51 protein-coding genes, 1 pseudogene and 1 riboswitch (1 of these 53 running past the window's edge) are annotated in these 57,671 nt (G+C 51.6%); of the genes and pseudogenes, 22 read left to right on the plus strand and 30 right to left on the minus strand.

The window, feature by feature from the left end:
* Positions 1–542, plus strand: the 3' portion of a protein-coding gene (thrC, locus tag ACSFXJ_RS24740; RefSeq protein ID WP_435922956.1) for a threonine synthase. Its footprint begins 853 nt before the window's first position; only the last 542 of its 1,395 coding nucleotides appear in the window; its start codon lies off the left edge, out of view; the stop codon is at positions 540–542.
* Between the two features lie 90 nt (positions 543–632).
* Positions 633–1,211, plus strand: a complete 579-nt coding sequence (locus tag ACSFXJ_RS24745; protein WP_435922957.1) for a DNA-3-methyladenine glycosylase I — start codon at positions 633–635, stop codon at positions 1,209–1,211.
* Positions 1,212–1,486: 275 nt separating this feature from the next.
* Here the strand turns inward: ACSFXJ_RS24745 and ACSFXJ_RS24750 are convergent, their stop codons facing one another.
* The 3 genes from ACSFXJ_RS24750 to ypfJ form a co-directional block, all read right to left on the minus strand.
* The gene (locus ACSFXJ_RS24750; RefSeq protein ID WP_435922958.1) at positions 1,487–2,176 is read right to left on the minus strand and encodes a glycosyltransferase; all 690 of its coding nucleotides are present in this window, start codon (positions 2,174–2,176) and stop codon (positions 1,487–1,489) included.
* A 13-nt stretch (positions 2,177–2,189) separates the two neighbouring features.
* Positions 2,190–2,471, minus strand: a complete 282-nt coding sequence (locus tag ACSFXJ_RS24755) for an alpha/beta-type small acid-soluble spore protein (protein WP_435922960.1) — start codon at positions 2,469–2,471, stop codon at positions 2,190–2,192.
* Between the two features lie 133 nt (positions 2,472–2,604).
* Complete coding sequence (ypfJ, locus tag ACSFXJ_RS24760) at positions 2,605–3,441, minus strand: KPN_02809 family neutral zinc metallopeptidase (RefSeq protein ID WP_435922961.1); 837 nt, start codon at positions 3,439–3,441, stop codon at positions 2,605–2,607.
* Positions 3,442–3,622: 181 nt separating this feature from the next.
* Between ypfJ and ACSFXJ_RS24765 the strand changes: the two genes are divergently transcribed.
* The 3 genes from ACSFXJ_RS24765 to ACSFXJ_RS24775 all read left to right on the plus strand — a co-directional run bounded on the left by ACSFXJ_RS24765 (position 3,623) and on the right by ACSFXJ_RS24775 (position 6,894).
* The gene (locus tag ACSFXJ_RS24765) at positions 3,623–4,669 is read left to right on the plus strand and encodes a stalk domain-containing protein (protein WP_435922962.1); all 1,047 of its coding nucleotides are present in this window, start codon (positions 3,623–3,625) and stop codon (positions 4,667–4,669) included.
* A 75-nt stretch (positions 4,670–4,744) separates the two neighbouring features.
* On the plus strand, positions 4,745–5,224 hold the full coding sequence (locus ACSFXJ_RS24770) for a DsrE/DsrF/DrsH-like family protein (RefSeq protein ID WP_435922963.1): 480 nt from the start codon (positions 4,745–4,747) through the stop codon (positions 5,222–5,224).
* 134 nt (positions 5,225–5,358) lie between these two features.
* A complete protein-coding gene (locus ACSFXJ_RS24775) occupies positions 5,359–6,894 on the plus strand; it encodes an aminotransferase class V-fold PLP-dependent enzyme (protein WP_435922964.1) in 1,536 nt (511 codons plus the stop codon).
* Between the two features lie 83 nt (positions 6,895–6,977).
* Here the strand turns inward: ACSFXJ_RS24775 and ACSFXJ_RS24780 are convergent, their stop codons facing one another.
* Positions 6,978–8,039, minus strand: coding sequence for an LLM class flavin-dependent oxidoreductase (locus ACSFXJ_RS24780; protein WP_435922965.1), 1,062 nt, complete (start codon positions 8,037–8,039; stop codon positions 6,978–6,980).
* Between the two features lie 422 nt (positions 8,040–8,461).
* On the opposite strand from ACSFXJ_RS24780, the gene ACSFXJ_RS24785 reads away from it, so the two are divergent.
* On the plus strand, positions 8,462–9,490 hold the full coding sequence (locus ACSFXJ_RS24785) for a CdaR family transcriptional regulator (protein ID WP_435922966.1): 1,029 nt from the start codon (positions 8,462–8,464) through the stop codon (positions 9,488–9,490).
* Between the two features lie 62 nt (positions 9,491–9,552).
* Here ACSFXJ_RS24785 and ACSFXJ_RS24790 read toward each other — a convergent pair whose 3' ends face one another.
* From ACSFXJ_RS24790 to ACSFXJ_RS24800, 3 genes are all read right to left on the minus strand, one after another.
* Complete coding sequence (locus tag ACSFXJ_RS24790; protein ID WP_435922967.1) at positions 9,553–10,695, minus strand: glycerate kinase family protein; 1,143 nt, start codon at positions 10,693–10,695, stop codon at positions 9,553–9,555.
* Positions 10,696–10,725: 30 nt separating this feature from the next.
* Positions 10,726–12,021 (minus strand): GntP family permease, encoded by a 1,296-nt coding sequence (locus ACSFXJ_RS24795; protein WP_435922968.1) that lies wholly within the window; start codon positions 12,019–12,021, stop codon positions 10,726–10,728.
* 197 nt (positions 12,022–12,218) lie between these two features.
* Positions 12,219–12,932, minus strand: a complete 714-nt coding sequence (locus ACSFXJ_RS24800) for a hypothetical protein (RefSeq protein WP_435922969.1) — start codon at positions 12,930–12,932, stop codon at positions 12,219–12,221.
* Positions 12,933–13,105: 173 nt separating this feature from the next.
* On the opposite strand from ACSFXJ_RS24800, the gene ACSFXJ_RS24805 reads away from it, so the two are divergent.
* Positions 13,106–14,023, plus strand: a complete 918-nt coding sequence (locus tag ACSFXJ_RS24805; RefSeq protein WP_435922970.1) for an aldo/keto reductase — start codon at positions 13,106–13,108, stop codon at positions 14,021–14,023.
* Positions 14,024–14,078: 55 nt separating this feature from the next.
* Here ACSFXJ_RS24805 and ACSFXJ_RS24810 read toward each other — a convergent pair whose 3' ends face one another.
* From ACSFXJ_RS24810 to ACSFXJ_RS24820, 3 genes are all read right to left on the minus strand, one after another.
* On the minus strand, positions 14,079–15,095 hold the full coding sequence (locus tag ACSFXJ_RS24810) for an SDR family oxidoreductase (RefSeq protein WP_435922971.1): 1,017 nt from the start codon (positions 15,093–15,095) through the stop codon (positions 14,079–14,081).
* Positions 15,096–15,326: 231 nt separating this feature from the next.
* Complete coding sequence (locus ACSFXJ_RS24815) at positions 15,327–15,599, minus strand: hypothetical protein (RefSeq protein WP_435922972.1); 273 nt, start codon at positions 15,597–15,599, stop codon at positions 15,327–15,329.
* Between the two features lie 780 nt (positions 15,600–16,379).
* A complete protein-coding gene (locus tag ACSFXJ_RS24820; protein ID WP_435922973.1) occupies positions 16,380–17,780 on the minus strand; it encodes a helix-turn-helix domain-containing protein in 1,401 nt (466 codons plus the stop codon).
* A gap of 203 nt (positions 17,781–17,983) precedes the next feature.
* Between ACSFXJ_RS24820 and ACSFXJ_RS24825 the strand changes: the two genes are divergently transcribed.
* Entirely contained in the window at positions 17,984–18,316 is a 333-nt protein-coding gene (locus ACSFXJ_RS24825) for a helix-turn-helix domain-containing protein (protein WP_435922974.1), read from the plus strand.
* 226 nt (positions 18,317–18,542) lie between these two features.
* Here ACSFXJ_RS24825 and ACSFXJ_RS24830 read toward each other — a convergent pair whose 3' ends face one another.
* Both ACSFXJ_RS24830 and ACSFXJ_RS24835 read right to left on the minus strand, forming a co-directional pair.
* On the minus strand, positions 18,543–19,616 hold the full coding sequence (locus ACSFXJ_RS24830; protein WP_435922975.1) for an ImmA/IrrE family metallo-endopeptidase: 1,074 nt from the start codon (positions 19,614–19,616) through the stop codon (positions 18,543–18,545).
* Positions 19,617–19,632: 16 nt separating this feature from the next.
* Complete coding sequence (locus ACSFXJ_RS24835) at positions 19,633–19,947, minus strand: type II toxin-antitoxin system RelE/ParE family toxin (RefSeq protein WP_435922976.1); 315 nt, start codon at positions 19,945–19,947, stop codon at positions 19,633–19,635.
* A 121-nt stretch (positions 19,948–20,068) separates the two neighbouring features.
* Between ACSFXJ_RS24835 and ACSFXJ_RS24840 the strand changes: the two genes are divergently transcribed.
* On the plus strand, positions 20,069–20,875 hold the full coding sequence (locus ACSFXJ_RS24840; RefSeq protein WP_435922977.1) for a sce7726 family protein: 807 nt from the start codon (positions 20,069–20,071) through the stop codon (positions 20,873–20,875).
* Here the strand turns inward: ACSFXJ_RS24840 and ACSFXJ_RS24845 are convergent.
* The 4 genes from ACSFXJ_RS24845 to ftsH all read right to left on the minus strand — a co-directional run bounded on the left by ACSFXJ_RS24845 (position 20,870) and on the right by ftsH (position 26,701).
* Entirely contained in the window at positions 20,870–21,976 is a 1,107-nt protein-coding gene (locus tag ACSFXJ_RS24845) for a beta family protein (protein WP_435922979.1), read from the minus strand. The two genes, ACSFXJ_RS24840 and ACSFXJ_RS24845, sit on opposite strands and share 6 nt — an antisense overlap.
* Positions 21,977–22,329: 353 nt before the next feature.
* Complete coding sequence (locus ACSFXJ_RS24850) at positions 22,330–24,192, minus strand: DNA/RNA helicase domain-containing protein (protein ID WP_435922981.1); 1,863 nt, start codon at positions 24,190–24,192, stop codon at positions 22,330–22,332.
* A 12-nt stretch (positions 24,193–24,204) separates the two neighbouring features.
* Complete coding sequence (locus ACSFXJ_RS24855; RefSeq protein ID WP_435922982.1) at positions 24,205–24,537, minus strand: nucleotide pyrophosphohydrolase; 333 nt, start codon at positions 24,535–24,537, stop codon at positions 24,205–24,207.
* 340 nt (positions 24,538–24,877) lie between these two features.
* Positions 24,878–26,701, minus strand: coding sequence for an ATP-dependent zinc metalloprotease FtsH (ftsH, locus tag ACSFXJ_RS24860; protein ID WP_435922983.1), 1,824 nt, complete (start codon positions 26,699–26,701; stop codon positions 24,878–24,880).
* Positions 26,702–26,867: 166 nt separating this feature from the next.
* On the opposite strand from ftsH, the gene ACSFXJ_RS24865 reads away from it, so the two are divergent.
* Entirely contained in the window at positions 26,868–27,287 is a 420-nt protein-coding gene (locus tag ACSFXJ_RS24865) for a VOC family protein (RefSeq protein WP_435922984.1), read from the plus strand.
* On the opposite strand, the gene ACSFXJ_RS24870 is transcribed toward ACSFXJ_RS24865, so the two are convergent.
* Complete coding sequence (locus ACSFXJ_RS24870) at positions 27,284–28,528, minus strand: helix-turn-helix domain-containing protein (protein ID WP_435922985.1); 1,245 nt, start codon at positions 28,526–28,528, stop codon at positions 27,284–27,286. The genes ACSFXJ_RS24865 and ACSFXJ_RS24870 overlap by 4 nt on opposite strands.
* Positions 28,529–28,773: 245 nt before the next feature.
* On the opposite strand from ACSFXJ_RS24870, the gene ACSFXJ_RS24875 reads away from it, so the two are divergent.
* The 6 genes and pseudogenes from ACSFXJ_RS24875 to ACSFXJ_RS24900 all read left to right on the plus strand — a co-directional run bounded on the left by ACSFXJ_RS24875 (position 28,774) and on the right by ACSFXJ_RS24900 (position 35,025).
* On the plus strand, positions 28,774–30,486 hold the full coding sequence (locus ACSFXJ_RS24875; RefSeq protein WP_435922986.1) for a fumarate reductase/succinate dehydrogenase flavoprotein subunit: 1,713 nt from the start codon (positions 28,774–28,776) through the stop codon (positions 30,484–30,486).
* Positions 30,487–30,511: 25 nt separating this feature from the next.
* On the plus strand, positions 30,512–30,748 hold the full coding sequence (locus ACSFXJ_RS24880; RefSeq protein ID WP_435922988.1) for a 4Fe-4S dicluster domain-containing protein: 237 nt from the start codon (positions 30,512–30,514) through the stop codon (positions 30,746–30,748).
* Between the two features lie 38 nt (positions 30,749–30,786).
* Entirely contained in the window at positions 30,787–31,941 is a 1,155-nt protein-coding gene (locus ACSFXJ_RS24885; RefSeq protein WP_435922989.1) for an ABC transporter substrate-binding protein, read from the plus strand.
* A gap of 3 nt (positions 31,942–31,944) precedes the next feature.
* Complete coding sequence (locus ACSFXJ_RS24890) at positions 31,945–32,712, plus strand: ABC transporter permease (protein ID WP_435922990.1); 768 nt, start codon at positions 31,945–31,947, stop codon at positions 32,710–32,712.
* A gap of 33 nt (positions 32,713–32,745) precedes the next feature.
* Complete coding sequence (locus ACSFXJ_RS24895) at positions 32,746–33,561, plus strand: ABC transporter ATP-binding protein (RefSeq protein WP_435922991.1); 816 nt, start codon at positions 32,746–32,748, stop codon at positions 33,559–33,561.
* Positions 33,562–33,694: 133 nt separating this feature from the next.
* A pseudogene (locus ACSFXJ_RS24900) lies at positions 33,695–35,025 on the plus strand (IS3 family transposase).
* A 74-nt stretch (positions 35,026–35,099) separates the two neighbouring features.
* On the opposite strand, the gene ACSFXJ_RS24905 reads toward ACSFXJ_RS24900, so the two are convergent.
* The 4 genes from ACSFXJ_RS24905 to ACSFXJ_RS24920 form a co-directional block, all read right to left on the minus strand.
* Positions 35,100–35,870: a TerC family protein gene (locus ACSFXJ_RS24905; RefSeq protein ID WP_435922992.1), complete on the minus strand. Its 771-nt coding sequence runs from the start codon at positions 35,868–35,870 to the stop codon at positions 35,100–35,102.
* A gap of 361 nt (positions 35,871–36,231) precedes the next feature.
* A complete protein-coding gene (locus tag ACSFXJ_RS24910) occupies positions 36,232–38,364 on the minus strand; it encodes a carbohydrate-binding domain-containing protein (protein ID WP_435925862.1) in 2,133 nt (710 codons plus the stop codon).
* Between the two features lie 22 nt (positions 38,365–38,386).
* The gene (locus tag ACSFXJ_RS24915) at positions 38,387–39,070 is read right to left on the minus strand and encodes a DUF4956 domain-containing protein (RefSeq protein ID WP_435922993.1); all 684 of its coding nucleotides are present in this window, start codon (positions 39,068–39,070) and stop codon (positions 38,387–38,389) included.
* The gene (locus ACSFXJ_RS24920; RefSeq protein ID WP_435925863.1) at positions 39,063–39,806 is read right to left on the minus strand and encodes a polyphosphate polymerase domain-containing protein; all 744 of its coding nucleotides are present in this window, start codon (positions 39,804–39,806) and stop codon (positions 39,063–39,065) included. Before ACSFXJ_RS24920 ends, ACSFXJ_RS24915 begins: the two co-directional genes overlap by 8 nt.
* 192 nt (positions 39,807–39,998) lie before the next feature.
* Here ACSFXJ_RS24920 and ACSFXJ_RS24925 point away from each other — a divergent pair, with 192 nt between their 5' ends.
* Positions 39,999–40,679, plus strand: coding sequence for a response regulator transcription factor (locus ACSFXJ_RS24925; protein WP_435922994.1), 681 nt, complete (start codon positions 39,999–40,001; stop codon positions 40,677–40,679).
* Positions 40,679–41,947, plus strand: coding sequence for a sensor histidine kinase (locus ACSFXJ_RS24930; RefSeq protein ID WP_435922995.1), 1,269 nt, complete (start codon positions 40,679–40,681; stop codon positions 41,945–41,947). Before ACSFXJ_RS24925 ends, ACSFXJ_RS24930 begins: the two co-directional genes overlap by 1 nt.
* A gap of 237 nt (positions 41,948–42,184) precedes the next feature.
* Here ACSFXJ_RS24930 and ACSFXJ_RS24935 read toward each other — a convergent pair whose 3' ends face one another.
* Positions 42,185–44,566 carry a GH36-type glycosyl hydrolase domain-containing protein gene (locus ACSFXJ_RS24935; RefSeq protein ID WP_435922996.1) on the minus strand — a complete coding sequence of 794 codons (2,382 nt, stop codon included), beginning with the start codon at positions 44,564–44,566 and terminating at the stop codon, positions 42,185–42,187.
* 175 nt (positions 44,567–44,741) lie between these two features.
* Here ACSFXJ_RS24935 and ACSFXJ_RS24940 point away from each other — a divergent pair, with 175 nt between their 5' ends.
* The gene (locus tag ACSFXJ_RS24940) at positions 44,742–46,598 is read left to right on the plus strand and encodes a sialate O-acetylesterase (RefSeq protein WP_435922997.1); all 1,857 of its coding nucleotides are present in this window, start codon (positions 44,742–44,744) and stop codon (positions 46,596–46,598) included.
* Positions 46,599–46,645: 47 nt separating this feature from the next.
* Here ACSFXJ_RS24940 and ACSFXJ_RS24945 read toward each other — a convergent pair whose 3' ends face one another.
* Together ACSFXJ_RS24945 and ACSFXJ_RS24950 are read right to left on the minus strand one after the other, a co-directional pair.
* On the minus strand, positions 46,646–47,977 hold the full coding sequence (locus ACSFXJ_RS24945) for a hemolysin family protein (RefSeq protein ID WP_435922998.1): 1,332 nt from the start codon (positions 47,975–47,977) through the stop codon (positions 46,646–46,648).
* Between the two features lie 167 nt (positions 47,978–48,144).
* Positions 48,145–48,732 carry an NAD(P)H-dependent oxidoreductase gene (locus ACSFXJ_RS24950; protein ID WP_435922999.1) on the minus strand — a complete coding sequence of 196 codons (588 nt, stop codon included), beginning with the start codon at positions 48,730–48,732 and terminating at the stop codon, positions 48,145–48,147.
* Between the two features lie 122 nt (positions 48,733–48,854).
* On the opposite strand from ACSFXJ_RS24950, the gene ACSFXJ_RS24955 reads away from it, so the two are divergent.
* Positions 48,855–49,868 (plus strand): AraC family transcriptional regulator, encoded by a 1,014-nt coding sequence (locus tag ACSFXJ_RS24955; protein WP_435925864.1) that lies wholly within the window; start codon positions 48,855–48,857, stop codon positions 49,866–49,868.
* 37 nt (positions 49,869–49,905) lie between these two features.
* Here ACSFXJ_RS24955 and ACSFXJ_RS24960 read toward each other — a convergent pair whose 3' ends face one another.
* Genes ACSFXJ_RS24960 through thiO form a run of 4 tightly spaced genes read right to left on the minus strand, consistent with a single transcriptional unit; the run spans position 49,906 to position 53,105 of the window.
* The gene (locus tag ACSFXJ_RS24960; protein WP_435923000.1) at positions 49,906–50,982 is read right to left on the minus strand and encodes a thiazole biosynthesis adenylyltransferase ThiF; all 1,077 of its coding nucleotides are present in this window, start codon (positions 50,980–50,982) and stop codon (positions 49,906–49,908) included.
* Positions 50,979–51,746: a thiazole synthase gene (locus tag ACSFXJ_RS24965; RefSeq protein WP_435923001.1), complete on the minus strand. Its 768-nt coding sequence runs from the start codon at positions 51,744–51,746 to the stop codon at positions 50,979–50,981. The genes ACSFXJ_RS24960 and ACSFXJ_RS24965 overlap by 4 nt, the downstream gene beginning before the upstream one ends.
* A gap of 1 nt (position 51,747) precedes the next feature.
* Positions 51,748–51,951, minus strand: a complete 204-nt coding sequence (gene thiS / locus ACSFXJ_RS24970) for a sulfur carrier protein ThiS (protein WP_435923002.1) — start codon at positions 51,949–51,951, stop codon at positions 51,748–51,750.
* A 20-nt stretch (positions 51,952–51,971) separates the two neighbouring features.
* Complete coding sequence (gene thiO, locus ACSFXJ_RS24975) at positions 51,972–53,105, minus strand: glycine oxidase ThiO (RefSeq protein WP_435923003.1); 1,134 nt, start codon at positions 53,103–53,105, stop codon at positions 51,972–51,974.
* 198 nt (positions 53,106–53,303) lie between these two features.
* Here thiO and ACSFXJ_RS24980 point away from each other — a divergent pair, with 198 nt between their 5' ends.
* Positions 53,304–54,815, plus strand: coding sequence for a DDE transposase (locus ACSFXJ_RS24980; RefSeq protein WP_435922168.1), 1,512 nt, complete (start codon positions 53,304–53,306; stop codon positions 54,813–54,815).
* Between the two features lie 98 nt (positions 54,816–54,913).
* On the opposite strand, the gene ACSFXJ_RS24985 is transcribed toward ACSFXJ_RS24980, so the two are convergent.
* Positions 54,914–55,552: a thiamine phosphate synthase gene (locus ACSFXJ_RS24985; protein ID WP_435923004.1), complete on the minus strand. Its 639-nt coding sequence runs from the start codon at positions 55,550–55,552 to the stop codon at positions 54,914–54,916.
* 110 nt (positions 55,553–55,662) lie between these two features.
* Positions 55,663–55,769: riboswitch (TPP riboswitch) on the minus strand.
* Between the two features lie 209 nt (positions 55,770–55,978).
* Between ACSFXJ_RS24985 and ACSFXJ_RS24990 the strand changes: the two genes are divergently transcribed.
* Entirely contained in the window at positions 55,979–56,473 is a 495-nt protein-coding gene (locus tag ACSFXJ_RS24990; RefSeq protein WP_435923005.1) for a hypothetical protein, read from the plus strand.
* 62 nt (positions 56,474–56,535) lie between these two features.
* Here ACSFXJ_RS24990 and ACSFXJ_RS24995 read toward each other — a convergent pair whose 3' ends face one another.
* Positions 56,536–57,594: an NAD(P)/FAD-dependent oxidoreductase gene (locus ACSFXJ_RS24995; protein ID WP_435923006.1), complete on the minus strand. Its 1,059-nt coding sequence runs from the start codon at positions 57,592–57,594 to the stop codon at positions 56,536–56,538.
* Between the last annotated feature and the right edge of the window lie 77 nt (positions 57,595–57,671).

Raw genomic sequence — 57,671 nt, forward strand, 5'->3', positions numbered from 1 at the left:
ACGAAAACAATATCCTGGAGCGCTTCGTGAACGACGGCGTTTACCAGCCGGGCGAATTCCACATGACATACAGTCCGTCGATGGATATCCAGGTGGCAAGCAACTTCGAGCGCTATCTGTATTATTTGCTCGGGGAAGACGGTGCGGCGGTATCCTCGCTGATGGATTCCTTCAAGCGTGACGGCCGGATTACCGTATCCGGAGACAAGCTTGAGCAGGTTCAGCGCGATTTCTCCGCGGCCAGCGTGGAAAACGACGACTGCCTGGCAACGATCGGAGAAGTTCACGACGAATACGGATACTTGCTCGATCCGCATACCGCCTGTGGCGTAGCGGCCGCGAACCGCTTCACCGCCAAGGGGGAAACGACCGTCGCTTTGGCAACGGCCCACCCGGCAAAATTTAACGAAGCGATCGAGCTGATTCAAATCGAGCAAACCTTCCCGCCGCAAATCCAGGCGCTGTTCGATAAGCCGCAGGTTCAGAAACTGGTGGCGGGTACGAATGATGCCGTGAAGGATGAGTTGCTGAGATTTTTCTAGGCTAAGCTAAAAGGGCCGGCTCCCGATGGTTATGTAACAAAGACGGAGTCGGCTCTATTTTTTTACATAGGAAAGGAGCTGCAACGCCACATGACTGCGACCGATGCAGAAGTTACCCGCTGTGGTTGGGTCAACAGCGACCCGTTATACATCGCTTATCATGACAAGGAATGGGGCAAGCCGCTGCATGATGACCGAAAGCTTTTCGAGCTGCTCATGCTGGAAGGCATGCAGGCCGGGCTAAGCTGGTATACCATTTTGAAAAAACGCGACAATTTCCGTGTGGCCTTCGACGGATTCGACCCCGAAACGATCATCCGCTACGGTCCCGACAAAGTAGAGGAGCTTCTGCAAAATCCGGGAATCATCCGCAACCGTCTCAAAGTTCAGGCGGTGATCACCAATGCCCGGGTCTATTTCGACATCATCCGGGAGCACGGCAGCTTTGCCGGTTATTTGTGGAGCTTTGTGGACGGTGCGCCGATTATCAACCATTGGGAGCGCTTGGCGGAGGTGCCCGCTTCCACCCCCGTTTCCGATGCGATGAGCAAAGCCCTGAAGAAAAAAGGCATGAAATTCGTCGGCTCGACGATCATTTATGCGTTCATGCAGGCTTCCGGCATGGTGAATGATCATACGATGGACTGCTTTTGCAGGAGCGAGGGTTAATCCCAAAATCCGGACCTTACCTGTCCTGCCCATTGGATATTTTCCAATCAAGGATATTCTTAAAGCATCCCGACATCATCTTGATTGGATATTTTCCAACGACTGAGCCCGTATCTACCCTTTTTTGAGTTTCATCTCGAAAAATGATTGGAAAAACTCCAATCAGGCTCCAGAAAAACTGACCTCAGACGTATTTGGTTGGAATTATTCCAACCAGGCAGACTATAGGAATAACGTAAGGGCGACCGAAAGATCGGCACGCCCTTGTTCCATGGTCAACGTCCCCTTGGTGGCGTTCCAAACCGCTCTGGGAATTGCTTGACGATGCCTTTAGTTAATACGTCAGCCAACGTGAGAATATGGGCCTCACCCAGATCCGAAGTCGTAACATAGGCGTCCCAATCTTTTTTCAATCTGGAGGTTACCGCATCAGCCACTAGCTCAAGATGCCGGTAAAATAGCGTTTGCAGTTCCTTGACCGACCAATTGGGATTCGCGTTGGTTAAAAATCGCACGATATCATCGGCATTGCGGTACCATTCTTTATTCAGCTTCTCGACTTCCTTTTGTTTGCCGCTTTTTGCCGCATCGATGATCTTGCCCGCAATCAGGATATGCTCTCTCAACAATTCGGCCAGTTTGTCCCCGGCCTCTTTGCCGTAAAAAGGCTTGATCGCATCACCCAGGTCTTGCTGGTTCCGCAGCAATCTGGCGAGGACCTGTTTCTGGTCGGCCAGCCCTTCTGTCGCGCTAACGATATACTCCCACGTCCAGTTCACATGCTCCATCCATAGCCGCCGCATCGTATTGGACAGCTCGAGCTCAGCGGGACTGATACATGAAGCGGCTTTTTGGGCCATTTCCGGTTTCTTCTCGTCTCTTTGAGCGTTAGCGATACCGCCGGAATATGCCGATCCCGTGAGAAGCAGACCGATCAATAAAAGATTCAGGATCCTTAGTTTCATATTATTTTCTCCTTTATTCTTCCTCCGCCAGCTGCCGCTGCGCGAGCCGGATCATTTCGCGGACCATCGTGCCTCCGATTTTGCCGCCGATATGGCCCGCATCCTCCGTCGTCAAATTGCCGTTGCTTCCGTCCTGCTTCAGCGGGATGCCGAGATCCTGCGCCACTTCAAACTTCACGTCGTCCGGACGGTTCGGATCCACGTTGTAACCCTCGCGCCGCATGACTTCCGCCTTGAACCGCTGCATCCCTTGCTCGGCTCCGGGCACGGCGTAGTTTCGATTTCGTCTGGCCATCCATCCATCTCTCCTTTTCGTTCCTTTAAACTTAAACTGCCCCAAGTTAGGGTTCCCATACCTTCGGCCATCATTCGATTCCGGTGCAAAAAAAGGACCCGCCAAACCGGCAGGTCCTCTGTCAAAGCCATTTTTATAACTCTGTAGCCTGGAAGGTATCTCCCCCTTCGATCGTCCCGTTCTCGTAACCTTTGTAGAACCATTGTTTTCGCTGCGCAGACGTGCCGTGGGTAAAGCTCTCCGGCACTACGTAGCCTTGATCCTTCTTCTGAAGCGTATCATCGCCTACGGCGGTTGCCGCATTCAGCGCCTCCTCCAGATCGCCCGGCTCCAATACCTGCAAATCTTCCTGGGCATGGCGCGCCCATACCCCCGCCAAATAGTCGGCCTGCAGCTCCAGCCTCACCGACTGCTCATTGGATCGTTTACTGCCGGACATTTCCCGCTCCGTGGTCCCCAGCAATGTTTGGACATGGTGGCCTACCTCGTGCGCAATCACATAAGCCATGGCAAAATCCCCGGGTGCTTGAAACTCGGTCCTGAGCTCATCGTAAAAGCTTAAATCGATATATAGTTTATGGTCGCCGGGACAATAGAACGGGCCGACCGATTTGCCCGCGGTTCCGCAAGCGGATTGGACGCTGTCCGTATACAACACCAGAGTCGGTTCATCGTAGACAAGTCCCCGTTCCTTGAATAAATCCGTCCAAACGTTTTCGGTATCGGCCAGGACGACGGACACAAATTCCGCCATTTCCTTCTCCTCCTGCGTTTCCCGGTACGGGGTACTCGTCTCCGTTCCCATGGAGCCCAAGGAACTCAGGAGATCGCCGGCATTGCCTCCGCCAAGCAGCGTCACTACCAGCAACAGGATGATGCCTCCGACCCCTCCGCCGATCATTCCGATGCCGCCTCTCCTTCCCCGGCGGTCTTCCACGTTCGAGCTGACGCGTCTGCCTTTCCACTGCATTGATGACTCCCCCTTATCGATAACGATCAAGTTTGTCCGCGTAATCATTAGATGTCTATTTAATACCCAAATCGGCGCGATTTTCGTCAACAGAGGCGGTTTGCCAACATTTTCCGCAAAACTAATTCCATCCTTTTTCGTCCAACTAAGTAAACAATTCAACAACAAGGTGATGATGAACATGACAAAAAGCAAAAGCTTCCTCGTATGTCTTATGGCTGCTTCCCTGCTCTACGCCAGCCCGGTCCACGGCGAATCCGCGGTACAGGGAAAGGAACCGGCCGGAGGGCCGGTGTCGATCTTGTTGGACGGCCGCCCGCTCCAGCCCGAAACCGAGCCTCTTCTCGTAAACGGGGCCGTGCTTGTTCCGATGCGCGGACTGTTTGAAGCGCAGGGCGCCAAGCTGGAGTGGGATAGTGCCAGCAAAACCGTTACGGCAACCAAGGCCGATACGAAATTGATCTATACCTTGGGGGAGTCGACCGCCGAGTTGAATGGACAAGCCCTTAGCTTAAACGTTCCCGGCCAAATTTCGGACGGCTATTCCCTCGTACCCCTGCGCTTCGTCAGCGAAGCTATGGGGAGCACCGTGAAATGGGAGGCTGACACCCGCACCGTCACGGTTTCCTCCCCCGTGCATGCAGAAACAACCATTAAATGGGGAGTCAACCTGCGCAGCGCCCCTGATGCGGAAAGCAAAAGCGCGGATGAACTGCTCCCGGCCGGCGAGAAGGTCGAGGTCATTCGGGAGGTCTCTCCTTTCTGGCTGGAGGTCCGCACCCGGGATAACCGGACCGGTTATATCTCGGCCAAGCCGAAGTACACCGATTACTCAAGCCCTGCGCTGCACGAACAGCAAGCGGACGAGATCATTACATACGGCAAAACTTTTCTGGGCACCCCGTATGAATTCGGCGCTTCTCCGGACCAAACGGCGACTTTCGATTGTTCTTCCTTTGTTAAGCGCGTCTTCGGGGATACCCTGGCGGTCGATCTGCCCCGCGTTTCCTACGACCAGGCTACCGTGGGTAAGGAAGTAGCGATGTCCGATCTGCAAAAAGGGGATCTGCTGTTCTTCGGGGCCAGAGGTTTGGAAATCGGCCATGTCGGGATATACGCGGGGAACGGCCAAATTTTGCATACCTATTCGAAAAAATACGGGGTTCGCCTGGAAACCTTCTCGGACAGCTGGAAAGAGAAGTTCGTGACCGCCCGGCGGGTATTTTAAGTTTTCGGCATAATGGCATATCCCTCCGCTTCGGAACCATACTAACGGTATTCACCCTAAAAATGGAGGCCGAAGATGGCGGAGAAAAAAATGAGCCTGCTGATGTTCAGCGGGGAATACGATAAAGCGATGGCGGGATTGATTTTGGCGAATGCGGCACGGGACATCGACGTGGAAGTGACGATGTTCTTCGCGTTCTGGGGACTGTTCCTGCTGCGCGATCCCGACCGGATGACCTCGGAGGACAAGACGGTTTATGAAAAAATCATGGGCTGGATGACCCCGAAGGGCCCGGAAGAGCTGCCTTTGTCCAAAATGAATTTCAGCGGATTGGGCAAATGGATGATGACGGAAATGATCGAGGACCAGGAGGCTCCGAAGCTGATTCATTATTTGAAGGGAGCCCGGAAAAAGAACATCAAGTTTTACGGCTGCAAGCTTTCGCTGGAAATTATGGGCTTCAAGCCGGAGGAGTTCATTCCCGAGCTGGAGATCGTGGATGCCCAAACCTATCTTCGCGATGCGCTGAAGTCGGATGTTCAGTTGTTTATTTGAAAAATGTAGCCGGGCCCGGACTTTCCGGGCTCGGCTTTTTTGTGGCGATTTCCCGATAACCGCCCCTTTTCCGTTAACCACTCTGGGCTCCCCTGCGTACCATAAAGCTGTAATCACGCATTGGAGGGCACGGAATGCTGAGCGCTAAAATCGGAAACAACAGCTACTCGTTTCACACCTCGAGCGAGCAAAAATTCCGGCGGTATCGGGAAAATACCGTCGGTTACCGTCAATTCTTTATCTCCCCGTACGGCAAGATGCCGCTCGTTTACGCCGACTGGGCGGCAAGCGGAAGATTGTACAAACCGATCGAGACGCGCATTGCCCATGAGTTCGGGCCATTCTCGGCAAATACGCATTCGCATTCCAATGTCTCCGGCCGGACGATGACCCTCGCTTACGAGGAAGCCAAAAGGATCATTAAGGAACACGTTCATGCCGGCGAGCACGACATCTTGCTTTTCGCGGGCACGGGCATGACGGGGGCGGTAAACAAGCTGCAACGGCTCATGGGATTAAAAGTCCCCGATCGTTTCCGGTCTTTGCTCCGTTTGCCCGATGAGCACAGGCCGATTATTTTCGTGACTCACATGGAGCATCATTCCAATCACATTTCCTGGGCCGAAACGATCGGAGATGTCGTATGTATCCCTCCCGGACCCGATGGAGACGTCGATCCGAACGGCTTGGAACGCCTGCTTCACGAATACCGGCACCGTCGGATCAAGATCGGAGCCTTCACGGCCTGTTCCAATGTGACGGGTTTCGAGACTCCCTATTACGAGCTGGCCCGAAAAATGCATCGACACGGCGGAGTTTGCTTTGTGGACTTTTCGGCAAGCGCCCCCTATGTGGACATCGATATGCACCCCGGACCGCCGGAAGCGAGACTGGACGGGATCCTGTTTTCCGGCCACAAATTTTTGGGAGGTCCGGGGACGAACGGCATCCTCGTCATGGACGGAAGATTGTGCGCAAGCGGGGTTCCCGATCAGCCCGGGGGAGGCACGGTAACCTGGACCAATCCTTGGGGAGAGTTTTCTTATCACGAAGATGCCGAGACCCGCGAGGACGGCGGAACCCCCGGCGTAATGCAAGCGATCCGAACGGCGTTATGCCTCCGGCTGAAGGAGGACATGGGCACCGCCCGCATTCGCGAACGCGAGTCGGAAATGACTTCAAGGCTGCTCGGCGGACTCCAAAAGGTCCCCGGCGTTCGCATTCTTGGGGGTACCCGGCGCGAGCGGTTGGGGATTGTTTCTTTTACGGCGGATTCGGTACATTACAACCTGATGGTAAAGCTGCTCAACGACCGGTTCGGGATACAAGCCCGAGGCGGCTGCTCCTGTGCGGGTACCTACGGACACTATCTGCTGGGCATCGATCATCCTACCTCCGGAAATATTGCCTCCCTCATCGCCTCCGGCAATTTGTCCACGAAGCCGGGCTGGGTGCGCATATCTCTCCACCCGACCATGACGGACAGGGAGGTCGATTATATCGCCTCCGCCGTTGAGGCGGCTGTCGGCCATATCGCCGAGTGGCAAAAAGACTATATCTATCAGCCGGACTCCGGCGAATGGCTGCACCGGCAGGAGCTGGGTCCCTGGGATTCGCGGCACCGGCAGGAAGAAGGGCTCGGCCAAATCCGGGAATGGTTTCGTCTTTGAACTTCAAAGAGCCCCCTTGGATTTGATTTTTACCTTCAAATCCAAGAGGGGTCTAATTTAATTTTCTAATCGTCTTGTAACGATTATTCCTGCGGTTCTCCCGCCGCTTCCCAACGGGCGATTTCTTCGCGTACCTTAGGTGCCACTTTGGTTCCGAGCAGCTCCACGGAGCGCATTACCTCATCATGCGGCATCGTGCCCAGCGGGCAATGCAGCATAAAGCGGGTGATGCCGACGTTTTTGCGAAGGTAGATGATCTTCTCCGCCACGGTATCGGGGTCGCCGACATACAGGGCTCCCTCCAGGCTGCGCGCCATATCGAAGGATCCGCGGCTATAATGGCCCCAGCCCCGTTCCCGGCCGATGACGTTCATGGCGTACTGGGTGGACGGGAAGAACTTGTCGGCCGCTTCCTCCGTGCTCTCGCCCACAAACCCGTGGGAGTGCGAAGCGATCGGCAGCTTGGAAACATCATGGCCCGCCTGGGCCGCGGCCTTCTTGTAAAGCTGCACCAGCGGAGCAAATTGCTTCGGCCGGCCGCCGATAATCGCCAGCACGAGCGGAAGGCCGAGCAGGCCCGCGCGGATGACGGACTCGGTGTTGCCGCCGCTGCCGATCCACACCGGCAAAGGATCCTGAACCGGGCGCGGATAAACGCCCAGATTATTGATGGCGGGACGGTGCTTGCCGCTCCAAGTTACTTTTTCCGACTGGCACAGTTCCAGCAGGAGTTGCAGCTTCTCCTCGAACAGCTCCTCGTAATCGTTCAAATCGTATCCGAACAGCGGGAACGACTCGATGAAGGAGCCCCGCCCCGCCATAATTTCCGCACGGCCGTTCGAAAGGCCGTCCAATGTGGCGAAATCCTGGTACACGCGTACCGGATCGTCGGAAGACAATACCGTCACCGCGCTCGTCAGGCGGATGCGCTTCGTCTGCGTCGCCGCCGCAGCCAGCAAAACCGCAGGCGCCGAAGCGGCGTAATCCTTCCGGTGATGCTCCCCGACGCCGAATACATCAAGCCCGACCTGGTCGGCCAGGACGATTTCCTCCACCACTTCGCGCAAACGCTGCGCGTGGCTGATCACCTCGCCGGTGTTCGGATCCGGCGTGGTCTCGACAAATGTACTAATTCCTATTTCCATGGGTGGTTCCCCCGCTTCCTTGTCGCAATGTTAATATCACTCATTGTCTTTATTTTGACTTTTCGCGGCGGCTTATGCAAGCTTTTTGTGAGATACATACATCATTTCACTAACTTACTAAATTTCAACTAGGGGGTTAAGCTAATTATCGCCTTTTTTAGCCGTAAAGGAACGAGACTCCCTGTTCTCAGAGAATCCGCATTTTTTTGCTTTTTATTCAAATTTAGCGTTAACGGTTTCGTTATTTTACTTGAAGACGATTCTTAGCATATATTTGAGTTGTATTTTTTTACTTCTAGCGAAGCATTTTTATCCTTCTTACTTCCGCATCGTCTATAATTTCGTTCATATGCACAACATAAATGGGAACTTATCCTTAATACGCCAGCATGATTGGTTACCTAGATAAAGGAGGCCTTCGTTTGTTCCAGCTTTCCGAGAAACAGGCGCAAGACATCGTCGACAAAATGATGCGGGACATTCCCTACAACATCAATATCATGAATGACAAGGGCGTTATCGTCGGCAGCGGCAAAAAGGAAAGGGTCGGTACCGTGCACCGGGGCGCGGTCAAGGCCTTATCCACGGGGAAAATGGTTGAGGTGTGGGAGGACGGGCGATATGAAAAGAAAGGCACGAACGAACCGATCGTGATCGGCGAAGAACTCGTCGGCGTGATCGGCATTACCGGCAATCCGGACGAGGTGCGGCCCTTTTGCAATATCGTTAGGACCACGGTATCACTACTGATCGAGCAAAAAACCGCCCTGGAGCGCCAGGCTCATGAAGCGAACCGCAAAAAGGCGTTTTTGGAAATGCTGCTCGCCCACCAGGGCGCCTATTCCCAAAGGCTGAAAAAGGAAGCGGCGGCATACAACATCGACTTGCTGTTGAAAACCGAGGTTCTCGTCCTGAAAGGGATCGAACCGAACGAGGAACTGTCGAAGCTGCTTTTTCCGTACCCGTCTTTTTCTATAGAAAAGGATTCGATGCTGGTACTCGTTCAGAACCCGTCCGATTCGGACAAGCTCATCAAACAGCTTCTCAGGCTCCAGCCCGGAATGTTCGTTTCCGTCGGCAAAACAGAGAGTCAGATCGCGGACAGCTACCGGCAGGCGAAATCCGCCATGAACATCCTGCTCGCGTTGCGGCCCCCTTCCCGCATCATTTACTTTGAAGAGGTGGAGTTCTTGGTCAAATTGAGCCGAGCCGATCTGACGCCCGGCCTGAACGCCGTCGGCAAGCTGGAGGATACCGTGGACCTGATGGAAACGCTGCAAAGCTTCATCCACAACAACGGCAGCATCTCGCTCACATCGGCCGAGCTGAATATTCACCGCAATACGCTGCAATACCGGCTGAAACGAATTCAGGCATTGACCGGAAAAGACCCGCGCAATGTACTACAGCTTTTTGAGCTTACACACGGTTTGCTCGCACTATATAAATAATCGCTGGCACGAAAAAGAAAAAGCGGCCCCGAAGCTTATGCTTCGGGAACCGCCTTTCCGGCTCATTCGTTGAATTTCAGGACTCTCGCGATGTTTTCACAGGTGCGCTCCACGTTCTGCGGCCCCTCGGCCAACAGCTTATCAAGCTCGGAAGCGCCCGGCACGATGCCGAAGACCGCGTCGATTCCTTCCGCATAAAGGGTGTCGATGCCTTCACCGATATAACCGGCAACGGCGATCACCCGTTTGCCCGCCGCTTTAGCTGCTTTGGCAACCCCGTAAGGGGTTTTGCCAAACTTGGTTTGGAAGTCGATCCCGCCCTCACCGGTAAAGACCAGGTCGGCGCCGGCAATCTTTTTCTTCAAACCGGTGTACTCGATGACGATCTCGATGCCTTTTTGCAGCTTGGCTTGCGTAAAGATCAACAGCCCCGCGCCCAACCCGCCGGCGGCTCCGGCACCGGGAATGTCACGGACGTCCTTGCCGAGCTGCCGCTTCACGATGTCCGCATAATGCCCGAGTGCGGCGTCCAGATGCTCAACCATCTCCGGCGTCGCCCCTTTTTGCGGACCGAACACGCGGGAAGCGCCATGCTCGCCGCAAAGCGGATTGGTCACGTCGCAGGCTACGATCAATTCGGCCTGTTTCAGGCGCGGATCCAGGGAAGAGACATCGATCTGCGCCAGCTTATCAAGGCTGCCTCCTCCGCGCGGGAGCGTCCGGCCCTCCGCATCCAGGAATTTTGCGCCGAGCGCCTCGGCCATGCCCGTTCCGCCGTCGTTCGTGGCGCTCCCGCCGATGCCGATGATGATCTTGGTCACGCCAAGGTCCAGACATTCGCGGATCAGTTCCCCCGTCCCGTACGTCGTGGTGACGAGCGGGTTTTTGGTTTCCTTCGTCACGTAATGAATACCGCTGGCCGAAGCCATTTCGATCGCCGCGGTTTTTCCGTCGCCGAGAATGCCGTAACGCGCCGTTACCGGCCGCCCCAACGGACCCGTGACCTCTTTTTCAAACAGCCGCCCGCCGGATGCGTCGACCAGCGATTGTACCGTCCCTTCCCCGCCGTCCGCCATCGGTACATGGACATAATTCGCGTCAGGATAAACCTTCCGGAGTCCTTTTTCCATCGCGTTGCACACTTCTTTGGCCGTCATGCTCTCTTTAAATGAATCCGGCGCCAGCACAAATGTCTTCTCTCTCATGTCCTCACCCTCGCTCCAATTTTATCTTTTTTAGAAGAAAAATCCGTAGATTAAAGTAGCAATAATCGTCATGGTTCCGCCCACGATCGCCTCGTACGGAATGAGACCCATCCGCTGCTTGATGCTCATTTTCATCGCGCCCGCCGTCACATGGAAGTAGTTGCCCTGCGGCAGGGAGTCGATGACGGTCGCCCCGGTATGAACCATGACCGCCGCGGCCAGCGGAGCCGTTCCCATGTTCAGGATCGCTTCACCGAACGAACCGGTCGCCAGAATTACGCCCGTCGAGGTGGAAGCCGTTGCCGCCGCCATCAGAATACCGGCAATCGGAGCCAGGAATGTCCCGGAAATGCCGGAAGCTTCGATCAAACCGACCACCTGCGCCGACAAATCGGACGCGGAGATCAAGCCCGCGATCCCGCCCGCACCGATGAGGATCAGTACCGTCGCCGTCATTTTATTCAAGCCGGAAGCCGTGTACTCCAAAATTTTCTTACCTTGGCCCATCGCCAACATCCCGATGATGCCCGCAATCGGCAGAATGTACATCGCGTCAACCTTGAAATTGGCCAACGCATCGATGCCGGAGATCGAGCCGATCGGGTTGATCATCAAGAGCACGACCGCCACGAGCGGAGCCACGATCGACTTGCCGAGCGTAGGATATTTCGAAGTATCGATTTCATGGTCCACCGCTTCTTCATCGGTAACTTTGACGCCTTTATTTTTAAGGAGGGAAGCCACGATGACCGTCACGATCAGGCCGCAGATCGCCGGAACAAGGCCGGCCAGCATCACGTTGCTCAAATCGAGGTTAAAGCCGCGCGCCGCTGCGATCGTATTCGGGTTCGGGGAAATGATATTCCCCGCCTTGCCGCCGCCGGATAACGCCAGAAGCAAAGCGATCTTCGAAATCCCCATCTTGTTCCCTACCGACAAGGCGATCGGTGCGACGATCAGCACGGCTACCGGAATGAATACGCCCACCGCGGTAATGATCATCGTCGCCAGGGCCAGCGCCAGAATCGCTTTCCCTCCGCCGAACTTCTTCACGATCGCCTGGGCGATCGTCTCGGCGGCTCCGGATTCCATCATCACGCCCGCCAGCACACCCGCCGCCAGAACCCGAAGGACCGTGCCCATCACGCTTTGCGTCCCGCTCACCAGCACGTTCACCGTTTGTTCCAGGTTCGCTCCGCCGATTAAAGCGCCTACAATCGCGCCCAAAAATAAAGCGTATACAGGATTCAGTTTTCTCAATATCAGAATGATGGCAATAGCCAGACCCGCCAAAGCGCCTATCCAACTAATTGTTAAGCCTTCCATCTGCCTTACCCCCCATGCATTTGTTGAATGCGCTTTCATTATATATCTTGGCCCATTCAGAAATATATTGATAAAGGGACGAAATGTATTGTTCATTTGCACAAAGGGCAAGTCTTCACGAAAGAGGCAAAAGACGCCCGAAGCAGGCGCCTATTTGCAAAAGTCCTTACGGAGAATAGATGTCTTTGTCGTGTCCGTCAATCCAGGCTTCTGACATAATTCCAGATCTCATAATCGAGCAAACGCGGCGTCATCTCCGGATATCGCGATTTTAGCAGCGCGACGGTTTTCTCCAGCAAAGCCTGGGCTTCGTCGATACGGACCTTGCGGCCGAGCGCCTTCTCCAGGAAGCGGACGATCATCCGGTCCGGCTTGACCCATTGATCATCTCCCGCCAGCATATAAAAGTAGACGAGCGAAATTCCGCTCTTCTGGCCCGGGATCGCCTTGATTTCCGCTTCGAACGCTTCGTTGCCATAGAGATTCTTTACATCCTGCAAGTAATTGATTCCGTACTTTTGCAACACTTTGCAGAAACGGTAAACGGCCTCCGCCTTCAGGATTCCGTTGGTCGGGGACGTTCTTTGGCGATTCCCGAACACCTCGCTCACGTAAACATCAAGCCCCAATTCATCGTATGAGCGAAGGAATTCTTCTACCGACATCTGCGATTGAGTGTCAGGATATTCCGATCCCGGGCGCTTTAACGCAAGACCCAGGTATGTACTGAAACGGGTGACCGTGTTTCTAACCCCTTCATACCGCACGCCGATCGAAAAGACTGCATCGGTGACGCATTGCGGCACGCTCGTATAATAATATTCATCAGGCAGCCTGGCTTGCCCAAGGTTTAGCTCCCTTTCGCCGTATTCGGCGATCAGCGCGGCTTCATTTTCAAGATTTTCAACCATCCTATTTCTCTCTCCTCGTCAACTAAGAAGTTTTGCCGTTCAAGGAACGACACGACCATTATACCAACTTTGTAAATGGAGAGGCATCCGGATGACATCCCCGATTGAAATCGGATACATAAAGTGGGACAATGATGAAGTCACAGCATCTTTCATACAGGAGGTTACATACGATGAAAACCCTGAAACTGGGAACCAGCAGCTTGGAAGTGCCTGTTATCGCCGTTGGCTGCATGCGGCTGAATTCGTTGTCCAAACCGGAAGCGGAGCGGTTCGTCCAAACGGCTTTGGATGAAGGCGCCAACTTTTTTGATCATGCGGATATCTATGGCGGTGGATCCTGCGAGGAGATCTTTGCGGATGCCATTCATATGAACAGCACGGTTCGCGAAAAAATCGTCCTCCAGTCCAAATGCGGCATTCGCCAGGGGATGTTCGATTTCTCCAAAGAGCATATTCTTGCCTCCGTGGATGGTATTCTGAAACGGTTGAAAACCGATTATTTGGACGTGCTCCTGCTGCATCGCCCGGACGCTCTGGTGGAACCCGAAGAAGTCGCCGAAGCGTTCGATCAACTCGAACAATCGGGAAAAGTGCGTCATTTCGGCGTTTCCAACCAAAACCCGATGCAGATCCAGCTGCTTAAAAAATACGTAAAACAACCGATCGTTGCCAACCAGCTTCAACTAAGCATTACGAACGCGAACATGATCTCGGCCGGCATCAATGTGAACATGGAAAACGAAGCCGCCGTGAATCGTGACGGCAGCGTACTTGATTACTGCCGCCTGCACGACATCACGATCCAGCCGTGGTCGCCGTTCCAATACGGCTTTTTCGAAGGCGTGTTCCTCGGTAACGAGAAGTTTCCTGAACTGAACCAAGCGATCGATGAAATCGCCGGCAAATATGGCGTAAGCAACACGACGGTCGCCGTCGCCTGGCTGCTGAGACATCCGGCACGGATGCAGCCGGTCATCGGGACGATGAATACGGACCGCCTCAAGGATTGCATCCAGGCGGGCGAGATTTACCTGACGCGGGAAGAATGGTATCAAATCTACCGTGCGGCAGGAAACGTGCTTCCATAAAAACATCAAAGCCCTTCCGATAGGTCCGTTAAGGACCCGGAAGGGCTTCCTTCTTTTATTCGGCGACAGCCCGCTTGGCCGCCTCCAGCGCATCGATCACTTTATCGCACCAGGCGTCGAACTCCGGATCCTCCACTTGATATTCGGGATGCTCCAAAATATGGCGCACCGTTTCCTTGATGCCTTGATCCACCCTTGTCGTGGCGGTAAAGCCGGGAACGAGCCGCTTCAATTTGGAATTGTCGAAGACGACGGTGTTCGCTTTGTCCCCGAGCAGGCTTCCCCGATAATCCTCTTTGCTGCAGGCGTCCAAAAATTCGGAAGCGACATGGACCGCCTTCAGCTCCACGCCGAGCGCGTCCGCAATGACCTCATAGATCTGGTTCCAAGTGACGCTTTCGTCAGAGGTGATATGCACCGCCTCGCCGATCGCGTGGATGTTGCCCATTAATCCGATAAAGCCTTTGGCGAAATCGCGGTTATGGGTCAACGTCCAAAGGGAAGTACCGTCCCCGTGAATGATGACAGGCTTGTTCTCCAGCATCCGCTTGGCAACCTGCCAGGAGCCCTTACTGCCATGTACGCCGAGCGGGATAAACCGTTCGTCATACGTATGGCTCGGCCTTACGATCGTCACCGGAAAGCCATGCTCCCGGTATTGCTTCATCAAATAATCTTCGCAGGCGATTTTATTGCGGGAGTACTCCCAAAAAGGATTCGACAGCGGCGTTCCTTCCGTAATCCGGTAATCGGACAATGGCGTCTGATAGGCAGATGCCGAGCTGATAAAAATAAACTGCTTCGTCTTCCCTTGGAACAACCGGAAATCCCGTTCCAGCTGAGAAGGCTCGAAGGCGATAAAGTCCGCCACGACATCAAACGTATGGTTCGCGATCAGCCCGGCAACCTCGTCTTCCTTGCCGATGTCCGCTTGAATCACTTGGACCCCTTCAGGCAATTCTAGATTCCGGTTGCCGCGGTTAAGCAAATAGAGTTCGCATCCGCTTTCCGCCAATTGTTTGGTGATCGCCGTACTGATGATCCCTGTTCCTCCGATAAAAAGCGCTTTCATAATTGTCCCTCCCGTATCGGCTGCATTTTATATTCTGCCTCTTTATGGTATCACTTCTGCCGATTCATGACGAGAACTCCGTATGAACTGTGATAATCTTATTTTTATTGTGGTATATTTCGGCTACAACAAACTTTTGCGATATCTCGTCCAAGTACGAGACCTGATAATTACACCACTAGTCATTTTTTCACCACCCACGATGTTCTATTTCAATTGCGAGTGCCCAGACTATGGTAGAAGCATAATCAAAAGAAACGCACTCACGGGAAGCGCGATTCCCACCAAAATCGCAATGTAGGGGTAGGGAGTTTTAAGGTAATCTTTAAACTCCTTAGCTTCTCGCTTCTTAAAATTCTGGAGATCCGCTTGCTGAGCAAACGCATCAATCAGTTCTCTGGCTTCCTTCTCCTCATAATCTAAAAACTGCTCCCACAGTTGATCATATTTTTTCTTTGCCTCATCCAGCGATGGGCTTTGCCTGAGTTGAGCCACTTTTTTCACCTCTCATATTCCTGTTTAGTTGGCATTTTCGATGTTTGGTTCACATCCGTACGAATCACAACGACAACTTCCTGGGTTTTGTCCCCCCAAGTGCATACCAGCCGAAAGCCTCACAAAACCGCACCCGGCTCATAATCTACGTTGGCCGAGCTTGCGTACACCAGAAAATTCTCCTCTAGGGTAAAAGAAGCTGCTCCTTGATGGAACTCCACCCTAGGTTTGATGGGCTCGGGGGATCTTATACCTCACCCCACCTTCTTCCGTCAGCACGTAATCGATAAGCTCATAAAGTCTGGCTCCGTGGCTTGATCAAGAAATTCAATTCGGATCGGTTCTCCTATATGAATATAGGGCAGGTCTGAAGCATGCAATTCCATAAGTTCGAAAAGAACTCATATCTTCGTAATCCGGTTCCCCCACATTCTGTGAGACCGTAACCGTATGAATTTCTTGATAATCTTCGGTTACTTCGACGTCATTTAACGCCCCATCAGATTTGGCCGAAGGGGTATGATCTAAACAAGCCGCGATCGTTAGCAGCAAGGTGAGGACAAGGGTCAGGAGCATCATTCTTTTCAACGATTTCACTTCCCAAGGGTTTGAGTGCTATAAGAAAAACCGATCTTATCTACTCGAAGATAGGATCGGTTTTTATCCATACCATAAATGTATAATACTCCCTTTGTGAATAGTCACTCTTTTGTTCTTCAGCCTCCCAAGCCGTGAATCAAAGCCTGTACGATCGGACTGTCCCCCATAACCACGAGGCCCAAACAACCACTAAACACGATCCACGACAACACACTTCTTCTCATAACTCTTTTCCACCTCCCAGAATAGGTATTTGTACTGCTCTTGAACCTCCCCGGACGCCTCATGTCTGAACTTCTCAAACAACCAAGCACAACGAATCAACATCGATTCATGATTAAACCTCAAGGCAAGCTCCATTCCTTCAAAAAGCTGCCGGAACCCCATCTCATACCGCCGGGTGCGAAAATAGTAATGAGCCAGCTCCAACAAATACCGTACATACTGATCCGCCACAATCTGTGCGTTGTATTGGCCGAAACGGCATGACCGTTCTTTATACGTTAGATGTGCCCGGAACCGATCCAGCAAATAATCCACATTCAACTCAAACCGGTTTGCCGCCTGCAAAATCCGGTAGATCGCCGGAACAATCTCCTGTGCATTCGCCGCGACACACTCCGCATAATCCCCTAGCACCTGAACCTCACCGGACATCAAGCGGTACAAATACGCATTGGCCTGACCCCATTCCTGAAACCGCTCCACGACCCGCCGCTCTTCTTCATTCTCAGCATTAATTCCATGTAGAGCACCGCCGCAATACAAAGCAACATACTCCAAAGCCCTTGCATACTCTTGCTTGGCATCGCATACATTCGCCTTCAACAAATACGCATACAGCAGATAAAAAAGCTTCGACCGTGACGCGCCCTTATCCATCTCCTCCTTCCGTCTTCGATTTACCCGATGGTGGTATTGAATCACCGCAATCTGCTCCAGCTTCTCCGCCAGGGACCAAACCCGATCCCACCGATGCAAAGAAGCGTACACATCCGCCAAGTTCTTCACCGCATCTAACTGAACCCCTTCGTCCAATCGGTCCACATAGTCTTCGAACAAGACGGCGGCGCGTAAATTCTCCTCTTGATCTTCACCGAGACGAATCGTAAACAAACGATACCGGCTCAACGCCAGTCGCTCGGAATGTTGGTACTTCTCACATTCGGCAACACACTGGTATAGTAGAGCGGCGGCCGTTCTTTTCCCCTCTCGAAAAAACCGATCCGCCGTCTCAAACAGCCGCGGCATATACGATAACCGATCCGCCACCGCCTGAACCAGCTGCGCCAGAAAATCCAGCTTGTCCAACTCCGCACACCGCTGGATAAACGGCCCTAACCGCCTCCAATGCAACGGTACACCAAGCAGACATTCTTCTAAATAAATCTCGTAAAGGGCCCCCTGCTCCAGCCCCATCCCCTCCGTAATGAGATCCAAGTTATGTATGGAAATTTTCCGATACCCGCTCAACACCGCACTGATCGTCCCTGGATTGATGCCTGAAATCTCGGAAAATTGCTGAAGAGTAAACCCCGCTCGTCTTAAGTAGCTCTCCAACTCTTGTCTGACCGTGGTTGTAGGTTTCATGGGAATACCTCCCCCGTGTGCAAAACGTAAACGTTTCTATTTCTCACCCTAATTTATCCATTTCATCCTGATTGTATAGTCTTTTTCAGGCGTAGTCAATAAAAATAGTACTTATACGTACTATTTAATAATATTAATTTCTAGTATACTTATCTGTATTTGCCCAACCACCTTACCTAACCTAAAAGAAGAGGTGGTAATCTATGAATTTACCAGAAATCGTTGGAAAACGAATCCGTGAATATAGAAAACAAAAGGACTGGACCCAAGAACAACTGGCTGAAGCCGCATCGCTTCACTACAGTTACATAGGCGGCGTAGAACGAGGAGATCGGAATATCTCGTTAGAGACGTTAGAGAAGATTGCTACTGCTTTGGATATTCCGGCTGGGGAACTACTTCGTCCGGAAGTGGTACTCGATAAACAGCAGTTACTCGATGAACATATGAAATTGGTAAGCGGCAGAAGTGCAGAGGAGATTGCGTTGATTACAAAGATCACGCGGGATGTGATTTGGGGGATGATGAGAAACTAGTAAAGTTGGTATTTCAGGTTTCCTCATAAAGTTCTATTTAGGCTAAATTAAATAAGGAGAGGTATAGATCTAGTCTAACGATGGAGCTATAGAATACTGCGATAAAAACAAAAAAAACAAACTCCTTTTGCTAGCTATATTAAGCATGGGAGTTTGTTTTAAGTGCCTCAAACTAATTGTTGTATTTAAGTAACCTTCCATTACTATTAGTAGTAATTCAATTTAGTCACCTATTTTTTAGATAATTCAATTTGTCGAAACCTATATAGCGATCGTGTTGTAATCTTGCGACAACTATGCCAGGAAGAACGCTTTGAGTTTTAGCAAATTCATAAATACTTTGTTCAGTAAATCTATTTGAACTAACAAATTTACTGTATGCGGACCTTTCGATGAAAAAATCCCTAGCAAATTCATTTGCTTCTTCTTCCTTTGTATCCGTATTGGGATTTAACTCTTCTAACTCATCTTCAAGTGTTACAATTGATTCATTCGGTATATAGTGTTTGATAAGATGGCCTATTTCATGCATTAAAGCAAACCATGTATGATCATGAGTTTTAAATCTCCCACTAAGATATATTGCGGGTTTATTTTTATAAGTTGTTAAGGCACCTCTAACTTTACTATTTTCGATTGCATTAAGGAAAACTATATAAACTCCGATACGGTTTAATAATTTTTTTACACTTTTCAATGAGGTTAAATAATCAGTGTTCAAGGCAAGTAACTTAAATTTTTCTAGAGATTCAATCAACCTTTCTTTACTATAGCTTGTATTGGATAAATCTTTATTCTGAATTTCAACTTCTTCTCTAGCTAAATTTAACCAAATGGCAATTGATTCTTTTTCTCCGCCATCTTCCATAAAGTCAACGCTTAGATTTGAATATACGGCATCGAACTGTTCGAAATTTCTGATTTTTAGGAGCTTCAACATTTCATTTGCTTGCTTTTTTATATCCCAATCTAAACCCTTAAATATTGTGTTAAACTTAAATCTTTTGGAGTAACTATTTAGTTCATCAATATTATAATTTTGAATATTTAATTCTTCTCTCTTTTTAAACTCCCTGTACTTATTTTCGTAGTTCATCCAGTATGATGCAGGAACATCGTGAAATATCTTTTCTAATTTTATAGCTAAGTCTTGTGTTAACTTGGTTTTGCCATTCAATAAGTCGGAAAAGTATTTTTCATTAATACCTAATTGCTTACAGCATTCCTCTTGACTTACTCCAATATCATCCAAATACTCTTTAATAATTGATCCTGTATGCACAATAAATTCGGTATTCATAAGTTGCTCCTCCTTTCTAATGGTAGTCTTCAATTGTTAAAATTTCTACATTGCGTATTGTCTTTAAATCCGTTTCTTCCCACTCTCCAGTCGGTCTTAATACAATACGAAAATTTTTAGATACATCAATCCCCCAGCAATTATCATAGTCTCCATTTAGTTTATGACGATTAGGAGGTGGAACGTGAGGGATTTCCTCCAAATTATTTACAGCCCTCAATTCAGACATTCTATTGCTTACTTTTTTGTAGAATGCCGTAAATTCCTTTTTAATTAGTCGTTCATTTGTTAATATAGTTTCCAATTTTTTATTGGCATAAGAAATATTCATCTTTTTTCCCCTTTTACACAAAAATAAACCCAATATAAACAAAGAGTACCATCTTTAGCTATCCCTTGTGGACTAACATGAGATTTATGTCTATAATTGCTTTTAGAATGGAGTGCAGAATATGTATAAGAAGAATGATTACTTTAAGTATGCTAAGTTATTATCAAGTGAATATTCTACACTTCTCAGTAACGAAGCTGTTGAAAATAAAGTATTAATGGCATTCGATGGTCAGTTGCCTCATCAATTCAATAATAACTTAACTATAAGAGAATCATTAAATAAATTTCTCTTGCATCATTATCCAAACGAGACTTCTATCAAATCAACATTTATAAACAATGTCCTCTTAAAAACAAATAATCATGTGTCTATATTTGAACTTAACGTAGGGAAGAGTAGACTTGATTTATGTAAAATAAATGGAAATAGTATAGCATATGAGATAAAAACTGAGTTGGACACTCCAAAAAGATTGAGTCAACAAATGAAAGACTATTTTCAAGTTTTTGATAGAGTTTACCTCATATGTTCTGTGAATAACTTAAATAATATGACACCTCATGTCCCAAAGGAATGTGGCATTATTGTCTATTATGTTACCAAAACAGGTAGATATGTTTTTAAAAAGCATCGAAACGCAATTAATTCGAATTGCATTTCTCCTATAGCTCAATTGTCAATTCTTACAAAAAGGGATTTAAGCTCGTTTTTTGGATGCCCTTATTTTAGTTCAAAAGAAGCTATGATTGGATTAATCATAAATAGTAAAACTGATAAAGAGATCAATAAACTATTCAAACTGTGTTTGAAATATAAATATCGGAATAACTGGGATTTCTTGGTAGAAAATAGTTCGGATATCTTAGAGATTGATTATCAATGGTTTTTTAAAAATTTATTGTCTCCTAAATTAGTATACCTATAAAGGTATATTATTTTTTGCCTGTTGTTGAATATATCTTGTCAGCGTAATATTATTCCATGTACTCCAACTTCCAAAAGTACCTTCCATATCTTTAATTTTTTTAATAGCTTTACAATCTTGATCCTTATCTAAAAAATCTAACTTTTTGAGAATTTCTGATCTAACATATTTGAAACCTCTCATTCCCATATTTGTATCGTAATTTACAATTGAATAAAAAGAATTTTCTTCCTTCACATATATGAGTCCTAGTGCTGCTCCTTTTCCATTACCCCCACCATCTAATGGTAAATCGTCTTTTAAGCCTCCAAAATCCCCAAAACCATTTAGCTTGTAATTCTCATATTCTTTTGCCAACTTATTATCTATCTTACTTGTATAAACTAAATTTTCATAATCACCATTTTTATAAGTTCGTGACCTAGGTGAATGAAGTAAAATTTTCTTTGCATTCGTCTCTAATTCTTGAAGTTCTTCCAGTTCCATAAACTTAGAATCAACATGTTGGTTTCTAATATCCAACATTATGAAGTCTTGATCCGTCAAATATTCCATAAAAAACTCCGTATAATCATCAAAGTAATTATCTGTTATTCTAATCGCTATTGATGAATTGTTTTTTTTCAATTCACGTATCAAATTCAACAGATCATATTCACTAATTTTAAAGCCTTTTTTAATGGATATTACAGGAAATAAATTGTTGAATTTTCCTATTTGTAGCATTCTTTGTTTATAGTAGGAGTAATCTCTGCTTAACTTTAATGACAATTCCATTCCTTTAAATGCTCTATTTTCATATTCATTATCACTAAATCTAAAAAAATCAATAAACGCCCTTTTTCCATTTAGTCGTTCTTGAATCTTTTCTAGGGTAATAATATCTTCTTCTCTTGGATCTAGCCTTACTTTCGTTTTATTTTTATTTCCTGGTTTCATTTCATAAACATACTCACCAGTTATGTCGTCAGTTTTATATTGGGTTTCATACTCATCTCTAATAATTTCTATTATGGGAATCACTAAGTTGCTAAAATGATTATTCATATCTTTAATAACTTTCATTTCTTCAGTTCGATTCTTCATTATAGGCAGGTACATAGATTTAACCTCCTTAAATACTTTTTTTAAAAATCAACACTTGTAGTTGCAAGTTAAAAATAATTATTCATGGAGATTCATGTATATCTTATTACCTATTTTGAATCTCCACATTTTAGAATATTATAGTCTAACTTTATCATATAATAGGAAAATTTGCTTATAAAGAGTAAATCCTCCATCCTAGAAGAAGGTTGATTACGATAGCTATTAAAATGATGGATTGTATATTAAAGCCAAATCCTCCATTTTTGCAATTAATTCCTTGCGCTTGATAGTTAACTCTTGCCTTGCAGCAGAATTGCTGATTGTTCTTTAAAACCTTTAGTTATCCAGATCAAACTTTCTAAGACTCAAGTTCTTCTCTCCAACTGTCCCTCCAAATACCCCCTCAACTCCGGATCCCGGCAATACAAATAACACCCCTTCATCCCTCGGGAAATCAGCACCTTATAGATGTTCTTGATCAGCTTGGTCAACTGGTCTGGGTTGCTTTTCAGGCCTCTCTTGCCCATGGTGTCTTTGTATTCGTTGTAATCAGCATAGAGTTCCTTGGTTGTTGGATCGTATTTCAGGTCGTTGCCGATGATCACGCCGACGTAGTCGAATTCCAGGCCTTGCGAGGTGTGGACGCAGCCGATTTGTTCGACACCATCCTCATGGATGGCCCAGGTGCTGGAGATGGAGCGGCCGTTCCACGGCATCTGAAAACCGTGTTCTGGGATGGTGACGTCAGCGACTTCGCCGTTTCGGTTGCCTTCGGTATCTTTGGTCCAGTCCCAAGCGAATCCGGCAAGCATCCGTGCTTTGTGCCCCGCCGCTACCTTAGTTTTAATCTTTTCATAGACCGCATTGGGTGTGTCGAACAGCTTAAATTCAAACGTCTCTTGGTCCCAGCCGTTAAAGTTAGCTGTTGGACGTATTTGCAACACGTGATCGATCCAGTTGATGAAGCCTTCGGCCCCCGAGCAGCGGAACTGGGCTGACAGGGTGTACTCGTGAATCTCGGAACCATAGGCCCCTGCGATTCGCTCGATTTCGGCTACGGTTCCGATATCATCCGGACGAATCCGCTGGTACTCATCAATGAAGAAGACGTTGACCTTCGAGGCCTTGATGATATCCTCGATCTGATTAACGCCACGGTACTGATAAGCCCCTTTTCCTTTCAGACGGTGGGCTTCATCGACGATCAGCACGTCAAAGAAATTCTCCGGGGTATCCACAAATTGCCCTGAACCCGCAAACAATCCTCGGACTCGAGCCTTGTTCTTCGGTTGCTGTTTCGCTAAGGTTTCAACCATAACTGTTCGGAAGGAGGCATTAGGTGCGACAAATTTGGCGTTTAGCTTGTGCTTCAGTAAGCCGCCTAGCGCATTCATCGAGATAACGGATTTACCGGTGCCTGGACCGCCTTTGATGATGATCGTTTTTTTACGGCTCGGGTCTTTGGCTAAACTGATGATTGTCTCGTACGCCACCTTCTGCTCGTCCAACAGAATAAACTCGGCATTCCCTTTGAACAGCCCGTCCACGTGGTCGATGAACTTCTTGGAGGGACGGATTTTGCCGTTCTCAATCAGGTAAAGCAGGTTAATGCCGTTCCCTTTACCGACGTGTTGATGTAGAAACTCTTGAAGTTTCGCTGTATCGTCCGCCATAAATAAGGGCGCTTCCCGGATAATATTCTGATAGCGTTCGCTCTTTAACGGATCGGGCTCCGGTACGCGGTAGTTATGTAAATAAGCGCAAGAGTAGCTCTTAAGATCGCTACTCTGAATCGCTTCGTTCATGTCGTCTAGAAACTGTCGGTAAGACCATGCCTGGTAGGAGGGATGCGGGATCTCGCGTTGACGTCCGTTGATGTAAGCCACAACCACGTCTTCCCGGTCCGTCGCTTGGGCTGCATCCCACTGCTTCAGCTCCACGATTACGAAGTTATCCCGACCCGCATCGTCCTGCCCCGCCACGATAAAATCGATGCGCTTGCTGGTCGCCGGGATGTTGTATTCGATCATGACGCCGCAATCGTCGGCAATATTGGCATTGCGGATGACGCGTTCCATAAACTGCATGGAGTTGTTCCAGGCTCTTTTTTCACCCGGGCTAGGTCTCATCCCCATCTTGTTCATAAAAGCTTGCTCGATCTCCACCGTAATTTGGTTACGGTCCACCGACTCGCGAAACTGCAACGCATTGCTGCTATAAATTATCATGCTGCCGCACTCCTAAAGCTCGTTATATTTAGTCATTTTGCCAAAAGACTTGTCCACCGGATACTTGGCGCCGTTCCGCTGCATTTTATCCCGTATGATCTCCTCTATATTGAGGTCCAGCGCATCAGCCAGATAAACCGAATAGATCAGCACGTCCGCCAATTCGTCGGCGATATCTTGCTTCTTCTCCGACACCGCCTCTTCGGATGTTCGCCATTGAAAATTCTCTAACAGCTCGGACGCCTCCAGGCTTAGCGAGATCGCCAAGTCCTTCGGACTGTGGAATTGCTCCCAATTGCGCTCCTCCCGAAAAGCAAGCAGCATTTGGATCAGATCTTCATTCATGTTTGTACTCCTATCATTTCGTCGTTTAATCCGAGCCCCGCTCCATCCACACAAAAAAGAGGCGGTCCTCCCCCTTGATTCGGGGCCCGCCTCTTGTCGTCTCTTGGTGTGGCCATGCTTTGGCCCTGGTGCATTCTTCCTACTTCCAAGTTATTACGAAATGGAAGTTTCGTCAAATCCCGCCTAAATTCGTCTTACGGTTCGATGCCGCAGGTAATAAAATCATGATTGCCAGGGTCACCGACAGAAGTACGATTTGCATTAACGTGCGGCGGAAGCAGGTCCCAAAAAATTTTTATTAACCCGCCTACGCCCGGGCCGGACCCCGTTTCTTTCCTGCTCAGTTCCGCGAATTCAAAATCTCCATAAACTCCTCGCCGGTAATCGTTTCTTTCTCGACAAGGTATTTGGTGATCTCGTGCAATTTGTCCTTATTTTCTTCCAGGATCTTGATGGCGTTCTGATGGCACGATTTGATGATGCCTAGCACCTCGTCGTCGATTTTGGACGCGGTTTGGGCGGATACCAGCAAGGAGGTGTCGCCTCCCAGGTATGGATTGTTCACGGTTTCCAGAGCCATCATATCAAAGGCCTCGCTCATGCCGAACCGGGTCACCATCGCCCGGGCGATTTTCGTCGCCTGCTCGATATCGTTGGAAGCCCCGGAGGTCACCGAGCCGAAAATAATTTCTTCCGCTGCCCGCCCCCCCATGAAGGTCGTGATCTTGTCGAGGGCTTGTTCCTTGGACATGAGCACGCTCTCCTTCTCATCCACCTGCATCGTATAACCGAGCGCGCCGGAAGTCCGGGGAATGATCGTAATTTTATGGACCGGCGCGGAATGGCTCTGCTTGGCCGCAACCAGGGCATGCCCCACCTCATGATAAGCGATGGTCAGTTTGTCCTTCATCGATATGAGCACCGTTTTTCGCTGATATCCGGCGATGACGACTTCCACGCATTCTTCGAGATCGCTCTGCGTCACCCTGGTTCGGCCCATTCTGACCGCACGAAGCGCCGCCTCGTTGATGATGTTGGCCAAATCGGCCCCGGACGCGCCGGACGTCGCCCTGGCAATCACATTGAAATCGATCGGCTCTTCCAGCTTCACCTTTTCGGCATGAACCTTCAATATGGCTTCCCGTCCGGCGAGATCCGGCAGTTCCACAGGCACCCGGCGGTCAAAGCGACCCGGGCGCAACAGCGCCTTATCCAGCGTTTCGGGCCGGTTCGTAGCCGCAAGAATGACCACGGCCTTTTCGGCATCAAACCCGTCCATTTCCGTCAGCAGCTGATTCAATGTTTGTTCCCTTTCGTCGTTGCCGCCGACCCCGCCCGCATTCCGGCTTTTGCCGATCGCGTCGATTTCGTCGATAAATACGATACAAGGGGCTTTCTCTTGCGCCTGCTTGAATAAATCCCTTACCCTGGCCGCCCCCATGCCGACAAACATCTCGACGAACTCGGAGCCCGAAATCGAGAAAAACGGAACCTTCGATTCGCCGGCCACCGCTTTGGCCAACAGCGTTTTCCCCGTTCCCGGCGGTCCGACCAGCAGAGCCCCCTTGGGAATTTTTGCGCCGATCTCCCTGTATTTCTTCGGATTGTGGAGAAAGTCGACGATTTCCTGCAGCGCTTCCTTGGCTTCGTCCTGTCCGGCCACATCATTGAACGTAATGCCGGTTTGCGCCTCCACGTAAACCTTGGCTTTGCTCTTTCCGAAAGACAGGGCGTTGCCTCCGCCCATCATCCTTTTTTGCAGTTTCCGCGACAGCCATTGCCCAAGCGCGATAAAAATGAGCAGCGGCAGGATCCAGCTCAGCAAAAAACTCAGGATCGGCGAGGTTTCCCTGGGGATGACCTTCGTAAACTCTACGCCGGCCTCATGCAGCCGGTCCACCAGTTTAGGGTCTTCGATCGTGCCCGTCTTAAAGAGCTTGGCCTCGGAAGTGTCCACCGGTTCGACGAGCAGGTAGTTATTTTCGATCTCGACCCCCTTCACCTTGCCTTCCTCCACCATCGTCAGGAACGTGCCGTAGTCGATTTCTTTGATGGAGCGGTTGTTTAAGGCGGGCAGCAGCAGGGAATTCAGGAGCAGAATAATAATCAGCGTAATGCCATAGTAAAAGAGAAGCGACTTTTGGGGCGGTTTGAATTCTCTCATGAAAATCCTCCTGGCTTATCCAAGTTGCGCATATTATCCCCGGGCAAGACGGCGTGCATACAGGGCAAAGGCCAGGCTTAACGTTTTGGATTTGCAGGCGGTTTGTGGTTAAAATACAAATATATAGCGTACAAAGTGTTAGAAATTCGAAAGGACGTGAGGAACGATGGCAAAATTAACGCCTTACTTCTATTCCGCGGATGCCCGCGCGCAAGCTCAGTTTTACGTACGGGCTCTGGGAGGAGAAATCCGGCACCAAATGACGTACGGAGAAGCTCCGGGCATGGAGGAAGCGATGAAAGACCGGATTATTCATATGTCGTTCACCGCGGGAGGGGTGGATTTCTATATTGCCGATACGATGCACGATCCGCAGGGCAGCGGCAGCCCATATGACCTTTGCCTTGAATTCCGGACCGACGAGGAAGCCCGGCAGGCATTTGCCAGGCTGTCGGAGGATGGCGGAAAGGTCATCATGCCGCTGGAAAAGCAATTCTGGGGCACCCTTTTCGGGCGACTCGAGGACCGGTTCGGCGTTAAATGGCAGATCACGACGGAGGCGCCGGCGAACCAAACCCAATCCTAATAAACAACCTCCGAGAGCCATTCCCCGCGGATCGGTATGTCTGGAATGGCCGGAAGCTTCAAATCCTTTAATGCTGCCTGCAAATAAGCGGTCTCACAACGGAACGGCCGGGTTCCGGAGCCCGGGGTATCCGATTCCGCGGCATCCAGTTTGTGCAAAGTATGAAGATCCCGCTCATAAATCGCCGCATCCCATCGAACTTGCCGCAGAACCTTGGCGGTGGTTCGCCGGGAAATCCCCGTACAGTCGTGGATCAGTCCGACAGCCCTGTCTAATTGGGAGCGGATCATCTGATGGGCTCTCAGATGGGCTTTTAAATAGGCGATGGCAATTTCCGGATTTTCGGCCGCCCATGCTTTGTTTGCAACGAGTCCGGTTAAGTAATCTTCGCCAATCCCTTCTTCGAACAATATTTTCCCCGCCCCCGCATCTTGAAGCAAACTCGGATACGGTTCCCACATGACGCTGGCTCCGACTTTGCGGTTCATGAGGCGTTCCATGCTGTCGCGCATCGGCGACGCGACGATTTGCCGATCCGCTTTAAACCCGGAGGCCGTAATAAGCCCCTCCAGTCTGGAGCTTGCGCTTGAATGCGGCACGGTCAAGATTTCCGTCTCTTCGAGATCTTCAAAACGACGGATCGGGCTGCAGGGGGGAACGACGATCGATATCCCTTTACCGCTCCGCGTCTTGCCGTCAAAAGCGAGCAGCACGGATTGGAACGAGGGAAGCATCCCGCTTAATGTATGGGCTATTTTGATGGGATAATCCCCCAAAGAAGCGATCTGGATACGCCCCTGGATCAATCCCTCAAGCAGCTCGATCCCGTTATTGCCGTTATACCACTCCACTTCGATATGCCTGCCGGGAAAAAAGCCGCGAAGCTCTTCTTCAAAAAAGCCGGCCTCCTTAATAAGAACTCCGCTCCACATATGAGCGGTTCCGCCTTGATAGCCTATCGAAATCCTAAGCGGCGTGCTTTCCCTCTTCACCGGTTCAGGTTCATGGGTAAAGCCCCTCATCCATCGCCGAAGTTGCTCGGGATCGATAAACACCTCCTTGCCGATTTTGATGTACGGCAGTCCTTTGTTTTGCCGCCAGCGGTCAATCGTCGCCCGGCTTATACCGAATATGTTCATCGCTTCCTGTAATGTGATCAGTCGAAATCCGCTATCGGTCACCAACCCCACCCCCGCATTAAATTCCGATAAAATTAATGTGAATAATGTGATTTTTATCATTGTAAACCAAAACCTCTTGCTCAAACAACTCCTTTGTTGCAGCAATTCCTCATTGTTCCTCATTGCTCCTCAACCGATCGGAAAGTATTGACGCTTCTTTTATCCCAGTGATAAGATTCATAACAAAATCTAAAGACACAGTATTTTTATTGGAATAATTAATGTCGACTGGACCGCCAGAGACACAGCCCCTTTTGACAAGGGTACTGTGTCTTTTCACATTTCAGGGGAGGTTGCATGTCCGGATGGAAACAAGAACTTATGTGACTGATGTGCTCATCATCGGAGGCGGAACCGCCGGCACGATGGCCGCAATCAAAGCCAAAGCTGCCCATCCCGAGCTGGAGGTGCTCGTGCTCGACAAGGCGGATATCCGCCGGAGCGGCGCGATCAGCATGGGAATGGACGGACTTAATAACGCGGTGATTCCGGGAAAAGCGACGCCCGAGGAATATACGCTTGAAATTACGGCGTCGAACGACGGTATTGTTGACCAGTTGGCCGTTTATCGGCAGGCCTCGGAATGCTACGAGATTGTCAAAGAGCTGGATTCCTGGGGGGTGGACTTCGAGAAAGACGCCGACGGGAACTATGAAGTATACCGGGTTCACCGTAAAGGCCGGTATGTGCTGCCGATGCCGAAAGCGAGCGACCTGAAGCTGATATTGGCCAAAAAGGTGAAGCAAATGCGCTGCAAAGTGGTCAACCGGGTCATGGCCACCAGACTGCTGACGAAAGGGGATCAGGCGATCGGAGCCCTCGGTTATGACGTCAGGACCGGCGAGCTGGTGATCGTTCACGCCAAAGCCGTGGTCATGACGGCCGGCGCCGCCGGGAGAATGGGATTGACGGACTCCGGTTATTTGTACAGCACTTACGAGAATCCCACCAACTCGGGCGAAGGATTCGCCATGGCCTACCATGCCGGGGCGGAACTGACGGGCATCGAATGCTATCAAATCAACCCGACGATGAAGGATTATAACGGTCCCGCCTGCGCCTATGTCGCCGGCCCGTTCGGCGGCTATACCGCAAACGCCAAAGGGGAGCGCGTCACCGGATGCGACTATTGGAGCGGCGAGCTGATCATGAATATGTGGAAGATGGCGAACAAAGGCGAATGGCCGTTGTTCCTGAAGCTTTCCCATCTGGATGACGCGTCGATATCCAAAATCGAAGCCATACTCCACAACAACGAGCGCCCCAGCCGGGACCGGTTCCATGCGGGGCGGGGAAAGGACTACCGAACGGATATGGTCGAGCTGCATTTTTCGGAGCTCGGGCTCTGCAGCGGGCATAGCGCATCCGGCGTCCTCGTGAACCATGAAGCGGAGACTTCGATGAAAGGCCTATATGCGGCCGGCGATATGGCCTGCGTCCCGCACCAGTATTTGCTGGGCGCACTGACCTTCGGGAAAATCGCGGGGGCCAATGCCGCGCGCTTCGCATCCAATCAGGCTCAGATCGAGCCCGACCCGGGGCAAATCGAAGCGGAAAAAGAACGGATCGCGAAGATCGCAGCCAATCCGGACGGCGTTCCCCACCAGCAGGTGGAGTATAAAATACGGCGGATCGTCACGCAATACCTTATGCCGCCGAAAACCATCGTCAAGATGGAGATAGCTCTGGAAAAAATCGAACATTTCCGCAAGGTCGATCTCCAGTTGCTGGGCGCCCGGGATCCGCATGAAATCGGCCGTGCTCTGGAAGTCCATAGCATTGTGGATTGCGCCGAATTGATGGCCAAAGCATCGCTGTTCCGAAAAGAGAGCCGATGGGGGTTCTACCATTACTTCCTGGACTACCCGGAGCGCGACGACGAAAATTGGCTGAAAAGAGTCATTGTCCGGAAGGGTGCGGACGGGGAATGCGATTTGTACACGAAAGAGCTTCCGCCCTATATCCTCAAGCCGGAGCCGGAGGAAACAAATACCGACGAACAGGTATTCAGCCATTAACAACAGAAAAGGAGCGTAACCAAAGATGAATAATTTATCCGCGGGCTTTGTTCCGCAGCGGGTGGAAGCCAGCGTCATCGTCGACCGGGACAAATGCATCGGATGCAATATTTGCGTTCAAGTATGCCCGATGGGAATTCTCGCGCTCGATCAGGACGGCAAGGCTTACATGAAATATGACGAGTGCTGGTACTGCACCCCTTGTCAAACCGATTGCCCGGTTGACGCGGTCACGGTAAACATCCCTTATTTGGTGAGATAGCTGCACTTCTATTTTTCGTCAGAAGGAAGGTCGATTGTATGAATCGGCGGAATCCCGTCCAAGCACTCCAATTTTTCATGGCGTTGCTCCTCGTTCTATTGCTGCTGCAGGCTTGCGCGTCCAATCGGCCGGCCTCGCCGGCAGCCGACTGGGGCGCAGGCAGCACCTCTTCCGTGTCCGGCGCCGCTGCACCGGAAGGAGAGACGGTCACGATTACCGTCGGATACCAGTCTCCGACCGCTCAAACCTGGGGCGCGCTTATTATTAAAAACCAAAAGCTGTTCGAGAAATACCTGAAGCAGCAGGCACCTGGCCAGAATATCAAAGTGGAATGGTTCGATGCTCCGGCCGGGTCCATCCTTAATAACAATATGGCCGGCGGTAAAATCCAGATCTCTTTCCTTGGCGATATGCCCTCCTTACTGAATGGAGTGCTGGGTATCACGCAAGCAAACTATCATTCCGTGTTCCTCGCATTCGACGGAAAAGGAAAGCTGGGACGGAACCAAGCCATTCTCGTGCCGAAAAACAGCGATATCAAAGCCATCACCGACCTGAAAGGAAAAACGGTGTCGACGCCGATCGGGAGCAGCGCCCATCGCATGCTGCTGGAATCCCTTCGAAAAGTGGACCTGGTTGACCAGGTCCAGATCGTCGATCAATCCGTTACGGTGGGCATGCAAAGCATCGAGCAGAACAAGGTGGATGCCCACTCCACATGGGAGCCTTATCCCAGCTTGATGCAGTTCAAGGACATCGGTACCGTACTGCAATTCGGCGAAGAAACGGAGATCGATTATTTGGCCGGCGTCGTCGCCAACCTGGATTGGGCCGAAGCCAATGGCCCTTATGTAACGGCTTTTCTTCAAGCCTTGAACGAAGCGCACGAGTTCGCGGTCTCCAATCCCGAAGAAACCGCAAAAATCTTCGCGGAGGAAAGCCAATTCCCATTGGAGATTTGCCGCCAAATGGTGCAAAACATCCGTTTCGATTCGGCGGTCTACCAAAAAGATTTGGATACGCTGAACGGAAGCATCGAATTTTTGTCCGGCATCGGCAAGCTGCAGAAAAATCTTGATCTTGAATCCTTCGTCGATGACGGTCATTTGCGGACCGCGGTTCTGGAGAACGGAAAAACGTATCCTTCCGAAACGGAACTGCAGGGCGAGTGGCTGGAAGGGAAGGTATATTAAACGATGATCCGGCAAAATAAGCTGCTGTCCTATTCCATTCGTACGCTGTCCATCGCGGCATTTTTGCTGATATGGATGTGGCTGGTTCGGGCAAATGTCAAATGGCCGCTTCAATTCGGCAACCTGCCGGATCCCGCGGATATCATCGTGACTTGGCTGTCCTATCTAACCCAAGCCGGTTATTATAAAGACATTTTGATCAGTACGACAAGGGTATTAAGCGGAATCGCCCTCGGCTTCATCACGGCGGTGCCGATCGGCATGTGGATCGGAAACCGCAAACTGGCCAAGGACGCATTATTCCCGAGCCTGGAGCTCTTCCGTCCGATTCCGCTGATCGCTTTCCTGCCTGTGGCCATGCTGCTGTTCCCCACGATTGAAAGCAGCGTTGTTTTTATTACGTTTCTCGGCGCGTTCTTTCCGATCCTGATCAGCACGAAGGATGCGGCGGGGAGAGTTTCGCCAAGCCTGGTGCAAGCCGCCCGCTGCCTGGGATGCGGACCCGTCCGGCTCATCTGGCGCGTCTATTTGCCGGCTATGTCGCCAGAAGTGTTCACCGGCTTGTCCGTGGGCGTCGGAGCATCGTGGATGGGGGTCATCACCGGGGAAATGATGTCGGGACAAACGGGCATCGGTTACACGACTTGGCAGGCTTATCATTTGCTCGATTACCGCCAATCCGTGATCGGGATGTTTACGATCGGCATGCTTGGCTTCGCTTCATCCGCCGTTGTCCGCGGTCTTGAACGTGCGGTAATCAGGTGGAAGTGAAATTATAACCGATATCGTCAGGAGTGATGGCCTATGCATGTGGAAATTGATCACGTGACCAAAGCGTATTCCGTTGGCAATCGGCAAACGGTAACCGCATTGGAGGATGTCTCATTATCCATACAGGAAAATGAATTCGTATGTTTGCTCGGACCGTCGGGATGCGGAAAAAGCACCTTGCTGAAACTCATCGCCGGCATTGAAGCATCCTCATCGGGCAGCGTAAAAGTCGGGGGAATCGACGTCAACGGCCCTTCGCCCGAAAGGGGCTTTATCTTTCAGGAATATGCCCTTTTTCCGTGGCTTAATGTTCGGGACAATATCTCTTTCGGACTCGATATGAAAAGATTGAATAAAAAAACGAGAAAAAACATCGTCGAGGACTATCTTCGCCTTCTCGGTTTGGAAAGGGCCGCCCGACTGTATCCGAAACAGCTGTCCGGGGGCATGAGCCAGCGGGTCGCGATCGCAAGAGCGTTGTGCTTGAAACCCCGGCTGCTTTTACTGGATGAACCGTTCGCGGCCCTTGACGCGATTCTTCGCCTAAAGATGCAGGAGGAAATGGTCCGCATTTGGCAGAGGGAAAATAAATCGTTTATCCTGGTCACCCACGACGTGGAGGAAGCCATCTTTTTGGCCGACCGGATCGTCGTGATGACGCCGGGGCCGGGAACCGTCAAGGAGATCGTCCCGGTTTCGCTTCCCCGGCCCCGGCTGAGAACGGAGGCCGGGTTCATTCAACTTCGCGACAGAATCGTTCGCCTTCTGCAAAAAAATGAACCGGAGACGGGCGAGCCTCTGCCGCTGGCCTGCGCATCCAAGGACCGCCTAAAGCCGATTCTGAGTTAACCCGAAAAAAAAGGGCTGGCCCAAGTTAAAATGTACCCTATAGAATAGACACTTAAAAAAAGTGCTCTTTCTATAGGGTGTTTTTTGTATAATTTAAAGAATAACATAGAGAAATACGTGGAGACGGAGAATTATGAGTAAAAAATTATTTACAGAGAAAGATATCACAACACTATCTAAGAACCGATATGTTAAAACAGTCAGTTCAAAGGGCATCACATACACTGATGAATTTAAACAACACTTTGTTACTGAATATAGTGAAGGGAAGCTTCCAAGAGAAATCTTTGAAGAAGCAGGATTTAATATTGACGTTATTGGCATGAAGAGAGTTAAATCAGCTTCAGATCGTTGGAAAGCTGCTTATAAAACCGAAGGAGTGTTGGGCCTTAAAGATACCAGAAAGGGTAGTTCTGGCAGGCCACGGATTAAAGAATTATCTATTGAAGAGAAGTATGCCAGATTGGAAGCACAGATGAAGCTTGTGCAGGCAGAAAACGAACTCTTAAAAAAGATTCGTTTGTTGGGAAGGGGGCTAAAGAAGTAAAGCTGCCCGTCAGTCAAAAATATATTCTCATTCATGAGGTCATTGAAAAATATAACCTTATCCATATGGTGAAATTCCTTTGTGAAGTTGCCGGAGTTTCAAGAAGTGGTTACTATAATTATTTCTCAGCCAAATCTATTGAACAAAGGAGACGCAAGGATAAAAAGGATGAAGAAACGAAAGAAATGATTCTAAAGGCCTTTAACTTCAAAGGCAGAAAGAAAGGGGCACGCCAAATTAAAATGACATTGGCAGGTCAATTTCAGTGTGTCTTCAACTTGAAGAAGATCCGTAGAATCATGAAAAAATACGATATCGTCTGCCCTATTAGGAAGGCAAATCCGTACCGGAGAATGATGAAAGCCACTCAAGAACACCGAGTGGTTCCTAACTTCCTAAACCGCCAATTTAAACAGGGGATGCCTGGCAAGGTCCTTCTAACGGATATCACTTATCTGAACTATCACGGTGGACAAAGAGCTTATTTGTCCGTCATTAAAGATGGTTCTACAGGTGAAGTTTTAGCACATCACATGTCTAGCCGAATCATCATGAATCTGGCCACAGATACCCTCACTAAATTGAAGAAGAACAGAACCTTTAAGAAAGCTAAAGGGGCCTTCATTCATTCTGATCAGGGTACCCATTACACACATCCAGATTTTCAGAAACAGGTTAAGAAACTCGGATTGTACCAATCCATGTCCAGGAAGGGAAACTGCTGGGATAACGCCCCTATCGAATCATTCTTTGGCCATCTTAAAGACGAAGTGGATATAAAATCATGTAAAACGTTTGGAGAGCTTCAACAAGAAATTGATAGGTATATCCGCCACTATAACCATACTAGATATCAATGGAACCTGAAAAAGATGACTCCTGTACAGTACAGGAATCATCTTTTTCAGGTAGCCTAAGCCTTTTTTTAAAATGTCCTTTACAAAGGGTACACTTTAAAGTCCGTTCGGATCTTGCGGCGCAGCCCCTTTTTTTAGTGCCCCTCTGATGGCGACGGCTTCTTTTCTTTCGAAAGGAACCAGCCCGCCGCACCGATCACGACAAGGACGAAATAGAAAATCAGTTTCCACAGCGTGGAATGCGCAAACTCATGCGAGATCAAGCCCACGTCTTCATGGCCCAGCGTTAGCACGGCGAGTTTGACGCCGACCCAACCGACGATGGCAAACGCGGCAATTTCCAGACCCGGCCGGGAATGCAGCAATTTGACGAACAGATTTGCCGCAAACCGCATAATGATCAGACCGATCAGGCCCCCCGCAAATACGACGATAAATTTGCCGCCGTCCATGCCGCCGATCGCGGGAAGCGGCGTATCCGGGAGCGTCATGGCCATCGCGACGGCCGCCAGGATCGAATCTACCGCAAACGCAATATCCGCCAGTTCGACCTTAATGACCGTAGCCCAGAAACCGGATTGCTTCTTCTCTTTTTCAACCTTGGCCTCTTTACTCTTGATGAATACTTTTCTGACGATATGGTTGATCGCGATAAATAATAAATACAGGGCGCCGATCGCTTGAATCTGCCAAACATCGACCAGAAAAGAAATAATAAACAATGAAGCCAAACGGAACACGAAGGCGCCCGCGAGTCCATAGAACAATGCTCTTTTTCTGTCGGCTTCGGGCAAATGCTTGACCATGATCGCCAGCACCAGGGCGTTATCCGCAGCCAGAAGCCCCTCCAGCCCGACTAATAATATCAAAACCCAACCGTACTCCAGCAAAATTGAAAAATCCATGCGTCATCCCCTCTCCTATACTTTTGTTATTGTCTGCTCTTCCCCGCGCAAACCGGCCGAACCTATTTGATTACTGCCAATCCCCCCTATACCAGTCTAAAAACAAGAAAACCTCTGCCCTATCGGCAAAGGTTTTTTAATCAAAAAAGACCTTTACCTATCCAAACATAGGCAAAGGTCTTGCTAACAACGGATTCGTTGCCAACAAAGCCGGAAGACGTCGGTCTTCGAATTGACGACTTTGTTGTATCAGCTACTCCCCTTTTAGGAAGAATATCAAGTTTTTTTAAATATAACCGCTTTACTGGGGATTGTCAATGGACATCTTCTCGAGTCTAAAAGGTTGAAGTCCGTTGCCGATTTACTGACCTAAGCTACCGGCCCCGGCGTCCGTCCCGTCTCCAGGCGGCATCATCGTGCCATCCCCGGCCGTGCCTCTGCCTCCGGGTCTTTTTCCGCCGCCACCGCCGCCAAATCCGCGGTTTCCGGTATTTCCCGTCGTCACTCCGGATTCGTTCAACCACGTCGTGACGCTGTCCGTAATTTCGAACGATACGGCCTTCGTTCCTCCCGAATAAGCACCGCCCGTATACACCCCGTCCTTCAACGCGCCGGTTGACGTTCCGCCGGTATAAAGCGTGTAGGAACCTTTCTTCAAATCCGGGGAACTAATCACCACGGTTTGATAATTTTTGCCCGGCGCGAAGGTCAGGATCGCATTGCCCTGGCTATCCTCCAGGTGGACCGGCGTTCCTGCCTGTTGCGTGTCGGAGAAGGTCATCGCAATGGAATATTGGCTGGAGCTGTCGGAAGGCGCTTGAGCCATGCCCGAGCTTCCCGCCGCCGCCAAAATGCCGCCGCTCATCTCAAAGGTGCCGTCATAGTCCAGCATGCCGTTGCCGTTGGAAGTCGGCCCGCTGACCACAACGGTGCCGCCGGACATTTCTATCGAGCCGTTGGAGTCCAGACCGTCGCCAGCCGCATCCACGCTCAGATAACCTCCCGTGATCGACAGCTTGTTGGACGCCGTTTCGCTAAACCGGTCCTGAGTTGCGCTTCCGTTCGCGGACGAAGCATCATTGCCCCCGGCCACGTTCACGCCGTCATCGGTGGCGGTTACGTGCGTCTCCCCGCCGCTTACGGTAATATTCGCTCCTTCAACACCCTCGTAGCTCTTTGAAATGTTGATCGTCCCGCCTGCGATGACGACCTCGGCGTCCGCGTGAACGCCGTCATCCCCCGTTGCGATTTCAAACGTCCCGCCATAGATGCCGACACTGCTGTTACTGTGAACGGAATCGTCTGCGGAATCGATCGAGAAATTGCCGTCGTTTACGTTAATACTGCCTCCCGCTTTTAAGCCTTTCTTGCTTTGCGATTCGGTTTCCTCCGTGGCGGTTGCCGTTTGATCGCCCGATGCGGCCGCCAGAGTGATTTCCGGCTGACTCTTCGCGGGCGGGATCGTCGTTGCCGAGGCCGCGTCAGCCGGAGCCGAAGCCGGCGGTTCCCCCGGTTGCCCGCCTCGGCCGCCCCAAGGACCGCCCTGACCTTGATCTCCGGTTTTCACCTCGCCTTTCGTGTTGCCTCCACCCGTAAGCAGCGTATACGTACCGCCGTCGACGACGAGCGAAGTTTCCGCCTGAATGCCGTCCGCTCCCGCCTCAATATCGAAGGTTCCGCCCGCAATCGCGACAAACCCTTTGGCCGCGTCCTCATCGTTCGTCGATTTGATACCGTCTCCGCCGGCCTTGACAGTCACGTTGCCTTCTTTGACGGCAACCATGTCGCGCCCCACCAGGCCGTCATCGGCCGCCTGGACCGTAATCGAACCGCTGACGATTTTCAGATCGTCTTTACTCGTAATGCCGTCGTTGAAATTGCCGGTTACCGAGAGCTTTCCGGTGCCGTTGATCGTGAGATCGGACTTGCTGAAAACGGCCGCATTCGGCTCGTCGGTGGATTCATCCGGGTATACATAAGCATCCCCGTCTGTAATGACGTTTTCCGTTCCGTCTTGAAGCGTCAGGATGACATCGCCGGCTTTTTGAATGTAAACCGGTGCGCTGTCCTCATCATGAAGCTCCACGCCGTTCAGAACCAAATGAACGTCTTCTTTATCCTCCACGTTAACCACGACCTGCCCATCGTCCAACGTTCCGCTTAGCACGTAGGTTCCCCCCGCCGTGATCGTCACCGAGCCGTCCGACGCTTTCGCACCGGAGCCGGTCACCGTAGCGGACGTACCTGCCATTTGAATCATGGTCGAGTTGTCGGCGCTCCACGCCGTATTGGTGTCCTTATCTTTGAATTCGACGAGGTCCTTTACCCCGATTTTGGCCAACTGCACAATGGCGGCCGTCTCGCTGTCCGCAGCCGTTACCGCGGCCGTTGTAGCCTCGCCTGTCTTGGCCTGGGAGACATTGCCGCAGGCCGACATGAGCGCTGCGCTTAGCAGCACAATACCCAGCTTACTCCATGTCGTTGTATTCATCATTTTCATCTTCCTTCCTCATGGTTTAATATTCGGTCGCCGGCGGACTCATCGTCAACGAGATATCGAGATTTCCGTTTCTGCAGCGGATATCGTCCAGCAATTCCTTCTGATTCACAAGTCCGTCGACCGTAATGACGTATACGAGCTCGTACAAGCTTCCAAGCTCGGTCGTTCTGATTTTTTTCAACTCATACGTGACACCATATTTCTTGAACACTTCATCAAAAGCACTCTCGTAACCGAGGTTTTCCGGAATCGTCACCTTGAGCGTTTTTTGCTGCAGCTTCCTTGCCCCAAAATTCATGCGGCTGAGAATCACCATCAACGAGCAGAGGATCAAGGTAAACAAGACGGCATATCCGAAAAGCCCTACTCCGCAAGCAAGTCCGGCGGCCATCGTAAACAGGACGTAAGAAATATCCTTCGGATCGCCGGGAGCGCTCCGGAACCGGATGATCGAAAAGGCGCCCGCCAGGCTGAACGCTCTGGCGATATTGCTTCCGATCAGCAGAATGATCATGGCTACGATCGAAGGCAGCAGCACCATCGTCAGCGTGAAGTTTTGCGAATAGCCTTTCGGATTGGTTTTCATATAGGTAAAACTGATAATGCCGCCAAGCACAATCGATAGCAGAATCGTTAGAATGGCGTTGCTAAAGCTCATTTCTGTATTCGTGAATGTTGAATTGAAAAGCGTATCAAGCATAAATCGCACTCTCTCTTTCCGTTTGGCGTTGTTTGATCATTTTCTTGTATTCATTGCCGTATTTGGAGAAGCTCGTCCGGAACGCCCGATGCTCGGAGAGCATTTTGGCCAGCCAGACCGGTACCGTCTTCTCCGCTTTGACTTCCATCAGCCAGCGTCCGTCATCGACGAGCGGTTCCCCGTAGTTGCCGGCCTCCAGCCTCAAATCGTACCGTCTGCTGCGTATATTCGTATCGAACGTGATCCGCAAATCCCGGTTTTCCTTGCTGAATAACGCTTTTCTTTCATAGGCGAGATATACCTTCGGCTCCAAGGAATAGCACCGCAGAAAATAAGTAATTTCATGGAGCACCTGCCGGTTCATATAAGGTTGGAATTCCGGCTCGGCCCCGGTACGGACAAATTCGTAAGCCTCATTCAGCTTCAGCGCGGTTCTTCTTTTGTTGACGAGACCGAACACCTTTTTCTTGATCTCCAGGTACACCTTCGCATCCGCTTCAGGTACGCCGTAAGCCCGGAGTCTCAGCTTCTCCTTGTACTTTGGCTTGGCCAGGCTGTTTCGGATGAGCGTGTCATGCTCGGTATCAAAATACAGGTTGCTGATGGAGTAGAACTCATGCTGCTTGTTGTATTCGTCGGGTTCCATATATTCCAGCAGAGCATCGTATAATTTGAGACAGGCCTCATGGTCAAGCAAGTATTTGCTTTCGTATCGGTTAAACACCTCGATCGCCATAGGTTCAAATCCTTTCTGTCGCTTATGTTTTTGCAGCGTCATCGCTTGCTTCTGTATGCATCTTACCGTCCGAACCTTTAACGAATCTTAAATTGATGTAGGGGCAAGTCTTAAGGTTCATTAAAGGGTTTGCTGATATAATGACAGCAGTCAATCATTCGACAATTTACGATATAGAGGAAGGCATGACCGATGAAAATATTAATCGCGGAAGACGAAATCCACCTTGCGGAAGCCCTGTCCCAAATATTAAAGAAGCAAAATTATTCCGTGGATGTCGTGCATGACGGCAGGTCGGCCCTCGATGACGCGCTGACCGGGATTTACGATCTGCTGCTTCTCGATGTGATGATGCCGGAAATGGACGGATTCGCGGTGCTGAAATCCCTCCGGGAAGAAGGTGTATCCACACCCGTCATTCTTTTGACGGCCAAAGGGGAAATTAACGATAAAGTGACCGGGCTCGATTACGGCGCGGACGATTACATCCCGAAACCGTTTGCCACGGAGGAGCTGCTTGCGAGAATCCGGGCGGCGCTCCGGCGCAGAGGCGAAGTGATTCCCGAGGACGGGTTGAAATTCGGGGATGTGGAACTGAATACGGCGAATTTGAAATTGTCCGTGAAGGGGAAGGACATCAAACTGAATTTGAAGGAATCCGAACTGCTGGAGCTCTTGATCTCCCGGAAACAGGCCATCACTTCCAAGGAACAGATCATCGAGAAGCTATGGGGCTTTGACGCCGAGGTCGAGCATAACAATGTGGAGGTTTACGTCTCTTTTTTACGAAAAAAACTGGCCTTCCTTAATTCCTCGGTGCGAATCAGCACGGTTCGGGGCGTCGGTTATTTGCTGGAGGAGGCGGTCGAGTAATGTTTACGAAGCTCAGGAACCGGTTTCTGATCGTCAATCTGGCGACCATCTCCGTTCTGATGTTTGTCGCGTTCGCTTCGATCTACGTCATCATGTACCGGCAGGTCCAAAACGACATTAATATGGAACTGCGCGATGTCACCGAGTCCAATCTGAAACCCAGGGGCACTACGGGGGACGCCATGCACTCGGGAGGGATGTTTTCGGGCCGGGAGCCTATGATGGACGGGGAAACGGGAATGATGCCCGACCGTTCGGTTTCGTTCGTCGTTCGGACCGACCGGGAAGGAAATATTCTCTCCAGTCAATCCAAGTTTGATATGGATGCGGATTTTTTTGCGGCAGCCCTGAAAAAAGCAAGCTCAATCAAAGGGGATACCGGGCAATTCGAGCTCGACGGAAGCCGCTGGATCTTTAAAATCCAGCCCTCGAAGGATGGATTGATGCTCGTCTTTCTGGACGTCACGGCACGCCACCAGATTTTGACCAACCTGATCTATACTTTCGCCGCCGTCGGTTTCGTCATGCTCATCGCCCTGTTTTTCGCCAGCCGATACTTTGCCAACCGGTCGATCGCTCCGGTCAAGGAAGCATTCGATAAGCAAAAGCAGTTTATCGCCGATGCTTCCCATGAACTGAAAACGCCGCTTGCGGTCATCAACACAAATACGGACGTGCTCCTGGCCAATCGGGAGGATACGATACAGAACCAAGCGAAATGGCTGCATGTCATCAAATCGGAAACGGAGCGGATGTCACGGCTGACCGGCGACCTTCTCTATTTGACGGAAATGGACGATACCCGGGCCAATATGATGTTTGCCAAGTTCAACTTGAGCGATGCGGTGGAAAATATCATTTTGACGATGGAAGCCGTTATTTTCGAAAAGCGGCTGTCTCTCGACTATTCGATAGAACCCGGTCTCACGGTGTACGGCAGCAGCGAACAAATCAAACAGGTGATCATGATTCTGCTGGACAATGCGATCAAGTATTCAAGTCCCGGGGGCTCGATCCGGCTCAAGTTGAAAAAGCAGCATAACGAGGCGGTCCTCTCGGTCATGAATACCGGCGAGGGGATTGCCCCTGAACAGCTGCCGAGAATTTTCGACCGGTTTTACCGCACGGATACGTCCCGGTCGCGCAAGCTTGGCGGGCATGGCCTGGGCCTGGCGATCGCCAAATCGATCATCGAACAGCACAAGGGAAAAATATACGCCAAAAGCACGACCGGCGAGTCGACCACGTTTTATGTGCATCTTTCCTAGAGGGATGTGCAACTTCAAGCCCAATGTCCGGCCGCGTTAACGAAACTGACGAACCTTATTTCCGCAACATGGTTCGATTTTAAAGTGTAAAAAAACGGTGTAGCGCTATTCCTCGATTTTTTGTGCCTTTTTAGGGCTCAAATAGGACGATAGCGTTACACCGTTTCGTTAGTTGTAGATATTTGCCAACATGGGCTCAATAAGAATATGCTGTTTCGTTATAGCGAAAGTTACACTTTAAAGTTGCGGCAATTTTACGATAACCTGCACTTCCTGCCCCGGCTTCAAGTCCCGAATGATGCCATCCCCGGCCAGAACTCCGTCCGCATAAACCTCCGTCGCTTCCACGCCCGGTTCGCGCCGGATTTCCACCCGCAAAGTCGCGCCTCGGAATTCACGCGTCACTTTCGCCTCGTTCCATCCGGAAGGAAGCTGCGGCTGAACCCGGAGGCCCTCCGGCGTGCCCTGCAGTCCGAACAGGCCGTCGATCAGGCAGCGGTACACCCAAGGCACTGTGCCCGTGTTAAACAGATGGCTGGAACGCCCGGCCGTGCGAGGGAACTGCCTGTAGGCCCCGCGGTAATAGTTCGGGATGAACACCGGCATTTGGCCGCGTTGGACGATGTCCTCCATGCTTGGTCCCGGCAGCATTTTTCGCAGCAAACGATAGGCATTGTCCTGTTCTCCCACGCTGTACAAAGCGTAGATATAAAAGGCTGCGGCATGATTATAAACCGCTCCGTTCTCCGCCGACCCCGGATGCTTCTGGGTCACCCGGCCGACGTCCTCCCGCATCGCGGTGTAGGAAGGCGCCAGCTTCTCCACGCCATAAGGCGTTTCAAGCTGCTCCTCCACCGCGCGAAGGAGCTTGGCCCGCTTCTCAGCATCCGCGGCCCCGCTCAGCAGCGACCATCCCTGCGGGTTGATGAAGATCCGGCCTTCCGCATCGGTGCTGATTCCGAAGACGACATTGTCATCGGTAATCCCTCTCGCATACCATTCGCCGTCCCACAAATAACGGTTCACCGTTTCGTTCGTTTCCCGGGCTGCTGCGCGATATGAATCGGCGGCGGCGGTTTGCCCGCCTCGTTCCAAAATTCCGGCCCAGACCTGGAACGCATACGCGGTCGCGATCGTCAGCCAGCCGGAAACCCCTTTGCCTTTGTACCCGACCATGTTCATCGGGTCGCACCAGTCGCCCTGGTTGATATAGTTCAGGCCCCGTTCGTCGCGGTCGTTCATCAGCCAGCGCATCGCCTTATGAATATGCTCGGTGACCGATTCCGCTTCATCGCTGTCCGCATAAGGAACCTGTTCGTTCAGAATCGAATAGTCATCCGTTTCATCCAAATAAGTGCTCAAACAAATCGGCAGCCAGACGCAATGGTCCGTGTGCGGCACCTGATTGATATACTTCAGTTCCGCATCCTTATGAAGAATAATGCCGTCGGGCATCGCTCCGTTCGCTTTTTGCTGGGCGAGCGCCGTAAGAAATGCTTCCCTGGCGGTTTGCGGTTTGATGTAGCTCATTCCCATATGATCCTGCAAAAAATTTCTCGTTTGCGGATCCGTGGTGAGGCGGTTGGTTTGGCCATGGTAGTACACCTGCCGAGGCAGCCAGTGATTGACGAAATTGTCGAGGTCCGGGTCCGGCGTCTCGATCTCGATGCAACCTTTTCCCTCCCGGATGTACGCGTCATATTCGCGTTCCGCCTGGGCAAAACCGTCTTCACCGGCGCTATTTTTGACCGTGAAATAGTTGTTCCGAATCTCCGCAACCTGCTCCTCGTTCTTCGCCGGGCCGAAAAGAAAACGATAGGCTTCCTCTTCTCCCGGTGCCAAGTTCACGCGATACTGCAAAGCGGCTACCGGCGTTTCGTATCGGGCGTCCCCCTTCGCCAGCTCCGCCTCCCGGATCGCCGACGGCCAGGCAAGTCCGCCTTCGCCTTCGAACTGCTCCTGGTTCACTTCCCAAGACAGCGGCGTGCGGTCGGCCAGCAGGAACGTTTTATCGCTGAAATGCTTGATCTTGTCATAATCCTGGTACTTCTGGTACGGCGTGATCGAGGAGCATACGATCGCCTGCAAATCCTCGCGATATTCCCCCGATTGGTTCATCCAGGACATATAACCTACCGTAAAATAGGGATAGATGCTTAACTTTCGCGGCGTTCCGGACACATTCGTCACCTTCACCCGCCACATCTCGAGAGCCTCTTCTTTCGGCAGGCTCAGGCTCATCTCGACCCTTACGCCATTGCATTCCACTTTCCAATGAATGCTGCTTTTCCCCACGGCGAACGTATATTGATCGGCCTGCACGCGGACGGGCTCATACGGTGCGGAAAACAATTCCCCGCTCTCCTCGTCCTTCACGTACAGGAACCGGCCCGGATGATGCGCGTAGTAGGGCTGCTCGGGCTGAATAAATGTTTTCGCTTCCAAATTCGGCGCGTGCGAATATTTCGCCGGCTCCGGCTGCATAAACTGAGCCACCGCGTAACCGCGGCAATTCATATGAATCATCATTTTTTCGTTCCACAGAAACCCGGATGCCTTGGGGAGAAGCGTCGGGCTTGCCAATTCAACGTACTCGTTATCTTCCGTAGCTCGGATCATCCTGCATCTCATCTCCTATCCACTCTCGTAAATATTTTCCTGTTTCTTATACTAAAGCGGTTTCAGCAATTGGGCAAATTTTTTGGGGAAAACATTTAAAACGGACCTTTCGCACCGCACGGCAGATGAATTAAGATCGATTCAGGCACACCTTAATAAAGGGGGAGGATCGATCATGTTACGACTGCACGGCATGCTGGGGAACGGCATGGTATTGCAAAGAAACGCAAACGCCGTGATTTGGGGGAAAGCGGGGAGCCATGAGGTTGTTCGGGTTTCTTTTCTCGGAAAAACCTATGAGGTTCCGGCCGACCTAAGCGGAGACTGGCGGGTGACCCTCGAGGAACTCGAGGCAGGCGGTCCCTATGAAATGATGATATCAACCGGTCATGAAGAAATCGTGCTTAGCGACATTCTGGTCGGCGACGTATGGTTGCTCGGCGGTCAATCCAATATGGAACTGCCCGTAAGGAGAACGCTCGATTTGCTGGCGGACGAGGTACGGGACGTGAATCTGCCGTTCATACGCCAATTTGCGGTACCGCAGGTTTATAACTTTCATGCCCCGCAAGAGGAGATTCAAGGGGGCGAGTGGATTGCGGCAAACCCGGAAAGCGTGCTCGGCTTTAGCGCGGCGGGATTCTTTTTTGCCAGGGAACTGTACGAAAAATACAAGGTACCGATCGGCCTCGTACATACCGCGGTAGGCGGAACGCCAATCGAAGCCTGGATCAGCGAGAAAACGCTGCGCGATATCGGCGGATATGACGCAACTTTGGACCGGAACAAGGACGATCAATATGTAAGCGCAACCAAGCAAAGGGAGGAAGCGCGCAACCAAGCCTGGTACGGGCGACTGAACGATACCGATACGGGATTAAAAGAAGGCTGGTTCCGGGCGGACTGGGACGATTCGGATTGGACGGATTTTGAAGTTCCGGGCTCCTGGGCAGGAAGCGAACTGGAAACGGTGCGCGGCTCGGTCTGGTTCCGGCGGGAATTCGAGGTTCCGGCTTCCATGTTGGGAAACGGTACGGGCATCCTGTTGAAGCTCGGGACGGTCGTCGATGCGGACGATACATACATCAATGGGGTTCCCGTCGGGAATACCGGTTATATGTATCCCCCTCGGCGCTATCCCGTGCCGGAAGGACTTCTGAAGCCGGGGAAAAACTCGATCGCCGTCCGGGTGATCAGCACCCAATCGACCGGAGCCTTCGTCAAAGACATGCCGTATAAGCTGGTGGCGGGCGGACAGGAGCTTGACCTGCGGGGCGCATGGAAATACCGGGTTGGTACGGTAACCGAAGCGATGGAGCCGCAAACCTTTTTTCAATATATGCCTTCCGGCGTTTTCAACGGCATGATCGCGCCTTTGCGAAACTTCCGGATCAAAGGGGCGCTATGGTATCAAGGCGAGTCCAACACCGGAAAGCCTGCGGGGTACGCGGACTTGTTCTCGGCGCTGGTTCGGGATTGGCGGCGGAACTTCGGAAGCGGAGAATTTCCGTTTATTTTTACGCAGCTTGCCAATTTGGGAGAGGCCGATCCGTCCCGGACCGATTGGGCCGAGCTCCGGGAGGAGCAGCGAAAGGGGCTGGCGATACCGAACACCGCCATGGCCGTGACGGTCGATATCGGTGAGTACAACGACCTTCACCCGCAGGACAAAATGTCGGTCGGCCTGCGGCTTGCGCTTTGCGCCCGGAAATTGGCCTACGGCGAGACAGATCTGGTTCACAGCGGGCCGATGTTTGAGCGGATGGAGCGGTCCGGAGACGCCGCCGTGCTGCATTTCGAACATGTCGGAAGCGGCCTTGCAACGCCGGACGGCGGCGGGCTCCAAGGATTTGAAATCTGTGGTCCCGATGGCCGGTTTTTCCCGGCGGAAGCCGTGATTTCCGGCGATACGGTCATCGTCAGGCATCATCAAATCCGGCCTGTCGATGTCAGGTATGCTTGGTCCAACAATCCGGAGGGCGCGAATCTCTATAATCGGGAGGGTCTTCCGGCCTCGCCGTTCAGCACATGAGAACGCTCAAAAAATAAGCAGGGCACCCGGCGGGTGCCCTGCTCCATTTATTTTCCCTGAGTCGGGTCCTGATCCGAAATCACCGTTGCCAGAACCTTGGCAATTCGCCGCTCGTCCGTCCCCTCGATCTCAAACCGGATATTTCCGTAAGTGATCGTCAGCTTTTCTTCCGGTCCCGGAATATATCCGAGCTGACCGATCAGGAAACCGCTGAGCGTATCGTAATCCTGCGTGGACAAATCCACCTTCAAAAGCTGCTCCACCTCATAAAGCGGGAGCGTTCCGGCCAGCCGGAACCGGTGCTCGCCGATCTGCTCGAACTCGGCCGCGGGGATCTCCGGCTCGTCATGCTCATCATAGATGTTTCCGACGATCTCCTCGATCAAATCCTCGATGGTAATAATTCCGTCCGTGCCGCCATACTCGTCAATGACAACCGCCAGATGAGCCTTGCTCTTTTGCATCTCCTGAAACAGCTGGTCCGTCCGAATCGATTCCAGGGCGTAGAACGGCTCGCGAATCATTTTCCTCAAATCGAATTGCTCGCTGTCTCCATGCTCGATAAAGTGAATGATATCTTTGGAGTGCAGCACCCCGATTATTTTATCGATATTCCCCTCATAGACGGGAAACCGGGTATATTTCTCCGCATTGACGATGCGTATCGTTTCTTTCAACCCGGCCTCCACCGGAATCGCCGCAATATTCGTCCGATGGGTCATGATGTCCGACACGGTTTTGTTATCCAGCAAAAATACATTGTTGATCAGCTGCTTTTCCAGTTCCTGTATCGTACCCTTTTCCTTCCCGGCGTCGAGCATCATACGGATTTCTTCCTCCGTGACATGCTCCTCGTCCGCATTCGGATCAACGCCGAGCAGCCGTACGATCGTATTGGTCGATACATTCAACAGCTTGACGAACGGGGAGGTCACTTTGGACAACCACATTAACGGTCCTGCCGCAAAAAAGGAAATCGCCTCCGCCTTCTGCAGCGCCAGACGTTTCGGAACCAGTTCGCCCAGCACCAAGGTAAAATAAGATAAAATCAAGGTGACGACCACCGTAGAGACCGTTTCCAGCAGATTGATGTCCAACGGTACTCCCCAGCCGACAAGGGCTTCCGCCAATCTTCCGGCAAAGCTGTCCGCCGCAAACGCGCTCGCCAGAAAGCCGGCTAACGTAATCCCGATCTGGATCGTCGCCAGAAAGTTGCCCGGCTGATCCAGCAGCGCCTGAACCACCTTCGCTTTCTTGTGGCCCTCGCTTGCCATATGCCTAATTTTATTGTCGTTTAAGGATACCAACGCCATCTCGGATGCCGCAAAAAATGCATTCACAAAAATAAGTACGACCAAGACCAAAATTTCTATGCCCAAAAAAGGTTCCCTCCGATTCAAGTCTTTTCCGCTATCGTCCCCTATTTGCGCGCAACCATTCCGTCTTAACGCCGATAAATAAAAGAGACGCCTGCCTCATAATACGGCAAGCCTCCCGAATTCGTTGCATTTAATTAGGCAAAAAATGAACGTATTGCCAAAAAACTTTACGCCAGCACGCTCCCCAATTTCCTTACCTTATCCAGCCATCCTTTGCGCTTCTCCTCCGTGGACGGCCTGACCGGGCCAAACTCCGTGATCCGAACCGGATTCACGCCGCAAAACTGCAAAATGTTCCGCTTCATGACGCCGTGTCCTGCCCGCTTGTATATGAACCGATTGTAAAAGGAGGGCGTATCCATGGTAACGATCAGACGGGCGGTTTTTCCGGTGAGCAGCTTATCCCAAAACGGGGAATTCTCCCGGTACTTGTATGCGAAGCCCGGCAGGAAGACGCGGTCGAAAAACCCTTTCAGAATCGCGGGCATCGTCCCCCACCAGGTCGGATACACAAAGACGAGGTGATCGGCCTCGCGAATCCAGGCCTGCGCTTGAACCAGGCAGTCCTCCAGCTCGGTTCTTTTGCGGTAACCGTATTTTAGATTCGGTTCAAACTCAAGCTCGCTGAGGTTTAATCGACGAACGCGAACATTCGGGTGACTGCCCGCCACGCCCTCGGAGTATGCCTGCGCCAAGGCTGAGCAATAACTTTCCGCGTCCGGGTGACCATTGATAACGAGAATATTGGTTTTCAAAACGATCTCCTCCTCCATGGGGTTGTAAGTTATACTCAGCATAGAAGGTTTACAAGCCGGCGAAAATGATAAACCGCGCAAATAAATTATAAAATCACGCAAAGGGGGAGTGACGTTTGAATATGCATGGAATCGCGATCTCCATGGTCTACCCGATCATGAAAACGCTCGCCCGCAAAGGATTCGAACCGGGTCGTTTTTTCGAAGCCGTAGGGTTTGACACGGCGCTTCTGCAGGATGTGGAGGCGCGGATCGAGGACAGCGAGCTCGAGAGACTCATGATTGCCGCGGCGGAATACACGAAGGACGAACATTTCGGCCTGCATCAAGGCCAGCTGATGGATATTGCGGATATGGGGATTTTCGGATACGTCATGATGCACTCCGGCACTGTGGCCGACGCGCTTTCCGCCTACCGGAGGTACAATATGATTTTGTGCAGCGGATATAATTTGGATTGGGATGTGCATGGAAGTACTGTGGCGATACGGCTGTTTGCCAGTTCTCCCGAGACCCGAATGTCCCGCCATTGTATGGAGGACATGGCTTGTTCGTTGTACTGCCTGATCGGCAGGCTGAGCAACCGGAGAATCGAACTGCAGGATCTTACGTTTACGCACCCTTCCCCTGCGGATCAGGCTCCCTATTCGGCGGCATTCGGCATTCTTCCGCGCTTCGGGAGCGATGCCAACATCCTGAGAATGAGCAAGGACGTGCTCGACTTCCCGATTCTGTATGCCGACCCCAAGCTGCTCGGCATGTTCGAACGCATTGCGGCTGAAACGAAAAATAAGCTGCTGGGCGGCGAGGAGTTCTCCGACCGGGTCTTCCATTGGCTCATGAGCTGCATGCCGTCGCATTTCCCGACACTCAAGCAAACGGCGGATTCATTTCATATGAGCGCCAGAACCCTGCAAAACAAGCTCAAAGAAGAAAACACCTCGTACAACGACCTGTCGGTTCGGGTTCGCAAGGAATTGGCCTTGAACTACCTGCAGAAAAAAGAGTATTCCATCGGCGAAATCGCCTATTTACTGCATTTTTCGGAGCCAAGCGCCTTCCATAGCGCCTTCAAAAAATGGACCGGAGTTGCGCCCGGACAATACCGCAGCTTGCACCGGACCTCGGCCTCTTAAGCCGAAGGCGGAGGGGTGAAGCAGGGGAGTTGCTCCCCTACCCCAGATAGCGGTGGTACAGCGTCCGGGCCTCGCTGATATCGTTGCACCCGTGAACGAACACCCTGCCGTCCTGGAACAGCACCAATCTCTTCCTCTCTACGGAAAAAGAAAGCAAGAACGGGTTCCGCTCCACGCGGAGACCCTGACTCGTCAACCGTTGGCCGATTTGCTCCAGCTCCCTCGTTTCCCGTTGGGCCGGCCTGATCTGCACCGTATCTCTCCCGCACAACACCGCTGCCTTGGTCTGATTTTCATAGGATAAATGAGGATAAGTACGTTGTTCGCCGCATGAAGGGCAAGTGCTCTTACGAAGGGAGGAGACGTCGATCGCACTGTACTGGTTCTTCCATAGGTCAAAAGAAACCAGCTTCGTCCGTAGCGCCCCCTCGTCTCCCGCCAGCAGCTTCAGCGCTTCCGCCGTTTGATGGGCGACGACCATTTGGACGGCGGGCTGAATCACCCCCACCGTGTCACAGGTCACTCCGCCCATCGGAATGGATTCCATCAAGCAGTTCAGGCACGGCGTACGCCCCGGAAGAATGGTGTAGCTCAGGCCGTAGCTTCCGACGCAAGCCCCGTAAATCCAGGGAATTCCGGTCTGTTGCGATACATCGTTGATGATCATGCGAACGTCAAAATTATCGGCGGCGTCGATGATCAAATCCACGTCTCTCCCCGCCAATTCCTCCAGCTCGGCGACGCCGGCATCCAGCGTATGCGCGGTGATTTCAACCTCCGAATTGATGGCCTTTAACCGCTGGGCCGCCGCCACCGCTTTGGGCAATCGGGCCTTGGCGTCTTCCTCTTCGTAGAGCTGCTGCCGCTGCAGATTGCTCCAATCGACATAGTCCCGATCGATCAGCGTCAGCCGACCGATTCCGGCCCGCACGAGATTTTCCGCATTGGCCGAACCCAGCGCCCCGGCTCCGATGATGAGCACATGCTTCTTCGAGAGTCGCCGTTGGCCTGTTTTGCCGATCGGCGTGAACAGCTCCTGGCGCGAGTAGCGCCCGGTGGACGCTTCGGTCTCGCGGACCCCATGAGTGTCGGCCGTTTGGTGCTGCCCGCTCAACCGACGATCATCCCTTCCGTCGGGCTGCTGGCGCTCGCATACCGCTTCTTCGGCATCCGGCCGGCCTCAAACCCGAGACGCCCCGCTTCAATCGCCAGCTTCATCGCCAGCGCCATTTTCACCGGGTTTTTCGCCGCGGATACCGCGGTGTTGAGCAGCACGCCGTCCGCGCCAAGCTCCATGGCCAGCGCCGCATCCGCCGGACTGCCCACGCCCGCGTCGACGATGACCGGAACGGTCGCCTGCTCGATGATGAACTGCAGGTTCAGCGGATTGATAATCCCCTGCCCCGAGCCGATCGGCGAGGCGCAAGGCATCACCGCATGACAGCCCATCTCCTGCAATTTTCTGGCCAGCACAACGTCATCCGACGTGTAGGGAAGGACGATGAACCCTTCCGCAAGCAGCGCTTCGGACGCTTTCAACGTCTCGACCGGATCGGGGAGCAGGGTTTTATCGCATCCGATGACCTCCACCTTGATCATGTCGCATAATCCCGACGCCTTCGCCAGCCGGGCGATCCGGACCGCCTCGTCGGCCGTTTTGGCTCCCGCGGTATTCGGCAGCAGCTTGTATTTGCTCAAATCGAGCTTCTCCAAAAAATTCGGCTGGCTCGGTTCAAAAATATTCATCCTCCGCACCGCAAAGGTCAGTACTTCCGTGTCGGAAGCCGCCACCGCCCGCTTCTGAGTTTCAAAATCCGGGTATTTCCCCGTACCGAGCAACAAGCGCGATTGAAATTGGTAAGGTCCTATTTTTAACATGTCATCCGCCTCCCACAAAATGAACGATTTCGATCCGGTCCCCGTCCGAGAGCGCCGCCTCGGCATGTCCGGACTTTTCCAATACCGACTGATTCAGTTCCACGATTAACACCTTCTGGTCGAGCCCATAATGCCGCAGCAAATCGGCGACCGTCCGAATCGACTCCGGAACCTGCAAGGTTTCCCCGTTAATCACCAGCTTCATCCGATTGTTTTCACCTCCGTTTAATTTGGAACCGACTGACGTAGCCGATCCAGACCGAACGCCTTCATATCCGCTGCGAATTCATGCTCCTTGCCCTCTACCAGGTCGGCCATGTATTTCCCGGTCGCAGGCGCGAGCAGAATACCTTTCCGATAATGCCCGGCAGCCACAAACAAATTCGAATGATCGGGATGCGCTCCCAAATAAGGTAGCCCGTCACCCAAAAGCGGGCGTATTCCCGCCCAAGCGCGATCCCATACGGCATCAGCCAGCCCTGGAAGCAACCGCTGCGCCTGCTCCAACAGCTGGAGCACCGCGCTAGAGGACACCCGTTCATCCCATGACCCCGGTTTGACCGTGGCACCGATCAGCAGCTTCCCCGAACTCTTTGGAACGATATAGCATCCTTCTGAATGAATACTCCCCTTGATCAGCGGAGCCGATGAAATGACGGACACACACTCCCCTTTCACCGGGGTCATCGGCAGCTCAAGGCCGGTCCCGGCCAGCAACTCGCCGCTCCAAGCTCCGCCTGCCGTCACAAACGAATCGGCGTAAAAGTCCCCTTGTCCGGTCCGAACCCCAACCGTCTTCCCGTCCTCGATAATCCATTCCCGCACACTCGTAAACTCATGAATTTCAGCGCCCAGTGCAACCGCCGCACGTGCAAAAGCCAACGACAACTCATACGATTGCACCTGCCCGTCCCGCGCAATGTACATCGCGCCCAATACCTGTTCGGAGACGGCCGGCTCCCGGTCACGCAGCTCCACGGCGGACAGCCAATCCGCCTGCTCTCCGCAACGCCGATGCAGCTCCGCCTGCTTCTGTAGCTCCTCCGCCTCTTCGAGTGTCGTCGCCACTTTATACATGCCTTGGTCGATATATCCGATATGTACGCCCGACAGCTCTTCAAGATCGTCAATCACCGCCGGAAACATCGCCCGGCTTCTTCGCGCGAGACGAGAAAAGGGGCCGTCTTCCGCAAGTTCCGTCTGCGCCTCCAGCATTCCGGCTGCCGCCCCCGAAGCTTTGCAGGCGATCTGCCCCGACTCAAGAACGGCGACCTTCCATCCTCTTTTCGCCAAAAAATAAGCCGTCGCGTTCCCGATAATTCCACCGCCGATCACGACGCAATCCGCATGCTTACCCAACCTGATCCCCTCCACTGGTTAATGTAAGCCTCTCGGAATTCACCATTCCGCATTAGCCCTGGCCTGACGGCCAGGGTCTTTATTTGTTTCACCCCCAAAGTATGGTGCGAACAAACTTTCCTCTTGACTTTTTCGAAACACCCCAATAATCGCCGAGAAGGCATTTTTATTGCCTACCTTTTAATTTGGGTGATTGTAATGTCGATTGTATCTCGTTCTCATCAGGACTACCTGGCCTTCGTACGCGATCAACTTCGAAAGGAGTACAACTCCCCGGAAGCTATGCGGTTTTTGCAGCGCTTCTACAGCGATATCATCTTCTGGATCACAGCGATTGACCTGTCCGCTGCAGCTTCCTTGATGCAGTCGGCCTATTCTTCTAAGCCAAGAGGCCGAAAGCCTCACGATCCCGCCGACATGCTCCGCTGCCTGCTCCTTATGACCAAGCTTGAGCTGAGCGTCGATGAGGGGGTCGTCGCCATTCGCACGACGCCTGTTTATGCCATTCTTTGCGGTTTCAACCCTGGCGAGTCGCCGGGCGTCGGGACGTTCTACGACTTTTTCCCCCGGCTTTGGCGGGCATCCAAGCCGCATAAGACTGGGCGCATCAAACGTCGCCTGAAGAAGCCGCGAAAGAAAGGCAAGAAGAATGAAAAGCAGGAACCCAAAAACCCAAAAATTACGGAGAGGCTCGTCTCCCGCGTCCTGCGCGAGGGCAAAATCCACTATGCCCCCAAGGAGCACGACCTGTTGCAGCAATTGTTTCAAACCATGTTTGTCGCACCTTCCGCGGCAAAGGGATTGCTCGGTGATACGAACGCTTTTCGCGTCATCGGCGATGGATCTCCAGTTGAAGCCGGGGCGCGTTCCTTCGGTAAATTCCTTTGCGATTGCCGCAAGTCGGGCAACTGGAAATGTACCTGCAAACGGCAATTTTCCGATCCCGATGCAGATTGGGGCTGGGACAGCTACCGCGAGAAGTATTACTACGGACGCACGCTTTACATGTTTACCGCCGCGGACAGCGCCTATGATCTGCCCGTGTATCCGCGATTGTTTCGCGCCAGCCAACACGATGCCGTATCGTGGATTTGCGGTTACCGCGAACTTCGCTACTGGTACGCGGATTGGAAGGTGGGAGAGGCGATCTTGGATTCGGCCCACGACGCCCTCCCGATCTATACCATGCTGGAACATGATGATGTTAGCAGCATCATCGACCTGAATCTCAGGCGTTCCGGGCATACGGTATACAATGAAATGAAAATAAACTCCGATGGTGTTCCCGTCTGCCCCATTGGTCGCAAGATGTCCTGCTGGGGCAAGTGTCCGGGGCGGCAGCGTATCAAGTGGCGCTGCCCCGCCAAAGTTGGAAAATGGGAGTGTCCTACTCCGTGTTCGCCTTCCGAGTACGGAAGAACGTTCTATACGTCGACAGCCGATAATCCGCGCTTGTTCCCACGCATCCGCCGTGATAGCAAGGAATGGAGAAAGCGTTACGCGATGCGAACCGGCGTTGAGCGTTGCATTAAGCGTCAGAAGACTGATTACAAGTTGGAATCTTCGCGCGGCCGCAGTTCACGTCACTGGAACATTCGAGTTTATCTTATTGCCATGTGTCAGCACGCTGACGCATGGTTCGAAGAAGCAAAGAAACAAAAACTGTTGCCATCCATTCAGCATTGGCTTAACGAATCTGTTGCCGCATAAGCCCAATTTTTAAAAAATGGAGGACCTTGTGTTTCTTTGGCATGCGCATTCATGAAAATCGCTTTCATTATCGTGCTAGTATTCATTTTTTGCGCTCATCACCCCTCGCTCGAACTCGAATCCCCCAGTTTAATCCGAGCTCCTATTAATGATTCCGCGTATTTCATGGCTGCTTTCTTTGGGTCCTCCGCCCGCAAAATGCCGGACATGACGGCAATGCCGTCCACTCCTGTGCCCAGCACCTCTTCCACATGCTCCGGCTTGATTCCGCCAATGGCCAACACCGGTATGCGCAGAGCCCGTTTGATGGCCGTGAGTTCCTCAAGCCCCTTCGGCGGCCGCCCCTCCTTGGACCGGGTCGCATACACATGTCCATATAGCACATAATCGGCGCCCCTGCGCTCCATATCCACCGCCTCTTCGTACGAGTGAACCGAGCCGCCTGCCGTGAGCGTCGGCATCATGCTTTTGACGACGTCGACCGGTAAACTGTGGTAGGCAAGATGTACCCCGGCACACACCGCCTTGGCGACATCGGCCCGGTCGTTGATGATGATTTTGCTCAGGGGAACTCCCTTGCCGACCAAAGACTGAACCGCCTCATATACTTCTTTTGCGGCCCTTTTCTTTTCCCGGATATGAAATTTGTCCACAAACGGCTCGATCTCTGCTGCGATGCCCGCGAACGCGGACAAGGACAGCTCCCCGTCCGAAATGACGTGCAGTTGCTTTTTCATCCCGGCCTCCTTCCCGCGTTGATCGTCTTCATGACAACAAAAAAACCACCTTCGCCATAGAAAGTGGTTGTATAGGGCAAAACATCACGAATCGAGATCGCGAATGCCAGGTTCCCGTTACGCCACTTCCCTCCGCTGGTACGAGCCAGATCAGGTTCCAAGGGTCTTAAAGTTCACTTTAATCTCAGCCTTATGCAAGGCACCCCTAGTGGTTTTTCGTTGTATGAAATTGGTATTTATTGCTGTCCCCAACCTATCACGGTCTCAAAAAAATGTCAATCCGGGATCCGGGATGACCTTGTCTTTGCTTCGCCAAGGCGGAAACCTTATACTGGACAATGGAACCTGTGATTGTACATCGTGCCGGATCTGTGGGTACCGAATACATAGTTCCGACCTATCAATTCTATGTGCCGGAGGCCGAAGATGCTATCCTTTGAACAAAAACTGCAAGTGTTGGATTCCTTTCCCGAGCTGACGAGAAAAAATGTATCCCTGGGCCGGGTCAATTATCAGTATGAGCAAAGCGTGCACGACAAAAAAACGGTAGCGTACCACCTGCACCCTAACGGGAACGGCTACATTTATGCCGCCATGCTGGAAGGCTACGAGCCCGATGACAAGGGTTACGTCAACATCCGGGATTTGCCGGAAAATGAACTGCGCGAACTGGTGCGAAAGTCGATCGATTCCCTGGCAACCGGGGGTCGGGAGATTTCAAACGGGGACCGGTCCGAACCTCCGCGCAAGGAAACGCCAGGCGGAACCTGGACCGATGCGAAGGGAAATGTGCTGACGCTTAAATACGAGGATGACCTTTGGTATCTGTATGCGGGGCTGAATCTGGAGATGGCGTTTGAAACCCGGGAAGAAGCCGGGGAGTATCTGGCCGAGGAAGGCTTTCAACCTGTGAAAAAATAAGGAAAGAGCAGTTCCGCCATTTTGGAGCTGCTCTTTTTTGCCTGAAGATGTTCAAGAATGGATCAATCCGCCATCGACATGAACAGCTGTTTTTTCAGCTCCCGGTTTCTCTCGTTGAAAAGGTCGTTGTGCGAAGACACCATCCCATACGCCTCGGCATCCGGGGTAATGTATTGCTTGGCTTTGTTGACGGCGTTGGCGGCGTCCTGAAAAGCCCCCGCGATCAGGTGCAGCTTCCCTTCATGAGCCAAAATGTCCCCTGCGGCGTAGATTCCCTCGACCGAGGTTTCACTCATCGGGGTTCCGTCGATGCCGTATTCGTTTTTCATGGCGATTTTCACTTCGCTGTTCTCCAGGAGCGCTTTATCGCGGTCATAACCATGGCTCACGACCACGTGATCGATGTCCAGCTCTACCGTGGAGCCGTCCTCGTTGTTTTTCAAAAGCACGCTGCGGATCGCTTCCCGGTCCGGCGTCCCGATCAGCTTCTCGATCGAGGTGTTCAAAAGACATACGACGTCGCTCTTCATCAGCTTCGTCACTTCCGCTTCGTGCCCTTTTAGCACTTCCTTGCGGTAAGACAGGTACACTCTCCCGGCAATCGGCGCGATCTCGTTAGCCCAATCGATCGCCGTGTTGCCTCCGCCCGAGATCAATACCGTCTTCCCTTTGAACCGGCCTAACGATTTCACCGTATAATGCAGGTTGCTCACTTCGAACCGTTCCGCGCCCTCAATATCGAGCTTCGTCGGATTCAGGATGCCTCCCCCGATGGCAAGAATAATCGTCCTGGAATAGTGCTTGGCGCCCGATGCGGTATGCAGCGTGAAAATGCGGTCCTCGCCTTGGGTAATCGAGGTGACCTTCTCTCCAAGGACAATTTCGGGATCAAAAGTCCGGCCCTGCTCGATCAACTGTCGCATCAACTGCTCCCCGGTGACCGGGGTCAGGCCGCCGATATCCCAAATCATTTTTTCCGGGTAAACGTTCACTTTACCGCCGAGAAAGGGCTGGAATTCGATCAGCTTCGTTTTCATTTCGCGCAAGCCGCTGTAGAAGGCGGAATATAGTCCCGCCGGTCCTCCGCCGATAATGGTGACATCGAATACGTTTTGTTCCATCCTGAAAACTCCCCTTTATATGAATTTAGAATCATCCACCTTGTCATCCGCTCCCGCTCCAGCAGCTCCGTCAAATA

Source organism: Paenibacillus salivarius (genome assembly GCF_051307165.1).
Taxonomy (GTDB): Bacteria; Bacillota; Bacilli; order Paenibacillales; family Paenibacillaceae; genus Fontibacillus.

Coding starts and splice junctions, on each gene's coding strand:
- ACSFXJ_RS24800 (WP_435922969.1), bottom strand. CDS start 12,932: ATGGTTGAAAATCTTGAAAATGAAGCCGCGCTGATCGCCGAATACGGC.
- ACSFXJ_RS24805 (WP_435922970.1), top strand. CDS start 13,106: ATGAAAACCCTGAAACTGGGAACCAGCAGCTTGGAAGTGCCTGTTATC.
- ACSFXJ_RS24880 (WP_435922988.1), top strand. CDS start 30,512: ATGAATAATTTATCCGCGGGCTTTGTTCCGCAGCGGGTGGAAGCCAGC.
- ACSFXJ_RS24750 (WP_435922958.1), bottom strand. CDS start 2,176: ATGAAACTAAGGATCCTGAATCTTTTATTGATCGGTCTGCTTCTCACG.
- ACSFXJ_RS24855 (WP_435922982.1), bottom strand. CDS start 24,537: ATGAATGAAGATCTGATCCAAATGCTGCTTGCTTTTCGGGAGGAGCGC.
- ACSFXJ_RS24820 (WP_435922973.1), bottom strand. CDS start 17,780: ATGAAACCTACAACCACGGTCAGACAAGAGTTGGAGAGCTACTTAAGA.
- ACSFXJ_RS24885 (WP_435922989.1), top strand. CDS start 30,787: ATGAATCGGCGGAATCCCGTCCAAGCACTCCAATTTTTCATGGCGTTG.
- ACSFXJ_RS24985 (WP_435923004.1), bottom strand. CDS start 55,552: ATGAAAAAGCAACTGCACGTCATTTCGGACGGGGAGCTGTCCTTGTCC.
- ACSFXJ_RS24940 (WP_435922997.1), top strand. CDS start 44,742: ATGTTACGACTGCACGGCATGCTGGGGAACGGCATGGTATTGCAAAGA.
- ACSFXJ_RS24915 (WP_435922993.1), bottom strand. CDS start 39,070: ATGCTTGATACGCTTTTCAATTCAACATTCACGAATACAGAAATGAGC.
- ACSFXJ_RS24745 (WP_435922957.1), top strand. CDS start 633: ATGACTGCGACCGATGCAGAAGTTACCCGCTGTGGTTGGGTCAACAGC.
- ACSFXJ_RS24770 (WP_435922963.1), top strand. CDS start 4,745: ATGGCGGAGAAAAAAATGAGCCTGCTGATGTTCAGCGGGGAATACGAT.
- ACSFXJ_RS24830 (WP_435922975.1), bottom strand. CDS start 19,616: ATGAATACCGAATTTATTGTGCATACAGGATCAATTATTAAAGAGTAT.
- ACSFXJ_RS24875 (WP_435922986.1), top strand. CDS start 28,774: ATGGAAACAAGAACTTATGTGACTGATGTGCTCATCATCGGAGGCGGA.
- ACSFXJ_RS24835 (WP_435922976.1), bottom strand. CDS start 19,947: ATGAATATTTCTTATGCCAATAAAAAATTGGAAACTATATTAACAAAT.
- ACSFXJ_RS24965 (WP_435923001.1), bottom strand. CDS start 51,746: ATGTTAAAAATAGGACCTTACCAATTTCAATCGCGCTTGTTGCTCGGT.
- ACSFXJ_RS24995 (WP_435923006.1), bottom strand. CDS start 57,594: ATGGAACAAAACGTATTCGATGTCACCATTATCGGCGGAGGACCGGCG.
- ACSFXJ_RS24780 (WP_435922965.1), bottom strand. CDS start 8,039: ATGGAAATAGGAATTAGTACATTTGTCGAGACCACGCCGGATCCGAAC.
- ACSFXJ_RS24990 (WP_435923005.1), top strand. CDS start 55,979: ATGCTATCCTTTGAACAAAAACTGCAAGTGTTGGATTCCTTTCCCGAG.
- ACSFXJ_RS24810 (WP_435922971.1), bottom strand. CDS start 15,095: ATGAAAGCGCTTTTTATCGGAGGAACAGGGATCATCAGTACGGCGATC.
- ACSFXJ_RS24825 (WP_435922974.1), top strand. CDS start 17,984: ATGAATTTACCAGAAATCGTTGGAAAACGAATCCGTGAATATAGAAAA.
- ACSFXJ_RS24795 (WP_435922968.1), bottom strand. CDS start 12,021: ATGGAAGGCTTAACAATTAGTTGGATAGGCGCTTTGGCGGGTCTGGCT.
- ypfJ (WP_435922961.1), bottom strand. CDS start 3,441: ATGCAGTGGAAAGGCAGACGCGTCAGCTCGAACGTGGAAGACCGCCGG.
- ACSFXJ_RS24890 (WP_435922990.1), top strand. CDS start 31,945: ATGATCCGGCAAAATAAGCTGCTGTCCTATTCCATTCGTACGCTGTCC.
- ACSFXJ_RS24790 (WP_435922967.1), bottom strand. CDS start 10,695: ATGAGAGAGAAGACATTTGTGCTGGCGCCGGATTCATTTAAAGAGAGC.
- ACSFXJ_RS24930 (WP_435922995.1), top strand. CDS start 40,679: ATGTTTACGAAGCTCAGGAACCGGTTTCTGATCGTCAATCTGGCGACC.
- ACSFXJ_RS24905 (WP_435922992.1), bottom strand. CDS start 35,870: ATGGATTTTTCAATTTTGCTGGAGTACGGTTGGGTTTTGATATTATTA.
- ACSFXJ_RS24895 (WP_435922991.1), top strand. CDS start 32,746: ATGCATGTGGAAATTGATCACGTGACCAAAGCGTATTCCGTTGGCAAT.
- ACSFXJ_RS24910 (WP_435925862.1), bottom strand. CDS start 38,364: ATGATGAATACAACGACATGGAGTAAGCTGGGTATTGTGCTGCTAAGC.
- ACSFXJ_RS24935 (WP_435922996.1), bottom strand. CDS start 44,566: ATGATCCGAGCTACGGAAGATAACGAGTACGTTGAATTGGCAAGCCCG.
- ACSFXJ_RS24925 (WP_435922994.1), top strand. CDS start 39,999: ATGAAAATATTAATCGCGGAAGACGAAATCCACCTTGCGGAAGCCCTG.
- ACSFXJ_RS24755 (WP_435922960.1), bottom strand. CDS start 2,471: ATGGCCAGACGAAATCGAAACTACGCCGTGCCCGGAGCCGAGCAAGGG.
- ftsH (WP_435922983.1), bottom strand. CDS start 26,701: ATGAGAGAATTCAAACCGCCCCAAAAGTCGCTTCTCTTTTACTATGGC.
- ACSFXJ_RS24840 (WP_435922977.1), top strand. CDS start 20,069: ATGTATAAGAAGAATGATTACTTTAAGTATGCTAAGTTATTATCAAGT.
- ACSFXJ_RS24920 (WP_435925863.1), bottom strand. CDS start 39,806: ATGGCGATCGAGGTGTTTAACCGATACGAAAGCAAATACTTGCTTGAC.
- ACSFXJ_RS24775 (WP_435922964.1), top strand. CDS start 5,359: ATGCTGAGCGCTAAAATCGGAAACAACAGCTACTCGTTTCACACCTCG.
- ACSFXJ_RS24865 (WP_435922984.1), top strand. CDS start 26,868: ATGGCAAAATTAACGCCTTACTTCTATTCCGCGGATGCCCGCGCGCAA.
- ACSFXJ_RS24870 (WP_435922985.1), bottom strand. CDS start 28,528: ATGATAAAAATCACATTATTCACATTAATTTTATCGGAATTTAATGCG.
- ACSFXJ_RS24955 (WP_435925864.1), top strand. CDS start 48,855: ATGCATGGAATCGCGATCTCCATGGTCTACCCGATCATGAAAACGCTC.
- ACSFXJ_RS24980 (WP_435922168.1), top strand. CDS start 53,304: ATGTCGATTGTATCTCGTTCTCATCAGGACTACCTGGCCTTCGTACGC.
- thiS (WP_435923002.1), bottom strand. CDS start 51,951: ATGAAGCTGGTGATTAACGGGGAAACCTTGCAGGTTCCGGAGTCGATT.
- ACSFXJ_RS24845 (WP_435922979.1), bottom strand. CDS start 21,976: ATGTACCTGCCTATAATGAAGAATCGAACTGAAGAAATGAAAGTTATT.
- ACSFXJ_RS24765 (WP_435922962.1), top strand. CDS start 3,623: ATGACAAAAAGCAAAAGCTTCCTCGTATGTCTTATGGCTGCTTCCCTG.
- ACSFXJ_RS24850 (WP_435922981.1), bottom strand. CDS start 24,192: ATGATAATTTATAGCAGCAATGCGTTGCAGTTTCGCGAGTCGGTGGAC.